Source organism: Methylobacterium sp. P3_A11 (genome assembly GCF_056403155.1).
The window spans coordinates 1-41489 of record NZ_JBFUGA010000051.1; the positions used below are offsets into that span (position 1 = coordinate 1).

The following is a 41489-nucleotide window of genomic DNA, read 5'->3' on the forward strand; positions in this document are numbered from 1 at the left end:
ACCGAGGCCAGGCCGACGCCGACGCCGACGAGGTTGACGATGACCTGGGTCACCAGGGCGGTGACGGCGCCGGCGAAGATGGCACCCCACGAGATCTGGTTGAGCAGCACGGCGCGTGTGTCGGCCTGCGCGGCTGTCGTTGCGAGGGGGGAAGCGGTCGTCTGGATGGTCACACTTTTACTCCGGATCTTGGGTCGTTCGAGGTCGCGGTTCGGCGGCTCAGTCGCGGGTGGCGTTGACGAGCAGGCCGAGGCCGAAGCCGACGGCGCCGGCGATCAGCAGGGAGGCGAGCGGGTACTCGGCGACTTGGCCGCTCACACTGCCGTTGCCATGGCGCAGGGCACGGGCACCGCGCGCGTAGGCATCCTCGGCGTAGTCGGAGGCGTCGTCCGCCGCCCGGCGCACGGACCGGCGGGCGCGGTCGAAGTGATCCTCGGCGGCGCCCTGGGCGCGGCGGGCGCGGTCCTCGACGTCGTCGGAGCCGACGAAGCCGCCCACGGTGTCGCGAATCCGGCCGCCGATATCGCGGGCGGTGTCGGCGACGTGCTCGGCGGCATCGCGCACGGTGTCCTTGGCCTGGCCGTAGAGGTTCTCGGCGTGGCCGGCGGCCTCGCGGGCGCGGCCCTCGACCGAGTCCTTCTTCGAGCCGGTGAGGTCGCCCACCGTGCCCTGGACCTTGCCGCCGATTTCCTTGGCGGCGCCCGTGATCCGATCCGTATCGACCATGTCGTTCTCCTCGCGTGATGGTTGTGTGGGACGGCGCCACCGCATCGGGGCGCCGGTCGAAATCGCGTCAGTCTCCGCGCGGCTTGGCGGGCGGGGTCGCGACGGACTTGGCGGCGCGGGCCTCGCGCTTCTGCCGTCGCCCCTCGGCCTCGACCCGGATGTCGCCGGTGAGCTTGCCGAGGGCTTCCTTGACCGAGCCCTTGAGGTGGTCGGTGGAAGTGGAACTCGTGTCTTCGGTCATGGGCACTCCGTCGTGTTCGAGAAAACCCTGCACCGAAGATGAGATGATCAATCCGTCCCTGACTTCAATGAGCAATCCATACCGGTATCTTGATCATTTTGTTCCCGAGACATGCAGGGGAAATCCGTTTTCCCGTCCCCAGACGACGGCTTCCGAGCGTTTGTGAGCGCCGATCTTGCGGTAGAGTGCGGCGCCATGATTGCGCACGGTGTTACGTGACAGGTCGAGCTTGCGAGCGATGGCCGCGTCGTCCAGGCCCGAGCAGATGAGGTTCAGGATCTGGCGCTCGCRCACCGTCAGGTTCACGGCCGAGGCGTCCGCCCGGCCGGCATCCGGTCTGCGCAGGTTGGCGAGTTTCTCGATGAGGCCGCGGCTGAACCAGGACGTGTCGGCCATCACCGTCTCGATGGCGTCGAACAGCTCCCGTTCGGTGTGCTTGCGCTCGGTGATGTCCTGCATCACGAGCAGCACGCAGGGATCCTGGTCGATCTCGATGCGCTCCGCCGAGACGAGGCAGTCGAGGTTCGCCCCGTCCTCGTGGCGCAGGCAGACCTCGGCGCCGAGGACGTACCCGTTCCGCTCCAGGGCGACCTCGAAATCGGTCCGTTGCCGGTCGCTCACCCAGAGGCCGGACTCGGTCAGACTGCGCCCGAGGACCTTGTCCTCGCCCAGGCCGAAGACCCGGGTGAAGGCTTCGTTGACCCCCGTGACGTGGAAGTCCTCGCCCCGGGCCAGCACGGTCGGGACCGGCGTCAGGCGGAAGGCCTTGGCGAAGCGCGCCTCGCTTTGCCGGAGCGCCGTCTCCGCCTTCCGACGCAGCTCGAGATCGGCGAAGGTGAAGAGCATGCATGGCTCGTCGCCCATCTCGATGGGCTGGCCCGCCACGATGACGAAGCGGGTGCCCCCATCCGGCAGGCGCAGGCACGCCTCCATCTGCGGGATCGTCCCGCCTGCCTTCAGCCGGGAGATGGCGAGGTCGCGGTTGCGCGCGTCGGCCAGCACGTCGACCTCGTAGACGCTGCGCCCGATCATGGCGTCGCGGGTGAACCCGGTCATCTCCAGGAATCCGGTGTTCACCTTGACGTGGCGCAGGTCCGACAGCCGCGTGATCACGGCGGGAGCCGGGTTGGCGTTGAAGGTCGCCTCGAAGCGGTCCTCGGCCTCGAACTGGTCGGTCACGTCCTTCAGGATCAGCGCGAGGCAACTCGGCTTCCCCGCGTGGTCGGTGGCGACCAGGCTGCGCAGCGAGTGCACGAAGTCGATGTCGGGCTTGTCGGCCCGCCGCACCTCGACGACGACGTCGTGGAAGCGCTCGCCGGCGACGACGCGCTCGATGGGGTACTGGTTGGGTGTGACGTTGTTGCGGTAGCGCAGGCAGAAGCGCTCTCGGTAGGCATCCACCGTCGGCCCGAGTTCGTCCATGCTGCTGGCCCCATGCATCGCGAGGGCGGCCTCGTTGGCATACGCGATGGTCTGGTCGGGCTCGACCAGGATCACGCCCTCGCTGAGGCCGGCGATGATCTGCCGGAGTTCATGCCTGTCGACGCCTGCGGTCACGGCTCGCTCTACCCACTCGTGCGTTCACTGCCCGATCGGCAGCGGGGCACAAACGGGTTGCGCACAAGGCGGTTCCAAAATTTATGTTAAGATCCCAGTACGCACGTATCATTGACGCGGGGATCTGCGACCAAAGATTGATGCTCACCGAGCCCACGGGACCGACGGATGGTCCCAGGGGCTGCCCTCAGGATGATGGTGAGCCTACCCCGTGCCGCATGTCGCCGAACAGTTTCGTTCGCCCGCCGCACACGGCGCCGTGATCTCATTCACGCGCGCTGAACTCGGGCGAGGTCTACGGAATTACTACCGGGGCGTCTCGCCGCCCGATGAGGAATCTCCGTTGGCCGGCTCCCTCTGGCGTCTGTCGGAGGCGCTGGACGCAGCCAAGATGCGATCGGGCCACGGCTTCGCGGCCGAACTGGTCGCGGTGGTGCCGCATCTGCGCCGGTTCGCGCTGTCGCTGACCCGCAACGCCATCGAGAGCGACGACCTCGTGCAGTACACGCTGCTCAAGGCCTGGGAGCACCGTACCAGCTACCGGCCCGGCACGGCCTTGAAGGCGTGGCTTTTCACGATCCTGCGCAACGGGCACCTCAACGACCGGAAGAAGCACCGGCGGGAGGTTCCCGACCCGGATGGTGCGCACGCGGCCGGGCTGTCGAGTCTCGCCGATCAGGAGCACCGGCTCGTCGTGCAGGACGTGCAGGAGGCTCTCGGCCGGCTCGAACCGGCTCAGCGGGAAACGCTGCTCCTCGTCGCGGTCGAGGACCTGTCCTACGAGGCCGCCGCGGCGCGGATCGGTTGCCCGCCCGGCACGGTGAAGAGCCGGGTCAGCAGAGCCCGAGACCGGCTCGCTGCCGAACTCGGGGAGGCCTGACGGGTGCTCCCGAACGCCACGACGGCGCTACCGGACCTCGGGAGGCTGCAGTCCCGTCACCCGTCGTCACCGCAATCCGTATCGGCGCGGGCTCCGACGACACCCCGCGAATGCTCCCGATGAAAAGCTGCCGATGATGCGAGCCCCAGAGATGGTCCCGAAGGAGGATGATCATGAACCATGACCTGAGACGCCGCGCGGCCGCCGAGTTCTTCGGCACCTTCTGGCTCACCTTCGGCGGCTGCGGCGCCGCCGTGCTGTCGGCAGCCTTCCCCGAACTCGGCATCGGGTTCGTCGGCGTCGCCCTGGCCTTCGGCCTGACGGTGCTCAGCATGGCCTACGCGGTCGGCCACATCTCCGGCGGCCACTTCAACCCGGCCGTCACCCTCGGGCTCTGGGCCTCCGGCCGGTGTGCCAACAGGCACGTCGTCCCCTACATCCTCGCCCAGCTCGTCGGCGCCATCGTGGCGGCTGGCGCCCTCTATCTGATCGCCTCGGGCAAGGCGGGTTGGGTCGCGAAGGGCTTCGCCTCCAACGGCTACGGAGATCTCAGCCCCGGTAAGTTCGGCCTTGGCGCCTGCCTCGCCACCGAGGTTCTGACGACCTTCTTCTTCCTGATGATCATCATCGGCTCGACCTCGAAGGGCGCGGCGAGCGGCTTCGCCGGCATCCCCATCGGGTTCGCTCTAGTGCTGATCCACCTCGTCTCGATCCCCGTGACCAACACCTCGGTGAACCCGGCCCGCTCGACCGGCGTCGCCCTGTTCGCCGGCGGAGAGTACGTGATGCAGCTCTGGCTGTTCTGGCTGGCCCCCATCGCCGGTGCGATGGTCGCGGGTGCCCTGGCCAAGTGGCTCTACGAGGACACCAAGATCGTCGACACGGTCGTGGTCGAGCGGCGGGCCGCCTGACCCCGGGCATGAAGGGGCCGGCTTGGCCGCATCGCACGCCGCCGGCCTCGACGGGACGATGCCGAATCGTCCCGGCGGCTCACCGCGTCCCGACGCCCAGGGATGCCGCGACGCGCCGGCTCTGGCCTCTGATCAAAGAAGAAGCCCCGGCCGCTGGCGAGCGACCGGGGCCTGAGATCAGGCGACCGCGCCGTGCTTACGGACAGGGATGCCGGAACCCGTCGTAGCCGAGGTACGTGCCCGAGGCCGGGTCGTAGGAGCCGTAGCGTGCGGCGCAGTAGGACGAGCCGCGCACGGCGACCGGACGCGCGTACACGACCGGGGCGGGGGTCTCATAGACCGCGACGGGCCGCGCCGCGTTGCTGGCGGCCGCCGAGCCGATCACCGTGCCGGCCGCAAAGCCGAGAAGGCCTGCGCCGACCGCGGCGCCGACGCCGGGACCCCGGCGATAGCCGTACCCGCCGTATCCGCCCCGCCAGCCGCCGAAGCCGCCACGGTGCCAGCCGCCACGGAACTGGCTGTAGGACACCGGAAGGGTGCCGGCCCGCAAAGCGTCCATGGCCTTGCCGGCATGGACCGTCTCGGCCGCCTGGGCAGCCGGGGCGGCAAGGCTGGCCAGCACGGCCAGGGTGGCGACGCCGATCTTCGTCCTCATCGAATGGCTCTCCATGGCTCGGATCGCAGATGCCGGTATCAGCATCCGCATTGACTTATCGAACAATACGATGTCACCATCGTTCCTTCTGAACGGTTTGTTTTTGTTTTCTGAAGTGTTTCCAAATGATAAGCTAGGCTTTGTGCCGCAGCAAGATCCCGCTTATGCGCATGGCGCGGCGCAGAATAGAAGAGAGTGACGGCTCTGACCGCCGCAGAGACGGCTCCGATGCGCCGGCCCGGCCTGGTTTATTTACCAGTATACATTGATCATTTGTTCTGGCAGCGTTCGCCCGCTCAGGCGCCATCGTGTCACGGACCGCTCGAAGAGGCGTTTCCGCCGGCCGACAGGCCGGTGCGCGACGGCGCCAGCTTGGTCACTCGACGGGTCACCGGGGGCGCGCCGGACTGCACTACGGGGCGGCGCACGTTCGGTTTCCCGCGCAAACGGACCGTCCGCCTTGGAGAAAGCGTCCCGAACCCTCGGCCGCCAAGGGAGCCGGTATCCTCAGGATGAAGGCGCCCGCGCCGAACTTGGCCCTCGCGCCCTCCCGACATGCCCTGATGCATCACGTGTCGCGACCACGAAGGTCGGAAGGTTGGCGGCTTCCTCGATGTCACTTGGATCCCGGGCGCCCTCGTCGGCCAGCGGTGACCGTGCCCTCTGGATCGATCCTAACCCTGTTTGTCGCCGCTCATCATTAGAGTCCGTTCTGGTTCTGCTTGGACCKGGATGCAGACGCGTCCGGGGCAAGGCCGGAGCGCCTTCGAAAATTTCAATCCGAACGGAGGCTTGCATGGCCCGAAGATGCGCAATTTCGCACATCACGCAATTTGTGATGATTGCGATATATAGTGTATGTCCATCATAAGAAGGGATCTGCTTTGCCAAATTCAATTGGAGCAAATGAGAAACGGGCTGCAATATGAATTCTGTCAAATATTCGAACCTGAGGAACTATGAAGACAGCAAAATCAAATTCTCGCAACTCATCAACCTCCATCGGTCGACTGCGCAAAATTCGGGAATTTTTAAAAGTCGACAGATTTAAAAAATCATCGAAGCTGAGACGAATTCTTCGATCGAGCCACCAACAGCGGTGGGGCAAGTTTCAATCGCGCGTGGAAGCGGAGAATTTTCTATCGAAATCAAAAAGGGCGCACTATGACAGCCCTGAGATCGTTGAATTCAATCTAGATTTGTTCAGAGATGTACATCTCTTCGACTGGCCGGTGCTGTATGCACTGCAGAGAATTGCAACCGAAGGCAAACTCAGGTCGGTTGTGGATTTCGGCGGCCATGTCGGCGCGAAATACTATGCTTATCGCAGCGTCATGGATTTTCCGCGGGACCTAAAATGGCAGGTTGTCGATGTGCCTGCAGTCTGCGCGGAGGGCTCTCGCAGGCTCAAGCCGGAAGATAGCAATCTCAGCTACTCAGAAGATATCAGCGCTATCGATGCCTGCGACGTTTTATTTTGCTCAGGATCCCTACAATACAGCGACGAACATCTTTTTCGATTGCTGGAAGAATGTCCACTCCGGCCGCAGGTCATAATCCTCAACAAGGTAGCCGTGTCCGACGATATGTTTTACACGCTCGAGTCGTTCGAGATCGGGCGGATGCCGTATAAAATTGTTACCCAGGATTATCTGGATGACGTGAGAAGGCAATTCGACTATCGTAAGTCGATCCAGTGGTCGATTCCGGAGATGAACTTTACGGTTCCGCACAAGGGTGGCAAGAGCGCCGTGCGGATGATGGGCGAAATATGGGTCGATCCAAGCAATCAAATCAATCTGCCGATCCACGGCCATCCAGCCAGCTGATGCAACACGACCACGATCGCCGCCTGCGCACCACGTCCCTACAAGATCATTCCGCTGCAGGGGCACACCGCGATCGGCATGGCATGATTTAGACCGAGGTCGATCGGGTGGGACGAGCGCCCCGCATTCGACCCGGCTCAGCTCGATGATGCGGGCTGGGTATCCGATGACCCTGATGGTCCCGCCACTGTCCACGCGCATTGTGCCGCGGTCCGGGTGACGCCGAACAGCTGCGGCGCGGCCCATCGGAGCCGCGCCGGCCGGTCTAGGCTCAGCGGCGCGACGACGGAGCTGGGGCGAGGCGCAGCACCAGAGCCCCCGCCGCCATGCAGGCGAGGGAGCCGAACAGCACGCCAACCTTGGTCTCGGCCTCCAGCTCCGGCTGCTGCGCGAAGGCGAGCAGTCCGATGAACAGGCTCATCGTGAAGCCGACCCCGCAGAGCAGGGCAACGCCGTAGATCTGCGGCCACGTCGCGCCGGTTGGACGCTGTGCCCACCCGAGGCGCACGGTCGCGAGCACGAAGCCGAACACGCCGAGTTGCTTGCCGAGGAACAGGCCGAGCGCCACGCCCAGCGTCACCGGGTCGAGGAGCATCGCCGGCCTGAACGCGGCGAAGGACACGCCGGCATTGGCAAACCCGAACACCGGCAGGATCAGGAACGCCGTCCACGGGCTGACGGCGTGTTCGAGGATGTGCAGCGGCGAGGTCGGATCGTCCGGTTTGCCGACACTCAGCCGGAGCGGGATCGTCAGGGCGAGCAGAACGCCCGCGATGGTCGCGTGCACGCCGGACAGGAGCACGAAGACCCACAGCACGGTGCCGAGGGCGAGGTACGGCCAAAGCCGGCTGACCCCCGCCTTGTTCAGCCCGTACAGCGCCGCCAGGGTCGCGGCCGCACCGCCGAGCATCGGCAGCGACAGGTCGGCGGTGTAGAACAGGGCAATGATGAGCACTGCACCGAGGTCGTCGATGATGGCGAGCGCGGTCAGGAACACCTTGAGCGACACCGGCACCCGCGGGCCGAGCAGAGCCAGGATGCCGAGCGCGAAGGCGATGTCGGTGGCGGCCGGGATGGCCCAGCCCCGCAGGGTTTCGGGGGAATGCCGGTTGACCGCGGCATAGACGAGGGCGGGCAGGATCATGCCGCCCAGCGCGGCGACGCCCGGCAGGATGCGGTCCGGCCAGGTGCGCAGGCGCCCGTCGAGCAGCTCGCGTTTGATCTCCAGGCCGACGAGCAGGAAGAACACGGCCATCAGGCCGTCGTTGACCCAATGCAGCACCGAAAGCGGACCGACATGGGCTTTCAGCGCGGCGAAATAGGTGTCGGCGAGCGGCGAGTTGGCGACGGCCAATGCCAGCGCGGCGCTCGCCATGAGGACGAGGCCGCCGCCAGCGGCGCTCGTCAGCAGGCCGCGCAGGGACGAGAGGGGTCGGCGAAGGAGTGAGGGCACGCGCACAGGCCTTCAGCCGCGGGCGGCCCGACCCGCGCAGAGACCTGCCGATCCGACCTCCGGATCGCGCACCCGGCGCGGCCTATCGCATCGATCGGCGGTTCCGGCAACCCGCGCCTGCCGCCGCTGCTGGGATGAGGGCGGCGCGCCGATCGACGTGCGCGGTCCGCTGCGAGGGGTGTTGCGTCAACACCGCGAGGCCGCCTGCGCAAGGTCGGCACGGAGCCCGATGGCTCTTTCGCGGAGACCCCGCAGCCCGGCGCCGAAGCGACGTGGCGGCGGGGATCGACGGGCTGCTCAGCGAACAGCGGTCCGCCGGACGCGGGGACGCGTCGACGGGCGCACCGGCGCGGGGGATCGACATCATCGCGGGTTGTGACGATGGCTCCTCGGGACACACTCCAGAGCGCATCTGTTGGCACACCCGTGCGTTGGGACAAGCGGTTCCCGCGGCGGACGCCCTCGACCCCGCCGCCCAAAGGTGGAGACGATCGATGCGTGATGGCTTCCCCTCCATGACGGCGCTCCTGGGCCTGCTCGCCCTGGCCGGCTACCAGAACAGGGACAAGCTCGCCGAATTGCTCGGCGGCGCAGGACAGGGCACTCCCGCGCCCGCCGGCCCCGCACCGGCATCCGGTGGCGGCCTCGGGGGTCTTCTCGGCGGCCTCATGGGCAACCAGCGCGGCGCGGACCCGGGCGGGTTTCTGAACAGCGGCCTGGCCGAGATGCTGGAGCGTTTCCAACAGGCCGGTCACGGGGCGGCGGCGCAGTCCTGGGTCAGCCAAGGCCCCAACCAGGAGATCACACCGCCGCACCTGGAGCAGGCCATCGGTCCAGACGTTCTGGCGGCCCTGACGCAGCGCACGGGGCTGTCGCGCGAGGAGCTGCTCGCGCGGCTCTCCCGAGAACTCCCACAGGCGGTCGACCGCTATACGCCCGACGGTCGGGTTCCGGCCTGAACGCGCTTCGCTGCGGCGGCCAACGCTGCAGCAGCGTCTTTCGGCCGCGGCGTGGCGACCCGCTGACATTATATTAGGGTCGCCTAAATAAGCGGTGTCCGACACTGTGGGATCAGGGGCCGATGGACGCCGCGACGCCGAATGAACTGATGCGCCTCCAGGACAAGGCCGGCGACGCTGCGCGCCTGCTCCGCCTCCTCGCCAACGAGAAGCGCCTGCTCGTCCTCTGCCTGCTCATCGCCCGCGGAGAGATGGACGTCACGCGCCTCGCAGAGGCGGTCGAACTCAGCCAGTCGGCGCTCTCGCAGCACCTCGCCAAGCTCCGGGAGGATGGGCTGGTCGCGTTCCGGCGGGAGAGCCAGACGCTCCACTACAGGCTCGAGGATCCCCGGACCGCCCGCATCCTGGCGACCCTCAAGGACATCTTTTGTCCGGACCTCGCCTGACGGCCGCGCCCGCGAAGGATCTCCGCCTCGAGCCCCGGGCAGTCCGGACGATCGCCGAGGCGCAGGCTCAGCCCGCCCCGGCGGGATGCCATCTCGGCGATCGCGGGGACGAGCCTTCTTCCCGTCGCGTTCGCCAGGAGGGGGTCTGCCGATCCAGGCGGACCTTGCCAAAACATTAGATTTCTCTAAATCAGTGATCTCTAATGTTTTTGCGCCCGGCCGCGGGAGCGAGCCGGTGCTGGATCGGTCCAGGCTCCGCCCGCGGACCGGGCCGGACCGTTCAGAGCGAAATTCGGGAGCGATCACCATGGACGGGTTCACACCCCTCAGTGCCGTTCTCGGCGGCGTCATGATCGGCACCGCGGCGGCGCTGTTCCTGCTCCTCAACGGACGCATCGCCGGCATCAGCGGCATCCTCGGCGGTCTGCTGGCCTTGCCCCCGGACGGGACCGGCTGGCGCGTCGCCTTCCTGGGAGGACTGGTGCTGGCGCCGCTCGCCTATGCCGGCTTGGGCGGAAGCCTGCCGCCGGTGACGGTCGACGCCGCGTTCCCGCTCTTGGCCGTTGCGGGCCTGCTGGTCGGGTTCGGCGCGCGCCTCGGGGCCGGATGTACGAGCGGCCACGGCGTCTGCGGCATCGGCCGCGGCTCGCCCCGCTCGCTGATCGCGACCGGCACCTTCATGGCCGTCGCCATGCTGACCGTCTTCGTCACGCGCCACCTCGTGGGAGCCTGAACCATGGCCAGAACGGTCTGCGCATTCGCCGTCGGCCTGCTGTTCGGCCTCGGCCTCCTAGTCTCCGGCATGGCCAATCCGGCCAAGGTCCTCGCCTTCCTCGACGTGACCGGACGCTGGGACCCGAGCCTCGCCCTCGTCATGGCAGGTGCCGTCACGGTGTCGGCCGTCGGCTACCACGTCGCCAAGCGCCGCGGGCGGCCGGTCTTCGCGCCGAGGCTCGACATCCCGACGCGCCGTGACCTCGACGCGCGTCTGATCGCCGGGGCCGCGATCTTCGGTCTCGGCTGGGGTCTGGCGGGACTGTGCCCCGGACCCGCCTTGACCATCCTCACGCTGGTGCCGACCCGGGCCGCGACGTTCGTGGCCGCCATGGTCGTCGGCATGCTGATGGTCGGCCTCGTACCCCGACCGGCCTCCGAGCCGACCGCGGCGAAGGGCGCCGATGCGTGATGCCCGCTCTTCCGGCCGCCGGTGTCGCGGCCGGGGAGGTGCTGGCCCGCCTCGAACGGCCGGACAGAGTGCCCGTCGACCTCCGCGGGGGCGAGGAATTTGCGAATTACGGGAAGGTCGTTGGCGCCGTCCACGTGCCGCACGGGCTCCTTTAATCCCCGGGTGATCCGGCGCAGTCGACCCATAAGCCCGAATTCGGGGGAGGCAGGAGTCGGGTTCTCCTCTGCGCGTCGGCCAACCGCTCGGCGCTCGCCGCCAGGCCGTCACGCAGGTGGCGGGCGCGTGTGCCGCGCGGGTTAAGGCGGCGGCGGCGTCGAACGTGCCTGAACCCCCGAAGTGGCGGGCGTTCGGCGGGATCAGGACCGCGTCGCGCCCGCCGCCTGCGTCGAGGCATGATCCGCCAGGGGCGTTCCGCACCGGCTTTTGCCCGGGGCCTCCCCCTCGGCTGCCGGAAGCCCGCAGCGTTCCGGTCGGTCCTGGCAGCATTCGCGCGTCGGAAAGACGGTCAGTCCCCTCACGGTCCCGGGAACTGCGACGTAGATGACCGACCGGGCCTGCCGGTGCGTGCGGACGAGGCCGGCGCCGGCGAGGTGCTGCATGTGGAAGGTCAGCGTCGAGGGCGCGCATTTGGCCGCCGCGGCGAGAGGACCCGCAGTCATGCCGTCGGGCAGCCGCCGCTGAAGCACGCGGAAGCCGCTAAGACGGGCGTCCTGCGCGAGGGTCGAGAGAACCGCCAAGGCCTCGTCAGCCTTCATCATGACGCCTTATTTCGATGAACATCGAAATTAAATGCATTCCAGATTAGCTTGGCCGTTGCGTGGAGAAGCCCAACAGTGACCGATCCCTCGCGCAGCGCCAAGCTGACGGCCGAATCCGTCGGCGACGGCAACCGCACGGCAGACCTCACGTCGCACCTCAAGGGTCCCTTACAGGACTACTTCGTCCTGGCCGAACAGATGCCCCTCCCGGAGAAGCTGTCGGATCTGGTCGGGCGGTTCGAGGCCGGGCTGGCACGCTCCGGCGAGCGGCTCGCCGCGACGTTTCGCGACGACCTCATTCGCGCCCTGCCAATGCTGCGGACCTTCGCCATGTCGCTCTGCGCGAACGAGGCGCGCGCCGACGACCTCGTGCAGGAGACGCTGGTCCGCGCGTGGTCGAATCAGGCGCGGTTCGCACCGGGTAGCAACTTCACCGCCTGGACCTTCACGATCCTGCGCAACCAGTTCTACAGCGAGATCCGCAAGGCCAAGCGGGAGGTCGAGGACGCCGACGGTGTCCATGCGAGCACCTTGACGGCGGCTCCGGATCAGGAGCATGCGGTCGCCCTCGGGTCGGTAATGAACCTGATCGGCACGCTGCCCTTGCCGCAGCGGCAAGCCCTCCTCTTGGTCGGCGCAGGGGGCTTCACCTACGAGGAGGCCGCGATCCGTCTCGGCTGCCAAGTCGGCACCGTGAAGAGTCGGGTCAGCCGGGCGCGCAACGTCCTCGTCGAAAGCCTTGCGCAGGACGCAGGGGCGCTGGGCTTCGCGGGCCTCTAGGATCCCCCCCGGACCATCCTCGACCACCGCCTTGGCCTTTGCTCTGCGGCGTAGGGTGCGGGCTCGGGATCACGGGGCGCGGCAGTCCATCGCGCCCGCGGCCTCGATTACGCTGAGGGCTCTGCGCCGGACCTCCAGACTCACATTCGGGCTGTCCGAGACGGCCGATGCGTCACGCTTCAGCGTCGCGTCGCACGCGCAGGAGTTGTACCCGGCCGTGTCGTAGCAGGCATCGTGGCGCATGCAGGCGGCGTCGAGGTCGTCGGTCGGGGGCAGGCCCTCGCCGCGCTGTCCCTTCCCGCAGTAATTGCCGTGGAACAGTTCCTTGCCGGCGATGACCCGGCCGAGGTCGCCCTTCGGTGGGATCGGTGCTTCCGGCCGGCCGCCCGGGTTGAGGTCGTTGGCCGGGCCGCCGGCCTTGGACCCGGACCCGCGCAACGTCTTCGGGATCTCGGACCGTTCGCCGGGCTCGTTCAGCGGCTCGCCGGTTCGTCCGTTCGGGTCGGACAGTTCCGGCAGCGGCGGGGGTGGCCCGGGGCGCGGTGCGCTCTCCTCTGTCGCCTGAGGCTCGATGACCGCCTGCGCCAGGGCGCCATGCGCCGCTAATGCGGCAACGGCGAAGACGAGTGCGCGGACGAGGGTCATGAGGGTTCCGAAGTGCTGCGGCGTGGCCGGGATCGACGGTCCAGGTGGCCCAGGTGGTTCGGAGCCTGGGCCGGCTGACGAGGCGCGGGTCTGTCGTCGGTGGCGCTAGTAGCCGTAGCGATACCCGCCGAAGCGACGGCCCTCGATCACCCGCACATCCCTGCGGCCGTACCCGCCGAAGTCCCGGTGACGACGATATCCGTGGGCGGGCGCCCAGGGCGGGGGACCGCCGTGCCGGAAGCCACGCTCGCCGCGAGCCCAGGGCGGATCGGCCAGGGCGGCTGAGGAAGAGCCGAGAACGCCCCCCGCGACCGTCAGGGTACCGAGCAGGATCAATATCGTTGTGCGGATCATGGATGCCTCCCGCGCAGCGGGATCGGCCCCGGCGCGGTCCAGATACGGTGCACGGCCCAAAACCGTTCCGCACCAAGTGACGCGTGACGTGCCACCGCTCCAACTAGGCCCCGCCGCTCCAACGCACTTGGCGCGGCCTCACACGAATACGGTAAGTCCAAAACACGACGTTCGTATTCGCCTCCGCAGCGGCCCTGCTTTGCAAAACTGGCAAACTCATCCCGGAGGCCGGCGCGCAGATTCAAGAACTTCAGCGCTGATTGCGCGGAACCGTGAAGCCAGAACCGTCTCATTTCTTGGGAACGGTCGCGGGAACAACGCCGTTAAATGGGCCTCAACGGAGGAGACACTTGATGCGACGCTTGCCGATCATCGTTCTCGCCACCCTCGCCCTTGGGGGCAGCGCCCTCGCCACCGAGCAGGGGGCGTCGTCCAAGACCCCGGGGCACGAGATGCAGGAGCGCGGAAGCCGGGCGGGGAGCCCCGGCGCGTCCGGCTACGCGCCGGGCCACGAGATGAAGTCCGGCGGGATGGAGTCGACCGGTTCGACCACGCGGACCGGTGGCACCGCGACCGGCACCTCGGGCGCCGGCTCGACCGGAACCCGCCGCTGACGCACCTGCTGCCGCCCCGGCTGGCCTTCCCGGCCGGTCGGGGCGCATGTCCGAAGGGCGAGGCCCGGCGACCGGCCGTCTCGACCCTGCAAAGACCGTGAGGCCGCACCGGCAATCCTATCGGGACGATGCGAACCCTTTCCGGCGCCTCGCATGAGCCGTATCGGCGACCGACGTGCCCCAGACCGCCCGATACAGCCTCACCCGACACAAGGCGACAAGTCTTCGTCAGACAATCACACTCCATGAACGATTGATGAATGAATAGCCCCGAATAATCGAAGACCCATTTCGGAACCGTCGTGTGCCGAAGTGTATTTATCCTCTGAAATCGCAATGGGAGACAGATGATGACCAAGCTTGCCCTCACACTGGCTGCCGGCGCTGCCTTGCTGGGCGCCGCGTCTGCGGCCCAGGCGCATGAATGGGGAAGCGGTTACGGCTACGGTGATGGACCGGGTTATGGCCATTCCCGCGTGATCGTCCGCGAGGGCTACCGCGACGGTTACCGCGGGGTCCGGTTCGGCCATCGCGAATGGGACCGTCCCGGTGTCCGCGTGATCGAGCGCCGCGGCTACGGCTACGGTCACCGTGACGACTGGGACGACTGATCCCATCTGACAAGCCGGATCGATCGATGGGGCGTCCTTCGCGGGGCGCCCCATTGTCGTGCGGGAGCAGCGTAGCGCAAAGAGGGGCCGACCTTCCTTCGCGAAGGCCGTCCGGTCCGCGCGTCCGCTGGGCGCGTGCCCGCGCGACGCGACCGGACGGGTCTTCGCGATCCGGAGACGGATGGTGTCATCGTGTGCACCGAGGGACAGGCGGCCCAAGCGAGGGCTGTCGGCCCGCTCCGATGACCCGATCCGAGGGGTTGCAGTGGACATGCTTTCGCCGCCTGGCCGTGTGACTGGCTTGGCGAATTGCATGCACGCCTCGCGGGCCGATCACGCCCGCGCCGGCCCCAGCTTCGAGTCGCAACGATGAACATGCAGGTCGAGAAGGCCTCGGGCAGGCCCCTGAAGGGCATCGACCGGAACACCGTGATCGCGCAGTCGCTCCGGCAATTCGCCCGCCTGCCGGGCCTTCCTGACACCAAGAAGGGTGTGCGTTCGTATCAGAGCCACGTCAAAAGCGATCCCTGGCTGCCGATCCTCTTCGTCGTCTGCTTCGTCCTGCCGACCCTGGGCGGGGCCATCTACTACGGCCTGATCGCCTCGGATCGCTACGTGACCGAGGCCCGGTTCGCGGTCCGGCCGACGGTCGGCACCACCGACAAGGCGACGCCCGATTCGGTCGGGACGAACGCAGGCGTGATCAAGGCGACGATCGCCCAGGAAACGCTGATCGCGCAGGAATACATCCACAGCCGACCGATGGTCGAAACGATCGCGGCCGAGCTCCCGATCCGCGAATGGTATGGCCGCGACAGCATCGACATGTTTTCCGGGTTCAACCCGGACAAGCCGGTCGAGAAATTCCTGCGCTATTGGAAGCGCCGGGTGGACGTCGACGTCGAATCCGCGTCCGGGATCATGTCGCTGTATGTCGAGGCTTTCGATCCGGACGAGTCCCTCGCCATCACCAAGGCGATCATGGCCGAAACCGAGCGGATGTTGAACGACCTCAGCATGCGGTCCCGCCAGGATGCCCTGGATGTGAGCGCGCGCGTCCTGAGAGCCGCCGACGAGCGCGAGGCGAAGGCCAGTGCGGCGCTGAACGACCTGCGCAACCGCGAAGGCGTGCTCGACGTCATCAAGTCGAACACCGCCACCATCAAGTCGGTGTCGGAATTGCGGGACTCGCGCACCAAGCTCGCCGTTCAGCTGTCGGTGCTCCAGCGGGATCTCGGCCCGCAGGCCCGCAGCATCATCGACCTCAAGCAGCAGATCAACGACCTCGATGCGAACATTGCCAAGGTCCAGCAACAGCTGGCCGGCACCGCACCGACGGAGAAGCGTCGACTTTCGGACGCGCTCACCCGATTCGAAGACCTCGAGCACGAGCGCGAGAATGCCGAGAAATACCATCGTGACGTGCAACTGGCCTATGACCGCGCCCGCATCGTGGCCCAGCAGCAGGTGGTGGCCCTGGCGCCGATCGTCGAACCCATCAAGGCCGGGTCTTCCACCGAGCCCAGACGGGTTCTGATGATGAGCATCGTCACCGCCGCCGCCGCCGTTCTGTTCGCGGCCGCGGTGTTCATCCGCCGGGTGCTCATGAATTGAGGCTGGCCGGGATCGGTACGGACGCCGATCCCAGGCGCAAGGAGGTCGAGCGGTGGCGCGGCCCGGCACGCACGAAAAGGCCCGCCGCGGCGGACCGGGCGGGCTGAGGGAGTGCTTGGGAGGAAGCGCGACCGTATTGCGCGGCCGCCTGGCATACCAGCCTCAGGCGTGCAGGGCAGGTCTGCGTCGCCATAGGGCATCGTCGGGGAACGTTTGCGCCTGGCGCCCCGAGCGCCGCCGGTCCGCGATGGTCCGATCCTGCGCGCCGGTCGGGGAGGGGGCGTGCACACCGTGGCCGCGACGGCCCATTCGCGGGACGCCGGCCTCCGGCAGCGATCCGAGGCACGATTCGCAGACGTTGCGCCGGCCGCCGCGGATGCGCCAGCGATCCGTCTGAGTACTAGGCGGACGCAGCCCCGCCCTGCCAGGGCGAGTCTGCCGATCCCGCACCGTCGTGGGTGCGCGTCCGCTGCTCGAGTCCGCGGATCGTCGCGCCGAGCAGGTTGTCCAGCGCGTCGCAGACGGTTTCCGGTTCGGTGCAGACCGCGTTCCGGGCGGCCTCCTCGATGGCGCGCAGCCGCGCCACGAGGGCACGGGCGCCGACGTTCGCGCTCATCGACTTGAGGCTGTGCGCGGCCCTGGCGATGGCCGGCTGATCCAAGGCGGCGAGGGCGGACCTGAGGGCRTCGAGCGCCACCGGACCCTGCTCCCGGTACAGGCCGAGGATGCGGCCGAGGAACGCGCCGTCCCCGAGGGCGAGGAGCCCGTCCAGAACCTCGGCGTCGAGCAGATCGTCTGCAGTCGATGCCGCCACCGGGGCGATGACCGGAGCCATGTCCGATCCCGCCGCGRCGGCCGGCGAGGCCGCCGCGTCCCGAAGGGCCGGCGCATGCGCCTGCAGCAGATCGGCGAGTTGCCGCAGCGTGAACGGCTTCAGGAGGGTCCCGTCCATCCCGGCCGCCGCTGCGGCCTCCGCGGCCTCGCCGAGGACGTGGGCCGTGAGGGCGACGATCGGAGTGCGCCGGCCCGTGGCCACCTCGCGCTCCCGGATCGTCCGGGCGGCCGTGAACCCGTCCAGGACCGGCATGCTGCCGTCCATCAGGATCAGGTCGAAGGTCTGCGCCTGGGCGGCCGCGACGGCTGCGGCGCCGTCCTCGACGGTGACGACCGCCGTCACGCCGCAGCGGGCCAGGGCCTCGAGGGCGACCTCGCGGTTCACCGCGCTGTCGTCCGCGACCAGCACCCGCGCCTTCGTGAACCGCGGGAGCGGCTCCGCCACGATCGTGGGGGCGTTCGAAGGGGCGAAGGCCCGCCCCTCGGCGAGCGCCGCCAGGACCGGCTGCCACTCCGCCTGGGTCACCGGCCAGCGCAGAACCTCATCGGCGAGGCCGGCCCGGAGTACCCGGTCGGCCGCACCGTCACCCGGCGCCGCGACGACCAAGACCCGCGCGGATGCATCCGGCCGGCGGCCAGCGGCGACCAGGTCGGACGCGTCGAGGATCCAGTGGGCCGGCCCGCCGCCGGCCTCCGCGACCGGCACGAAGCCGGCCGCGCTCAGGCTGGCGGCGAGGGCGGACCGGGTGGCGGGACCGGCCGCGCGCAGCACGAGTGCCGCCGGAACCGCGGCGTCGCGCTGGATCGGACAGGCCGGTTCGACGACCGTCACGGGGATGCGCGCCGAGAACGTCGATCCCGCGCCCACGCGGCTCTGAACCGCGACGGTGCCACCCATCGCGGCGATGATCTGCTGCGCGATCGAGAGCCCCAGGCCGGTCCCCCCGAAACGGCGGGTGGTGGATTGGTCGGCCTGCGAGAAGGCCGAGAAGATCGTGGCGAGCTTGTCCTGGGGGATGCCGATGCCGGTATCGGTGACGGCGACGATGAGGCATCCGTCCCCGGCATCGAGGGCCATCCGGACGGTGACGTGGCCGGCCTCCGTGAACTTCAGCGCGTTCGACACGAAGTTGCTCACCACCTGCCCCAGGCGGACCGGGTCGCCGAGGATGAGCCGCGGCACCGCAGGCGCGAGGTCGGCCGCGAGGTCGAGCCCGGCCGACCGAGCGCGTTCGGCGAAGAGTGTCACCACGGTATCGGCGATCTCGGCGGGATTCACGGGGACGCTCTCGAGATCGAGCTTGCCCGCCTCGATCTTCGCGAAGTCGAGGATGTCGTTGATGATCGCAAGCAGCGACTTGCCGGACCGGGCGATCACCTCGGCGTACCGGCGCTGGCGCACCGGCAGGTCGGAACTCGCCAGCAGTTCGGCCATCACCAGCACGCCGTTCATCGGGGTCCGGATCTCGTGGCTCATCGTGGCCAGGAAGGTCGATTTGGCGGCGTTGGCGGCGTCGGCGGCCTGCTTGGCCTGGCTCAGATCCGCCGTCCGGGCGCGGACCTCTCCTTCGAGGTGGGCGCTGTGCGCCGCGAGGCGGTGATCGCGCTCGTTCACGGCAGAGAGCAGGTCGTTGAAGGTGCGCGCCAGCGCACCGACCTCGTCGTCGCTCACCACGGGGGCGCGCTGCCCATAGTCGTGGCGCAGCCGGACCGCGTCCATGGTGCGGGCCAGCGCGGCCAGCGGGCGCGTGACGCTGCGCTGGAGGTAGAGCGACACCCCGAGACCGATCGCGACGGCCAGCAGCGCCGCCAGGGCGGCGTTCTGTGCGGCGGCCCCGACGTGATCGAGGATGTCGTCGGTCTCGCCGACCAGAACGACCCGGCCGATGGGGCGCCCGTTCTCCAGGATCGGCGCGGTCGCCTGGAGGCTCCGGGTCTTGAGCAGGCGCAGGAGCGAGAGATCCTCACCATCCTGGGCGGTATCCCGCGTCAGGCGCAGGCCGAGCCCCTGCTCGGCGAGCACGACCCCGTCGGGCCGCTCGATCGCCCCGTAGACGATGGATGGGACTTGGCCGATCGCCCGCAGGGAGGCGGCGGCCGCATCGGCGTCGTTCTCGGCCGTCGCCCGGGCGCCCCCGTGGGCGAAGACCTGCGCGACCGCCGCCAGTGCGGCGTGCTTGTCGGCGGCATAGCGGGAGACCTCGCGCCAGACCGACAGGGCCGCCGCCAAGACGAGGGCCGCCGTGACGGCGCCGGTCACCGCCAGCGCCAGTCTGCCGGCCAGGGAACGTTTCGGCCTGAGCCACGCGAGGGACACGCTTCGCTCCTTCAGGAGGCCCGGACGGGCCGGATCGCGGGGAGGGATCGCCGGTGGCGACCGGATCAGGCGGCGGCCCGGGTGCAGGTGCGCGCCACCGCGTCCCAGCCGGCCAGGAAGGCATCGACGCAACGCGGGTCGAAATGGCGCCCGGCCTGCTCCATGACGAAGGCCCGTGCGCGCTCGATCGGCCAGGCCGCCTTGTAGGGGCGCTCCGTCACCAGGGCGTCGAAGACGTCCGCCACGGCCACGATGCGCCCGGAAAGCGGGATCGCCTCACCGTGGAGGCCCTTCGGATAACCGGTCCCGTCCCAGCGCTCGTGGTGGCTCTCGGCGATCTCGGCGGCCAGCCGCACGACGTCGGAGGTGCTGCCCTCGAGAATCCGCCGGCCGCGCTCGGCGTGCTTCTCCATCTCGGCGCGCTCCTCGGCGGAGAGCGGTCCCGGCTTGAGCAGGATCGCGTCGGGAACGCCGATCTTGCCGACATCGTGCATCGTGGAGGCGAGCTTCAGGATCCGGATCTCCGCCGGCGCGAAACCGAGGTTTCCGGCGATGACGCCGACGTAGCCGGCCACCCGGGCGATGTGATCGCCGGTATCAGTGTCGCGGTGCTCGGCGGCGCGCATCAGCAGGGCGATGATCTCGCGCTCCCGCGCCTCGATCACCGCGACCGCAGCCGCGACCTCGCGGGCGAGCCACGCGGCCCGGTCCTGCTCCTGCCGGTGGGCCGCGCTGATCTTCATCAGGTTGGTGATGCGCGCCTGGATCTCGACGGGATCGCAGGGCTTACCGAGGAAGTCGGTGGCGCCGGCGCGCAGGGCCTGATGGCGCAGACTGCGCTGGTCGAGGCTCGTCACCATGACGATCGGCACGTGCTCGAAGCCCCGGACCGCCCGCGCCGCCGCGATGACGTCGAGGCCGGTCAGGCCGGGCATGTCGTAGTCGGTGACGACGACCCCGATCCGGTCGACGTTGGACCGCAGGAAGTCGAGCGCCGTCACGGGGCAGGTGAACGCCACCGGCTCGCAATCGGCCACGGGCTTGAGCGCCTGCATGACCAGCAGGTTGTTCATCTCGGAATCGTCGAGGATCAGGGCGAGCACCGTGTCACTCCCACACGACGGACCGGCAGCGAAGGGCCTGCACCCCGTCCCCCCTCATTGCGACAGCCGCGTCGAGCCCGGCAGTTGACCAATCTCCTTGAGCCCCCGCACCCTCGTCACGTCCGCGCGCGCGTTCCGACAGGGGCTCGAGGCTTGGTAGAGGTCGGTCTGCTGGACCACGATCGCGGCCCGCTTCGACGGGATACGCGCAGCACCTAAAGATTTTGTGGTTCCTGACGGACAAAGCCTATCGTGGACCGACGACCGTCGTTTTACAGTAAACGATATCAATCCGTTTGCGGGCCAGGGTCGCCAGCTGCCCAATCGAACGATCGGCGCGCGCAATGAAAGATGTTTCAGTCCAAAATTTTTCAACTTGAGCGTGCGGCAACGCCACGAGGACGCGATTCATGTGTCCAGAACGCCATAAAGCGGAAAATTAGCGTTGGCCTTGAACCGTTTCTAAAGAGGCCTGCCGCAAGATCGTCCGGTCGGCGCCCGGGTGGCACGACGGGGGCAGGCGCAGGACCTGCAGAGTTCGCTGTTCATGATGAGTATCCTGAGGCGCGGCGGTTCGCAGGTTCCACAGCGATCGGCTGCGATCGGATCTGACGACGGCGCTCACCCGGCGGCGCCGGCAAGTCTCTTGAGAGTTTTTTCCTTGGTCGCCACCGTGGCGCGCGCACGCTCCGGGCTGTCCGCCGCCGAACCCGTGCGACCGGCCGACCTGACCGACCGCATGCGCTTGGTCTTCCTCCGCTTGCGAAGGCCGCGCGGCCGCATTGCTGCCGCCGGATGCGGCCGGCGGTTTGCCGCCCATCGCGCCGGCGCCTCCGCGGTGGAGTTCGCGCTGCTTGCGGCCCCGTTCCTGGCGCTGCTGGGCGTCGTCGCGGAATCCGGCGTCGTGGCCATCGAGCAGCAGACCCTCGACATCGCGGTCGATCGCAGCATCCGACAGTTGCGCACCGGCACCTTTCAGGAGGGCTCGGACGGCAGCGATCCGAGCCAGCGCTTCCGCAAGATCGTCTGCAGCAGCCCGACGGCGCTGTTCCCCTGCGCCGATCTGCGCCTCGACGTGTCGCGGACGTCCTCGTTCGCGTCCTCGCAACCGGCGGAACCCTTCGACAAGACGACGAAAACCTGGACGGTCGGCTTCGGCCAGCGGTTCGAATGCCCCCAGGGCGGGGATACGGTGACCGTCCGGGTCGCCGTGCCCGTGATGCGCCTGTTCCAGATGCTGGATTTCACCGGCCGGATCATGTCCGACAAGTCGCAGCTGCTGATCGCGACCGAGATATTCCGGGTCGAGGATTACGAGCCGAAGCCGTGCTGAGTGGCCGCCTCCGCGCCGGTCTGTTGCGCTTCATCGGCTGCCGGGATGGCGTCAGCGCGATCGAGTTCAGCATGATCGCGCCGATCCTGCTGCTGGTCTTCATAGGGTCGATCGAGCTGCCCCGCGCGTACATGATCGGCAAGCGCCTCGACAACGCCGCGACCACGATGGCGGATCTGATCTCCCGCGGCAGCTACACCGATCTCAAGCCGGTCTTCGACGCGACGAGCGTGATCGCCAATCCCTACGACGTGACCCGGGCCAGCATCGTGCTGACGGCGGCCGGCACCTACAGCACCGGCGGCTCAGCGACGACCCAAGTCTGTTCGAGCGCCCAATCCAACGGACAAGCCTACGCGACCGGCGCGTCCCTCGGGCCGCCGCCGCCCGGAATGACCCGAAACGGAGATCGCTTCGTCGTCTCGGAAGTCACGATGACCTATCGGCCGCTGTTTCCGGTCATTACGAAGCTGACCCAATGGACGTTCCGCTACAGGAAAGTCTGGCCGGTCCGCGGCGGCGAAGTCTACAACGGGCAGAGCGAGGTCGTTCTGCCCGGCGGCAAGCCGTGCCCGGCCTGATCACCGGGCGCGGGTCAGTACCGTCAGGCAGAGTGTGCGGCTGTCGAAAGGGGAGGCCGCGCCGAGGCCGGGCGAAGCGAACGAGCGCCGCCGACCAGAGGGCGGCAAGCGCGCGCAGCGTGGTGTCTTCGAGAGCCGGCGGCCATCGCTCGGGACGATGCCCGCGGCCAGTCGGGTTGTTGATCGGGGAAGGTGGCCGGCACCCCCGGATCTGCCGGGGGCGCCGGATCGCGGCCCATGCCCGCCTCAGCGGTTCGAAACCGCCGTGGCAACGACCCGAGGCGTGGCCGGGCTCGCCGGGACGAGGCGCGGCGTCGTGGTCAGCTCGGAGGCCGGGCGGACGGTCGCCGTGGGACGGGCCTGCTCGCGGTAGAGCGGCGGGGTCAGGGTGACGGCCTCGTCGGCCAGGGCAGTGCCGATCATCGGAACGGCGGCGAGGGCGGCGAGAACGAGGGTGCGAACGGTCATGGTGGAAGGTCCTCTCGGTGTCCGGGTCGTGCCCGGCGTCGAGGGATCATTTACGCTGCACAGCAACATGATCCAAACAGATGAGATCGATTTCAGATATCGATGACATCAATGTCTGGATGACGCAGTTCAATCGCTATCCCCGAGACGAGGGCGACGGCCGCACGGCGGCCGCGGAACGATCGGGTTAATCGAATATCAATCCTCTCCGCCGAAGGTCTGGCGAAAAGCCAAAATTACTTCATTTTACAAAGATTTAGCGCGTAAAATTTTATCTTTTCGCGTGAAAGGAGTCGGCCCGTTGCTGATTGCTGCCCTGCTCTTCGCGGTGGGCATGTTGGAGGGCTGGCGGTACCGGGCCTCGGTTCTGATGGCGAGCTCGATGCTGATCAGCCTCGCCTGGTTGGCAGTCTGGGCGTTCGTGTGGACGCGCCTCGATGCCGAGAAGATCCTGTTGCTGTTCGGCTACCTCACCGCCCACCAGGCGGGCTATCTCATAGGCGCCTATCTCGGCGTGGACGCTGACAGCGACCGGTGAGCGTGGCCCCCGGATCGACGCGCTTCCGTCCTCGGCATGCGGTCGCGCCGATGACGCCGTGTTCGGGGGCAAATCGCGCCCCTGCGCTCAGCGGCCGAGTTGCACCGGGATGCTCAGATCGACGGTTCCGGCCTCGCTCAACAGCGGTGCCGGCGGGGCGGCGGTCGGGCCGATGTCACGTACGGCGCGGAGCGCGCGCCGATCGAGGCCCTCGGATCCGGAACTGCGCTCGATCTCCGCCCGCTGGACCGCCCCATCCGCCGCGATCTCCAGGCGGACCACCACGGTCCCGGCCCGACGAACGGGCTCCCTGCCCCTCTCGGCACGGCCGGCGGCGTCGATCCGCGTGACGAGATCCGAGAGCCAGCCTCGCACCTCCGGCCCGGTGTGCTCCCGGGCCGCGGCCAGGGAGGTGGGGGCCAGGGTCAGGCCGAGAACGACGGCTCCGGCAGTCAGGACGCGCAACGACATGGAGAAGGGCATGGGGAATGGCGGCTCCGTCGGCCCGGGATCGCGGATCAACCCTACGCCCAGGGGCCGGTGTCTTGCGAGCCTTACCTCGAGCGGCGCTTACGACACCCGGGTCGCCTTCCGGCCCGTCGGGCCTGCCGCGGCCAGCATGACGTCGTCGCTCCCGACCTCCCCGCCGGTGTAGCCCAGCATCTCGGCGAGCTGCGTCCGAGCCCGCCAGACGCGGCTCTTCACCGTGCCGATCCGGCACCGCATGAGGGCGGCGGTCTCCTCATAGGTAAGGTTCTCGATCGCGACGGCCACGAGCGCCTGCCGCATCGCGGGCGCCAGACGGTCGAGGGCGGCCTGCACGTCGCTCAGATCGAGGTGGCCGCCCTGCTCGGGCAGCGAGACCAGCCGCTCGGCCTGCGCGCCGTCCTCGTCCTGCACCTCGCGCCCGCGCTTCCGGTGTTCGTTGTAGAACTGGTTGCGCATGATCGTGAACAGCCACGCTTCCAGGTTCGTGCCCGGGGCGAAGCTGGCGCGCGAGCGCCAGGCCCGCAGGAGCGTGTTCTGCAAGAGGTCGTCCGCGCCGCCCTGGCTGCGCAGGAGCGAGCGCGCGAAGCGCTGCAGGTTCGGCACCAGAGCCAGGAGCGAGGCCTGAAACGCCGCCTCCCGGCTGTCCTCGACCCGGCCGAAGGCACCGTCCAGCAACCTCAGCAACGCGGCGAAGCGAACCGCGATCGTCGGCTCGACCGTGTGGCGGGCGTAAGTCGCCGCCAGCAGATGGCCGAGATGATCCTGCACGTTCCCGGGGAGCCGAGGCACCCGCGTGGTGATTGTGTCCGCTTCGGGCGAGCGTTCGAGCATGTCAGTCGATCACCTGAGGGGTGTGAAAACACCGATGCGACGATCAATCCACGGATACCCCTTGGATGCCGCAACATAGATCATGGATCAGACAGATCTCAGAATTGATCTATGCGGGAACGATCGCCTATCTTGGCCGGAGCCGGAGCGGAAGGAACGATTTCGATGAGGATCTACGCGCCGAATATCCACCTGTCGCGGCATCGCAGCTGCCTCGGCCGAGGGAAAGATCTTACCGCTGCGAAGATCAGCCCCGGTCGCTATGACCGCGCGACAGGCCAGAAGGCGGGATCGCAGCCATGACCCGGGTCTCGGACCTCGAGGACGACCCCGCCTTCCAAGAGGCCGTCCTCGCGGTGCGGGGCGCGGCCAGCACCCTGAGCGGACGCGCCGTGACGGCCGAGGAGGCCCGCTTTCTGGTCGGCATCGCGCTCACGACCTTCGCGCATGCCGGTGGTCTCGACGAGCCGAGTCGGAGCCGGCTCGCCCGCTTCTCGGAGCGCTTCGGGCCGGGCACGGTCGTCGAGACGTTGACGAAGCACTGAACCCGGGCCGGCGGACGGGAGACTCAGGGACGCGGCGGCCGACCGCACGCCCATCCGGCCTCCGCCGGAGGGCCTAACGGCCGCCGGGTCGCCGCGGGGTCAGCCGATCTGCTGGCTCTCCGCCCCGCTATCGGGACGTGCCGGACCGAGCACCGGCTCCTCGCCCATCGGCTGGTTCTGGACCACGCTGAAGGTGCCCTTGCCATCGAGCGAGGGTCCCCGGGTCCAGCGCCCGGCCGGCGGCGGTGCACCGTCCGACGACGTCGCGAAGAAGGCGTAATTGAACTCCTGGTTCTCCTGCTCCTGCGGGAACGAGTTCGGGATCGGCAGCGTGCCCTCGTCCCCGCCGAGTTCCTCGATGACGGCCAGCCATTGCTGCTGGTGCATCGTGTCGCGGGCGATGAGGAAGCTCCACATGTCCCGCATGCCCGCATCGTCGGTGGCGTTGAAGAGCCGCACCGCGAGGACGCGACCGGTGCTCTCGGCGGCGGCGTTGCAATACATGTCGGCCGCGATGTTGCCGCTGGCGTAGACGTGGCTCATGTCGAAGGGCACGCCGTCCGCATTGCCCGGGAAGGCGGCCATGCCGGTGGACAGCAGCGTCTTGTGCAGCATGCCCTCGGCGATGTGGCGCGGATTTTCGCCGCCCATCACAGCGCCGACGATGGCATCGGCGGCCCCGGCTTCCTGCACCTTGGTGGGCGCGGTCTCGAGGTTCATCGCCACCGCTGTCGCGAGCATCTCGATATGGCCGAGTTCCTCCGTGGCCGTGTGGAGCAGCATGTCGCGATACTTGGTGGTCGGAGCGCGGTTGCCCCAGGCCTGGAAGAAGTACTGCATGCAAACGCGGATCTCGCCCTCGATGCCGCCGATCGCCTGCTGGAGCATGCGGGCGTAGATCGGGTCGGGGCTGTCGACCCTGACCGGGTACTGAAGCCGCTTGTCGTGATAGTACATCGTGTTTGTCCCTCGCGAGAGGCACGGCGCGCTCACGGGCACCGCACCATCGGCCGCCGGCGCGGTGCGCTCTGGAGCAGCGCGCCTGGTACCCTGGCCAACCCTGCTTCGGGGCCGAAGTTCGATCTGCGAAGATATTTAAATCGCTCAGATTTCGAACAGATCCGTTTTATCGCACCATATCAGGCTATTGGCCGTGATCGACTGGACAAATTCCGGGATCACGCCGCCATTTCCACGTAACACATGTTAGGCGATACTGGCCTGGACCAAGACCAGGGAAGCCACGCCGTGGCCGTTCGGGGCATTTCGCGGCGTCCGCAACCGGATTCCGGAGCGATGCCGGCCCCGGGCCTGCCTCGATCCAGGTCATCCGGCCAGGGTTGGGGACGGCCGCGCGGAGGCGGCACCGGTGCCGCTCAGATGAGGCCGATTCGCCGGGCGAGCATCATCGCGAAGGCGAGACAGGCGGCGAGGCTGACGATCAACATGGCGACATTGGTCCAGAACCGGACCGGACGGCTGGAGCCGTCGAGCCCGCTGGCGCGCAGCCGCACCCAGGGCACGTAGAGATAGAGGGCGATCAGCGTCAGGATCAGGAACGCGAAGGTCGCGATCCGGCCCGTCACGAGGGCGGCGCCGGCCAGGACGGCCCAGCCGACGACAAGGCCCAGCATGGTGAACAGGGCCGTCGAATTCACGTCCGCAGTCCCCCCTCAGCGGATGTTGTCGGCAGGGCGGCCGCAGCGCGCCTCAGTCCGTGACAGACCCTGTCAGGAAGCCCGTAGCATCGTCCGGACGGAGTGCAAGATCGGAAAAGCTTCTGGTGCTGCGAGAGAGGATTGAACTCTAAGTTTATCATCGACAAACCATAGCTCAACCGTACAGTCACCCTCCTGCGACACCCCTTCGACAACCGTGGTGCCGTATGTGTGAGAGTTCCATGTGATCGTCAAGGGGCAACCTAGGGCTATCGTTGAACCTGTGTCTCAGCGCGTCCCAGACGGTGAAATGGTGAGAGGTAGCCGTATCACGATATCCCAGTGTCACACCAAGGCAATGCGTATAACAGTTGTCATACCCGCCGACTAATCGCCATTTGGCTGAGACAGAAATAACAGTTGTATCAAAACAAAAATCTACAGTTGATTTAAGCACAACTTCACCTATATGTTGACAAAACGTTAATATTAGTATATACCCGTGTCGTACCTGCCGGATTATCGGAGGTAGATCCGCGGCTCAAGGCGTTTGTCTGAGCCTATTTCCACATCGTCGCTCATTATCAACGCTCCGATGAAAGCGGGGCTGTCATGTTGCGCGTACATTTACTGAGAATGATATGAAATCTAAGTTTGTTTCAGGGCCAACATCAAGCAATAAAACTGGTGTAATACTTGAAGAAGCCGGAACGCGATATTTAGCGGGACTCAAGTCACTGATAGTAGGCCCATCCACCGACGCCTGTGATGATTATCAAAGCCGTTTCTCCCAACTGTTTCCGGGGGTACCTATGGAAGTCTACCACTCGAAACGTGGTAGACTTAATAGCAAGGGCTCTATCCGTATCGATGTTGAGCGGGCATTGCTGAACGTTTCACTAGGCTCCGGCCGAGTTGTCGTCATCTGCCACGCTACCCTCTGTAATCTGTCGGCGGACTTAGACTTAAGTGAGTGGCATTGTTACGTTGACGAAACGCTAGATGTTTATCATCCTACAGAACTCAATCTCCACGACAGTCATCAGCTATTCACCGACCATCTCAAGCTGATTGCGGATGAATCTCCCTACGCACGTCTTGTGTCGATCAACGATACAGCACTGACGGCGATCATAGAAAATCGAAACAAAGATGCTTATAGAGAAATCGTCAAGAGTGCGGCCGAGAAGATACTCAATCCCTATTTCGATTGTTTCACTCTCAAGTCAGACTATGAACAATTGATTGGGCGGAAGGGGAAGAACAGGAAGCTGTATTGCCTCTCTGTTCTGCACCCCCATCTTATGTCGGCCTTTGGTGGTGCTACTGTGTTCTCAGCCAGATTCCCTGAGAGTCTACATTATCATCTGTGGGAACAGCAGGGCGTAAAGTGGGAAGAAGATACCGATCTTACGAAACGACTTAAGTTCACGAAGCACACTGGATATGAGAAGACTAAGATCTATTGGGGGCTTGAGCGCAACTTTTCTAAGGCGTCACGCAATAAGAACATGGGCTGGTACGACGGGTTCATATCGTCTGCAACGAGCGCAATGGAGGGTCGACAGCACATCAGTTTGGAGAACAATGATATAAAAGACACAAGTGTGCTATCGAAGTCGGATAACAGTTGTATGATTTCGGGGCGATCACACGGATTAAACAAATACCGGCACATCGACCACGCGATCGTCGTTCCAGCTATGAACTACTCCCCTGTCGCTGGTAAGTTCCTGTCGAAGAAATACGACTTCCCTTACGAAAAACAAGTTATCTCTTTCGCTTGTCACAATATCTACCAAGCCATCAGCCGAACTTCGATGCGCGACGGTGATATGAGTCGTGAGCGGATATGGGTTGTGCCGTCTAGGACCCATGCAGAATGGTTGTCTGGTATCTTCGAGGGATCATTGTGCATTTCGCTGGCGCTCAATCAGCCTTCGGCCGGTAACAGTGGACGACCTGGATTGTTCAAGAGTGACAATGATCGGAAGAATCAATCACGCAATGTCAATAAGAATAAGGCGCGGCAGATCAACGAGTTTATAGACCGAATCGGCGTGGACATGATGGAGAACGTCGCTTTCTTTAGTGACTCAGATGGCGACGATAATACCTTATATAATATAGATCATTTCGTCGCCCATTATAGATCCACTTGGTTTGAGGCACTTAAGAGGAGCAGCGGTAAGGTCATAGCTAAAAAGGAGACCTCTTACATCAGTTGGCTCAAGAGACAGAGCAATAAGTCATATCCAAGAAAAGACGACATCCCACTGGTGTCCCCGGCGTTTTACAATCCGTTATGGGTAGGCAGTGGAAAGAGAGGTAAGCTCAACGTTGTGTTCGCGTCTGGCATCATGTTGGACTTTGACGACAGTGAGCTAGAACCCGCCAATCTATCAGATATATTCAGTGACTTACAGATGGTAACATACTCAACTTATAGCAACTCCGAGAATGAACTCCGTTATCGCGCATACATCCCGACGACCCGGCCTATGCTCATCCCTGAATACACAGCGATCATCCAGGCCCTCATCCAGACTATTGAGGATGCGGGATATCGAGGGGAGAATAAGGGACCGGCGAAGCCGAACGGGAGAGGAAGCGCCAGCGAGAACGACCGTTTGTCCATAGGAGGCAACCATAAGAGGCACGGCATCGATATGAGTAAGAGGGGTCCTTATTCTCTCTTTCATCTCCCATGCCGCGCACCATCCGGGCACAGCTTCTTCCACCATCACTCAGGACCTGGGAGAACACCACTCGACGTGAATCAGTGGCTTCTATCCCTTCCGCCTATCGAGGAACCGGAGCCCCAGAACGTCACATACAATAACAGTTATACGGAAGAGTTTTTGGCCCTCACGGAGCATCAGAAATGTAGTATTGAACAGGCAATGAATGAATGGTTCATGATTGGTACGTTACCGGGCAAAGGTCATGATGGGATATTCGCACTGTATGAGCGATTGAGAGACCTGAACCTTCCGCTAGATCTTATGTGGGAACACTTAAGGTCTGCGGCAAGGACGGCTAGATCCCCCATTGAAAGGCTTAAACAAGTTGACCGCTTAATGGCCAATCTCAAGATCTACAGAAGTAGGTATTACACGGACGACGCAGCTTAGTTTTCCGACACATCCTAACCACTTACTCGGAAGGCGCTGGAAAAATATCGGCGTTTTAATCGGTGCCTTCCATCCTTTCACAAAAATCACGATACTCAAGGACTTTACAACAATGATTAATCCCGACTACGGCCTTATCTCAGAGGATTTCCACAGCAACCAGTGGGGCAAGAATAGCGATTCTACGTATCTTTTGCGTATGATGCTGTTTAGGGGAGGAAACGAGGCGGATCGTCGCTACTACCTGTCTAATGGTGAGAAAGCAAAAGAGTACAGGCGCATCGCATACGAACTGGATGAGTTGGCTAGTGATATTGAGCACTATCTGGAAGAGACTGGCCGGATCAAGCGCCAGTACGCGGCCATGATCTCCGAGGCTCTTATCCTTGCCGGCCATCTGATCCTTCTAGATCAGAGTGAGACAGGCATCCAGTACGAAGCTCTTATGGAGAACCTATTTCATTCGCGGAAGGATGGCTGGTCGGACAATATGGCAGCATGATCTAACGACGCTTCAAAGGGCAATATGAACTCACAGTGCCCTCAGGAGCGTCCAAGATCGTTCCTGGCGCCCGTGAACTCATCGGCCGGTCCCTTTCCTTAGGGGGACTTTACCGACCCTGGTGCGTCCATTCTGAGGGCCATTGTCCGCTAGGATCAATAACAGTTGTTGCCATAGCCCCCGTTACCATTGCGTCCCTCTACACCATCCCTGAGTAGGCGTAGATCGATCCTCAAAGGGCACAGATCGATAGCGAGGGAGTCAGACGGGTGCAGGCAACGGTTCGGTCTACGCTGCCCTTAGGCGTTGGATTAGCCTTGGTCTGAGCCGTCCTCACCATCCTATGGATTGGGTATGGGCCAAGGGCTCATGCCGCTCAGGATCAGCGGACAACGCCAGCCCTACCGCTGTCTCAGCAATCACGATCTGGACTGGACTCTAACGGCCAATCCATTCGCGTCATATCACCGAGGCCTTCCGAAACGGGAATGGCAGGGACGGCGACTACCAGTCCGTAAGCGCTCATCCGTCGATCCGCCTCTGTTCGGGGTCGGTTCAGCGTGCCCATAGGATCGCTTAGGATCGTCCGTGGCGCCTTTAGAGCGTCCGGCTGGATCATCGGCCTTAGCGATAGTGAGCCGGTCCTGGTGCCCCCAGTCCGAGAACGGTTACGCCTCAGAGGTCACAACAGTTATTGGCCTCGGCTCTCACCGTTCTGCATCATCCCGCATGGCCCTTAGGGAGCGTGGATCGGTGCTAGGGGGCGCTGCCGGTCATGGGCAGAAACTACGTGGGCTAAATAGGTAGGGGCGATCCACAACGGGGGCCATATGAGAGGTCCTGGCAGATTGTCTTGGTCGTCCCCAACCCCACCCTCTTGATCGACTTTGATCCGCAGCCTCAAGGGCTGTCACTCTCTTACGCTACCTTATCGGCATTGAACGGGATCAGTCGGCCGAACAGCTGGACATGCTTGAAGAACGGCTTTGGGATTGCCCCTGTTGTGAATGCCGGGGCGAATTGAGCGTGGCTTAAGCGGTCAGGGAGCATCGCAGGGCGTCATCCCCTCTGTGATGCCTTTACCGGGGTGCATAATAGCGTCGCACGATCGTTACTGGCGCTCCGTCGGTCGCCAGGGGCACCATTCAAGCCTTCCGACCACACCCAACGCTTTGATGGTCCGTAGGCTCATAGGATCGCTAGGGAGCATGGATCTGTCCGCCAGTAGCACGATGACACACGATGCCCTCAGGATGGCTCGGGACCGTCCTTTGAGCCCTCAAGCCTGACCATCGGTTTCAGCGCGATGTCGGACGGCCCATTCGGTGCGCAGCCCTGAGCTTCGGCTGAGTGTCACTGTCAGAAGGGACATGCCGTCTGCATCGCGCACCGACACTACCGCATGATTGTCTCTCACGCCTTCCAGAGCGGTCGTTAGCATCTCGGTAGCGTGCTGAATGATCCCCTCAGGCTCGGCGCAATCTCGCCCATCATCATCCCAGGATGACAAGCTGTCGCTGTGTAGGTCGAAAAAGTAGATCGCCAAGGCAAAGTCGACCCCAAGCTTGTCCGCTCGCAACGAAACGGCCAAATGCTAACAGACGTGATCCTACTTCAACGCTCGAAACGGCGTTCGTTCCCGACGACCTGTAATTCAGTTTACGTGGAGGCGGAGTCGAAATGCTCAAGGAACCTGAGGCCGTCCCAGAGTTCGATAGCGTGACCATTCGCCATCGCGGACGCGAGAGCCAATGCCTCTTCGTCGGTGGCGGCAGTCAGACGTTCCATCCGGACTACATTGCCTTCGAGGTCAATGAACTGGACAAGGTAATGGGGGCCAAGATCTGATTCTTGCGAAGGGGGCATTGCAGCAGTGGTCATGCGATGGCCCTCCCTTGTCGGTCAGCATGTAAGGTTCTGATACGATTGAGACATCGGCCCACCTAAAGGTATGCCGGTCTGGACTCTTTGTGAAGATGGGAGGTGGGCCGTCAGGCAATCGTTCAGGATGCGAACTGCCTAGCTTCGGACAACTTGGCGAGGCGCTATCGGTTATGGCGTCACCGAAGATGCAATCACGGTCCCGAAGCCTTGCAGACGGCGTGGCGAAACGTCTTCCTGATAGACGATCAACCGGTCTCCTCGGGAGCACAGCGATGATCCGAGGGTCGTGAGCAGCAGCAGCGATGAACAGCCGTCCCTTGGAGGCGTTGACACATAGGTCGCGAAACAAAGTGATCGCGAAACGCTAACGGAGGTTATGATGCGAAGGACGTCATTGATTGGGGCAGCGGCCCTGCTGTCGATGGGAAGCGTGGCATGGTCGGCTGAAAACAGCGGGACCACTGGCACGTCCGGAAACACGCCTCGGATGCAGGGCTCGCCCAATGCTGCGGGCTTTGGCAAGGCTGAAACCACAGGCACTGCCGGCTCTCAGACGCCCGACACGACGGCCAATCAAGACGGCCGCATGAAGGGTCCGCCAAATGCGTCCGGCTTCAAGCCAGACAATGCCGGAGCGGGAACCAGCAAGAGCGGTGCTGCGTCAGGACGTTAAACCATTATGGCAGGGTGGCGGGCCGATTGCTGCCCTGCCGATCCCAAATCATACGCGCTGGTCGTGGAGGAGTGGGAAACACCATCTCAAACCATCTGCCTCGCGATTACAGCAGCCCAAGTTGAATAGTTGTGAGGACTGTGGCCTTATGCCCTGTGCGTGGTTGGGTTGCTGGTCCGGCTTACTATTCAGAGGTCCTAGATCCGGTTCTGAGGCGGTCTTGGTCAACAAGCCCATTGCAATAACGAAATCGGTCTCTCTTTGCTGATCGCAAAGTTGCACCGATCGTCTAGGATGCGGTTAGAGGCGAGCAAGATGGTTAGCAGCGGCCAGAGCAACGATCGACTCTTTGCCTTGTATCCTAACCGTTCTCGCCTCAGTCGCCTAGCTAGCGATCGCCACAGTTATTCCTGCCATAAGTAGGGCCGGGAACGTCACGTCTTGTAATGTAATCTTTGCAGCAGCGAGTCACTGATTTTTTCAGTGACTTCGCTCGGGGTTAGGCGCACTCTCAGCAAAAGAATGGGAGGTAGCCATGAGTCTGATAACCCCGGGACGCAATCCATTTTTCAATGAGACCAAAGGCACTCTTATCGCCAGTGCTGTAATCTTGGCAGTTCTCGGATGCTTGCTGCTCGGCTTGTTCTGACAGGGTCGGCATAGGGCCGCGGCCTGTTCTAGAAGCCTGAAGAGCGGTTCAAAAAATACCGAGAGGGTGTTTGTCATGGCCGAGATCGAGAACATCACTATTCGCAAAGTAATGTGGCGGCTGATGCCGTTTCTATTTGTGTGCTATTTTGTTGCTTATCTCGATCGCGTCAATGTTGGATTTGCAAAACTTCAGATGAATTCGGCACTGGGTATGTCGGAAGCCGCATATGGCTTTGGCGCAGGGCTGTTTTTCCTCTCTTACTTCCTGCTCGAAGTTCCTTCGAACCTCGCTTTGGATCGCTTTGGTGCGCGACTATGGATTGCCCGCATTATGCTCAGTTGGGGCGTAGTTTCGGGCTTGTTCGCCTTCATACGTCCGATCTCCTCCCTGACCGGGATTTCCAACGAATGGGTGTTCTTCAGCCTACGCTTCCTTCTCGGTATCGCCGAGGCAGGCTTTTTTCCCGGCATCATCTTCTACCTGACCCTGTGGTTTCCTTCGGTCTACCGCGCCCGGGTCGTCGCTCTGTTCATGCTGGCTATCCCCTTCTCCTCGATCCTCGGCGCGCCAGTCTCTGGGGCGCTCCTGAACCTGACTGGTGGTGGTCTCGACGGCTGGCAATGGCTCTTCATTCTGGAAGCGGTGCCGTCGATCCTCATGGCTATCGGCGTCATCTTCTATCTGACGGACCGTCCAGCTATGGCAACGTGGCTTGCGGACGACGAAAAGGCTTGGCTTGAGAGGCGCCTCGCAACAGAGCAAGAACAGAAGACAAAGGCCGGGCACGTCAGCATCACCAGGGCAATGTCTGACCCACGGGTGCTCGCCTGTTCGTTTGTCTACTTCTGCCTGAACGCGGCAAGTTACGGGGTGGCGTTCTTCCTACCCACCATTGTGAAAGGATTCGGCGCCAGCAACTTCCAAACTGGCCTGTTGTCTGCTCTACCGTTCGTGTTCGGCGCCGTAGGCATGGTCTTGCTGGGCCGCAACTCTGATCGCACCCTCAAGCGCCGAGAGCACGTCTGCTTCGCCATGGTGCTCGCCGCAGTCGGCGTCGCCGGTTCGGCGCTGGTCTCTGAGCCGATTCTGGTGCTTGGTCTGCTCTGCCTAAGCCAGATTGGCGTTTCGGCCACTCCACCGCTTCTATGGCCCATACCCAGCGCCTTTTTAACTGGGACCTCGGCTGCCGCTGGCATTGCTGCGATCAATGCAATCGGCAACCTCTCAGGTTTTGCGGGACCGTTCGTGATGGGCTACCTCAAGGACGTGACGGGCAACTTCTCGGCTGGCCTGCTCGTCTTAGCTGGATGCACCTTCGCCGGTGGTCTCGTTGCGATGACGTTGAAAGTCAGCAAGCACTTGGAGGCCGTTGAGCCGGGTCGCTTGGCTCCCGCAGAATGAGGTCTGGATGTGGATCGTTTCGACATTGGGTGATCCGCATCCATCCTTTCGGCTTCAACTTAATGAGGCTTTCAAGTTGATCCGCGACAGACTGAAAAATAAAAACGTCTACTATATTGAGACGGAGGAACTTATTCGACGCGCCAACAATGAGCGGCTAAGTTTCCGAAAGTTGGTACCGAACCATATCGCGACGTGATCCGACTTGGTGGCGCGCTACCTTATTGCCATTGAACGAGACCAGATAGTCGGACATCTAGGCATGCTGAATGAACGGCTCAGGGATCCTCGCCATTTTGAGGGCGGTGAGACGTTGAAGGCGGCGTAGAAGACGATAGGGGCATCCGAGAGCGAGACATTCCTCTCCGGTGCTCCAAGGTGCCTGTACCGTCACCTACCGCTTTCTGGGACCGTTTCTACGGCCTGATTTCGTCTGAGGGACACAATCACCCCACGATACCCGCAAGATCGCCCAGATTAGTCCGGAGGGGCCTTCAAGGCAGAGGGAGCCCAACCTACCATCGCGCGCTATGCTCCCGTCCTGAATGCGTCGTGCGAGGCAGTCTGTCGCCTTAGGTCCAAAACATTTTGCAGAATGTCCCTGTCCCGCTTTTACGCGAACGGTCTGGGATAGGCGGCACTGGCATACTCCCTCACCTATGCCGCCCAACTTATTGCGCCTATATCAATCCAAGCTCTGGCATTCTCTGTCGTTTCACTCCTGAGAAAGGCACGACGTTATTCGGGGATGTCAGTTCGCATTCGACCAGTTGGTGAAATCGCTTATGCTTCATCAGCACGCGAACCGTAGCTTCGGTGATCTTCCCTTTTGCCATGCGTCGCTGAATGCAGCGTTTGACCCAGATCGGCGTTTCTTTCCTACTCATGATGGACCTCATGAGAATGGACGACAGCTTGTTCTCTGCGCCGGCCAAGTTTGCCGCCTCTGAATACATAATACCGGCTCGGACCAATAGGCCGGATTCCTTCCATTCGTGAAAGCCGCATAATGACAGTTTGTGTCTGAGTGTTTCAGTGTCGCAAATGAGCCACTGGTCTGTCCCCAGCCCTTTGACCCACCCGCTATCTTCCGGTGTGAACAGCTATGGAGAAATTGGAAGGAACCATCGCTCCATGATCCTTCCGTGATCTTTCAGGGTCCTCCGTGATAGCTTCGAAGCTCACGGATGGCTCCTCCGGCCTTAGGGGTATGGTCCGGCCTTGGTGAGCTCGATCCGAGCGCCATTACCCGCCATGGCTCGTAACGGTTAAGGCACGCCAGGACGGACCTTGCATCGTTTCGCCTGATCCCTGAGGAAGCGCGGATTGTGTCTCGAAGGCAGCGTAGCCCAGAGTCACTCACACGACCGGCCGAATGGAATAGGGAATGATCCGATCTACGCTATCCATCAGCGCGGTTTTGGCGGTCATAGCGGTCCTACTCACATCCCTCTGGATCGGGTTATGGGCCGCGTCCTCAGACTGGTCAGGAGAAACGTGCATCAGCCGTCGCGCCCCTATCCCAACAGCAACCTTCGGGACTGGATCCGAAGGGACAACTCATCCGAACTATCACACCAGGATCGAAAGCCGGTTCAAGGCCGGTAGCATCTTGGTCCGGCTTTAGTGCCTTCGCAACTCACGGAGCGTAGACAAAGCGCCGAATGCCACAATTTTCGACAAGTCGACAAGCCGGTTGTGTCCTGGGGCTGTGGGATGAAGCCCTCGTTTTCGTAGGAATTCGTTGAATGAGTGCACAGTTAAGGCGCGATCCTTGACTGACTGGAAATTCATGCTAACCGCGACTGAGACTTCGTCTCCATTTTGAACCCAATGTGGATAGAAGAGAGGCACATGAATGCCTGTGCCAGACCGTAGATCATAGAGTGTCGCTTTGGCTTGCTTGGCATCAGTGAGGTGGACTGCATCAACCTCGCCGTTCCAGAAAGCATCCCGTTCTTCGGAAGTGACGATTTCTGGATCCGTGCCATCGAAGACGTAGAAATCCTTACGCCCGCATACTTGCAAAAGTAGATTATGCGCGTCGTCCATATGATATGGAGTAATGCGCCGAGGAGAGGCAATGATGATCGTGCAAATGGGCCTTCGGTATGCTTTCTTCATGTCGACGCCCAAGATGTCCCCGATCTCATCGAGAAACTCTTCCAAAAGCCTCTTATAGTCCGGATGACTATGCACACTTTTAAGAAGGATCAAGACATTGCCAGACTCCAGCTGGTCATAGCTTTCGACAAGAGTCGCGCTCTTCGTCGCATCTCCCCAAACACTCTTTTGTGAGGCTTTGTTCTGTAAGAAATAAGAATGTTTATTGTCTTGCATGTATCTACAAAGTTCGCGCAAATTATCACGTTTCATTAAAGGGTTGGCTTGCAAACGATGCTCAAACACGAATGGGCTCTGTTCAATTCCTGAGAATTGACGACGGCTGTCGAATTTTATGAATTCAGTCTCACTGGGACCTAACATGACAAGTCTCCAATATATATTTTCCTGTAGGTGCCGAGTATGTGCCGTATTTACTGAATTGCAAGCGTCAATACTTTAATTTTGGGGTAACGAAGCTGTGATTTGCGTTGTGGGCTACGGCGGTGAGCCGGCCTACAGCTTCGTCATGTGTGGCCTCAAACGTTCAACGGCCATCGTCGGCGTAGCGGCCTTGTGCTACAGTCCCGCTATGCACATCCACACCGTCATGGTCAGGCTGAAGAACGGTTCGCCTCTCCTTTCTGAGGATCCAGCACCCGCCCTCCCATCAGCCCTCCTCCAATGCGAACAGCTATGGAAGGACCGTGGAAGGCGAAGATCATGGCCCAAGGATCAGTGGGCGTTCGTTCGGAGGGCTGTCGAACCGTTGCTATATGCCAGGATCGAACCGGAGTCGGAGCATTACGCGGGCGGTCTTCTGAACCCGAGGGGAGCGATCCAGGCAGAAGCCATCGAACTGTCATCGGTCAGTTTCGAGAACGGCCCACTTCCCACCATCACAGGCTACGCACGGTTCCAGATGACATTCGACCGGGCGTTCACGGACACGGGTGAGTTCTATGATTGGCAGGAAGCAACAGATTGGCTCGACTGGGCTCTGTGCTTCGGCTTCCGCTTGCAGGATGGTGGGGAATGGGATGCCACCTATGAGCACAGTGGAATAGACTTCGAAGTCGCTACACCCTGATGTATGCACCGAAGACACTTGTGTTCAATCCACAATCTCATCAGCCCGCGCGAGTAAATTCGTTGGTAGATTTAGGCCCATTTCATTTGCCGTTCGGACATTAATAACCAATCTAAGCTTATACGGCTGATAAAAAGGGATTTCTTTTATTGGTATTCCTGAAAGAATTTCAGCCGCCTCCGAACCGAGTTTCCTATACAGATCTATTAGATTTACATCATGCGCTATAAGGCCGCCAATATCAACATAATCCCGAAATGGATAGATGGCTGGCATTTTGAAGTCGGCGGCCGATTTTACAATAATTTCTTTGTTTTTTGTATTTTCAACCGACGTGCTCACGATACATGCGCACTTAGCTTTTGCGGCGTCTGCAAATGCAGCACGATATTGGAGTTCTTGATGAGGACTTTCGACCGGAGGCCCAACCATGATGCAGCCGCCCTCTTCAACTGCATTTCTAATTTTAACGATCTCAGGGGTTTCCCAGAAGGTCCGCGCCGCCACTACAAAGATACGGTCAGTGTTCGGAGCAATCTCCTTCAAATATTGGACACGCTTGCGCCAGATTTCCCTGCTGGGACTTACGACAACGCCGGTCACGTTGTATTCTGGATGAGCAAGGGACTGAGTTACATTAAGCGCGACAGGATCTGTCATCAATGCCACAATTGGAATGGTGCTAGTGTGTTGCGCGAAACCTTTCGTCATTCGATCTGAAACGGTAACGATGAGATTTGGATTGGTATCGATGACATCTGTTATGATATGTTGATATTTATTGGCAACGCCATATGCGCTGAACCGATCGATTGTTAGATTTGTGCCCTCGACAAATCCGTGCCTCTCTAGTTCGATTATAAAAGATTTGAAAATCTGCTCGCCATCTATTGTCATTGTTGTGGTAGCGCGCGTGGGATGAACTAAGGCGATGCGATAATGAGCTACTTTCGCATTCGCCGGTCCGCGAATGAGTAGGGCTGTCAAACCTGYGGTTAGAGACAGAACTTGGCGGCGCTGCATCTGTCCCTCCCCAAGCGGGGTATCTGGCCACACACCACCGCAGCCACGATGATCGGCCCCAGAGCCTACGCAACCTATCAGTCGGGAGAAAGGGTGGCGCCGTTCAGAAGACGGTAGACGGACGCCCGCGCCACATTTAGTTCCCGGGCGATGGCTGTGGCTCCCATCCCCTGTGCAGACAACGCCCTGATCCGGTCCGCGTCGATGGATGGCTTCCTCCCCTTGTAGACGCCTTCGGCTTTGGCCTTCGCCACGCCTTCCATCTGCCGTTCGCGCCGGATGGCCGTTTCAAACTCGGCGAACACACCAAGCATCTGTAGGAAACACCGTCCGGCGGCCGTTGACGTATCGACTGGCTGTTCAAGGACCCTCAGGGAAACACCCTTCGCTTCTAGCCGAGACACGATAGAGGCAAGGTCCCCCACCGATCTGGCGAGGCGGTCGATCCGTGTAACAGTTATCGAATCCCCGGCTCTCGCGAACTGTATGATTGTTTCCAGTTCGGCCCGGCCTTCCAGCTTCGTGCCCGTGGCCTTTTCGGATCGGATCACATCGCAACCTGAGGCTTGCAATGCCTCTTGCTGAATGGCGAGACTCTGAGAAGATGCACTTACCCTTGCATAGCCATAGGTAGCCATCAGTGCGCCAACCGTCTCATATGGTTCTAGACCTACTCACCATACTGTCTCGCAATTGCGTCGGCATCCCTAATAAGACGCGGATCATGGGGCGAAACCGTCTCACGCCATCGTCTTGCTAGGGTTTACTGAATTAAGACGGAAGGGCATTTCTAGTTCGCAATAGCCTACACCTGTGTTGGGATAGTCACGCGGCTTCGTAAGAGCACTATGGCGAGGTTTGGTAGTGAGCGTTAAAGTCAATCTAGATGCTTTGGTTATTCGAGAAGACTTCCTTGTTAGCGGCGTGGGTGATGAAGCGCCAACTAAGCCATCAATTGAGATTAGAGAATTAGAGACGGATCAACTATTCTTTCTTGGTTTGCGGAAGCCTGATTTTCAACGAGAGACATCAGAGTGGGATCCCAAGCGAGTTGTAGGACTAATCAAGAGCTTCCTTGAAGGTCAATTGATACCGGCCGTAATTCTATGGAAGAATAAGGATTTATTATTTATCATCGATGGGTCTCACCGCTTAAGTGCCTTGATATCATGGGTCCAGGACGATTATGGGGATGGTGAGATATCCCAAAAGTTCTTCGGCCATTCGATACCCGAGGATCAACTCCGGGTTGCCGAGCGCACCAGAGAGCAGGTGTTGAAAGAGATTGGTAGCTATAAAGATCATCTCGACGCGCCTAGGAACCCGTCTGCATATGGAGCCGAGTTCGTCGCCAAAGCGCGTCGGCTTGCAACCACATCTCTACAACTACAATGGGTTCGAGGAGATGCTACGGTCGCCGAAGACTCATTTAAGAGGATCAATCAGCACGCCGCTCAAATCAAGCCTCAAGAATTAGAGTTAATTGAGAGCAGGAGGAAGCCAAGTGCCATCGCAGCACGTTCTATTATTAGACGCGGCACAGGTCATAGCTATTGGTCAACATTTCCGAGTGATATACAGAATGATATAAAGAAACAAGCCTCGACAATACATAGGCTTATATTCGAACCAAGTCTTAAATACCCGATCAAGTCTTTGGATCTTCCCCTAGGGGGCGCCGTTTATAGCTCAACATCGCTAAGAATGGTCTACGACCTTGTTAGAATGTGTAACGACACTCGCAAAGAGTTAGATGATGTAGATGGTAAGCTTACTCTATCGTACCTGTCTCGTACAAGACGTGTTGTCCAACTTCTTCTGAGCAATGAGCCTTCTTCATTGGGCCTTCACCCGGCGGTCTATTTCTATAGTTGGACAGGAAAACAGCAGCCGGTATTGTTGCTGACCATTGCCTCGCTCATCATCGGGCTTGATCGAAATAAGATGCTTCCCGAATTCATTCGTAGACGCGGAGAGCTTGAGCGTTTTCTTATTGGTAATCGCACTTTAATAAACCAACTTGTGCGAAAATTCGGAACCAAAGACTCCGGATCAAAGCACATTTTGGAGTTCTATGCCGATGTATTGAAAATGATTGGCAAGAACTTGTC

At 62.7% G+C, this 41489-nt stretch carries 41 protein-coding genes and 1 pseudogene; 22 read left to right on the top strand and 20 right to left on the bottom strand.

Going from position 1 to position 41489, the window contains the following annotated elements:
• The 4 genes and pseudogenes from AC1DXK_RS16830 to AC1DXK_RS16845 all read right to left on the bottom strand — a co-directional run.
• Positions 1 to 173, bottom strand: a pseudogene (locus AC1DXK_RS16830) (PhnA-like protein); the annotation flags it as partial.
• 46 nt (positions 174 to 219) lie between these two features.
• On the bottom strand, positions 220 to 726 hold the full coding sequence (locus AC1DXK_RS16835; RefSeq protein ID WP_457108283.1) for a CsbD family protein: 507 nt from the start codon (positions 724 to 726) through the stop codon (positions 220 to 222).
• A 67-nt stretch (positions 727 to 793) separates the two neighbouring features.
• Positions 794 to 967: a CsbD family protein gene (locus tag AC1DXK_RS16840; protein ID WP_457108282.1), complete on the bottom strand. Its 174-nt coding sequence runs from the start codon at positions 965 to 967 to the stop codon at positions 794 to 796.
• A gap of 93 nt (positions 968 to 1060) precedes the next feature.
• A complete protein-coding gene (locus tag AC1DXK_RS16845) occupies positions 1061 to 2524 on the bottom strand; it encodes a helix-turn-helix transcriptional regulator (RefSeq protein ID WP_477298401.1) in 1464 nt (487 codons plus the stop codon).
• Between the two features lie 343 nt (positions 2525 to 2867).
• Here AC1DXK_RS16845 and AC1DXK_RS16850 point away from each other — a divergent pair, with 343 nt between their 5' ends.
• Both AC1DXK_RS16850 and aqpZ read left to right on the top strand, forming a co-directional pair.
• Positions 2868 to 3404: a sigma-70 family RNA polymerase sigma factor gene (locus AC1DXK_RS16850; protein ID WP_477298403.1), complete on the top strand. Its 537-nt coding sequence runs from the start codon at positions 2868 to 2870 to the stop codon at positions 3402 to 3404.
• A gap of 173 nt (positions 3405 to 3577) precedes the next feature.
• Positions 3578 to 4315, top strand: a complete 738-nt coding sequence (aqpZ, locus tag AC1DXK_RS16855; protein WP_457108279.1) for an aquaporin Z — start codon at positions 3578 to 3580, stop codon at positions 4313 to 4315.
• A gap of 196 nt (positions 4316 to 4511) precedes the next feature.
• Here the strand turns inward: aqpZ and AC1DXK_RS16860 are convergent, their stop codons facing one another.
• Positions 4512 to 4970, bottom strand: coding sequence for a BA14K family protein (locus AC1DXK_RS16860; RefSeq protein ID WP_457108278.1), 459 nt, complete (start codon positions 4968 to 4970; stop codon positions 4512 to 4514).
• 13 nt (positions 4971 to 4983) lie between these two features.
• Here AC1DXK_RS16860 and AC1DXK_RS16865 point away from each other — a divergent pair, with 13 nt between their 5' ends.
• Together AC1DXK_RS16865 and AC1DXK_RS16870 are read left to right on the top strand one after the other, a co-directional pair.
• Positions 4984 to 5169, top strand: a complete 186-nt coding sequence (locus AC1DXK_RS16865) for a hypothetical protein (protein ID WP_457108277.1) — start codon at positions 4984 to 4986, stop codon at positions 5167 to 5169.
• A 760-nt stretch (positions 5170 to 5929) separates the two neighbouring features.
• Entirely contained in the window at positions 5930 to 6799 is an 870-nt protein-coding gene (locus tag AC1DXK_RS16870) for a methyltransferase, TIGR04325 family (RefSeq protein WP_457108276.1), read from the top strand.
• A 271-nt stretch (positions 6800 to 7070) separates the two neighbouring features.
• Here AC1DXK_RS16870 and nhaA read toward each other — a convergent pair whose 3' ends face one another.
• On the bottom strand, positions 7071 to 8252 hold the full coding sequence (gene nhaA / locus AC1DXK_RS16875) for a Na+/H+ antiporter NhaA (RefSeq protein WP_457108275.1): 1182 nt from the start codon (positions 8250 to 8252) through the stop codon (positions 7071 to 7073).
• A gap of 494 nt (positions 8253 to 8746) precedes the next feature.
• Here nhaA and AC1DXK_RS16880 point away from each other — a divergent pair, with 494 nt between their 5' ends.
• The 4 genes from AC1DXK_RS16880 to AC1DXK_RS16895 all read left to right on the top strand — a co-directional run bounded on the left by AC1DXK_RS16880 (position 8747) and on the right by AC1DXK_RS16895 (position 10843).
• A complete protein-coding gene (locus AC1DXK_RS16880) occupies positions 8747 to 9211 on the top strand; it encodes a YidB family protein (RefSeq protein ID WP_457108274.1) in 465 nt (154 codons plus the stop codon).
• A 122-nt stretch (positions 9212 to 9333) separates the two neighbouring features.
• Positions 9334 to 9657 (top strand): ArsR/SmtB family transcription factor, encoded by a 324-nt coding sequence (locus AC1DXK_RS16885; protein WP_457108273.1) that lies wholly within the window; start codon positions 9334 to 9336, stop codon positions 9655 to 9657.
• Between the two features lie 307 nt (positions 9658 to 9964).
• A complete protein-coding gene (locus AC1DXK_RS16890; protein WP_457108272.1) occupies positions 9965 to 10390 on the top strand; it encodes a YeeE/YedE family protein in 426 nt (141 codons plus the stop codon).
• 3 nt (positions 10391 to 10393) lie between these two features.
• Positions 10394 to 10843, top strand: a complete 450-nt coding sequence (locus AC1DXK_RS16895) for a DUF6691 family protein (RefSeq protein WP_457108271.1) — start codon at positions 10394 to 10396, stop codon at positions 10841 to 10843.
• A gap of 356 nt (positions 10844 to 11199) precedes the next feature.
• On the opposite strand, the gene AC1DXK_RS16900 is transcribed toward AC1DXK_RS16895, so the two are convergent.
• Positions 11200 to 11601, bottom strand: a complete 402-nt coding sequence (locus tag AC1DXK_RS16900) for an ArsR/SmtB family transcription factor (RefSeq protein WP_457108270.1) — start codon at positions 11599 to 11601, stop codon at positions 11200 to 11202.
• Positions 11602 to 11676: 75 nt separating this feature from the next.
• On the opposite strand from AC1DXK_RS16900, the gene AC1DXK_RS16905 reads away from it, so the two are divergent.
• A complete protein-coding gene (locus AC1DXK_RS16905; protein ID WP_457108269.1) occupies positions 11677 to 12381 on the top strand; it encodes a sigma-70 family RNA polymerase sigma factor in 705 nt (234 codons plus the stop codon).
• A gap of 69 nt (positions 12382 to 12450) precedes the next feature.
• On the opposite strand, the gene AC1DXK_RS16910 is transcribed toward AC1DXK_RS16905, so the two are convergent.
• Entirely contained in the window at positions 12451 to 13026 is a 576-nt protein-coding gene (locus tag AC1DXK_RS16910) for a hypothetical protein (protein ID WP_457108268.1), read from the bottom strand.
• A 105-nt stretch (positions 13027 to 13131) separates the two neighbouring features.
• Positions 13132 to 13380: a hypothetical protein gene (locus AC1DXK_RS16915; RefSeq protein WP_457108267.1), complete on the bottom strand. Its 249-nt coding sequence runs from the start codon at positions 13378 to 13380 to the stop codon at positions 13132 to 13134.
• Between the two features lie 353 nt (positions 13381 to 13733).
• Between AC1DXK_RS16915 and AC1DXK_RS16920 the strand changes: the two genes are divergently transcribed.
• The 3 genes from AC1DXK_RS16920 (at position 13734) to AC1DXK_RS16930 (ending at position 16219) form a co-directional block, all read left to right on the top strand.
• On the top strand, positions 13734 to 13994 hold the full coding sequence (locus AC1DXK_RS16920; protein WP_457108266.1) for a hypothetical protein: 261 nt from the start codon (positions 13734 to 13736) through the stop codon (positions 13992 to 13994).
• A 347-nt stretch (positions 13995 to 14341) separates the two neighbouring features.
• Positions 14342 to 14605 carry a hypothetical protein gene (locus AC1DXK_RS16925; RefSeq protein ID WP_457108265.1) on the top strand — a complete coding sequence of 88 codons (264 nt, stop codon included), beginning with the start codon at positions 14342 to 14344 and terminating at the stop codon, positions 14603 to 14605.
• A 369-nt stretch (positions 14606 to 14974) separates the two neighbouring features.
• Positions 14975 to 16219, top strand: coding sequence for a KpsE/RkpR family capsule polysaccharide export protein (locus AC1DXK_RS16930; protein ID WP_457108264.1), 1245 nt, complete (start codon positions 14975 to 14977; stop codon positions 16217 to 16219).
• 400 nt (positions 16220 to 16619) lie between these two features.
• On the opposite strand, the gene AC1DXK_RS16935 is transcribed toward AC1DXK_RS16930, so the two are convergent.
• Together AC1DXK_RS16935 and AC1DXK_RS16940 are read right to left on the bottom strand one after the other, a co-directional pair.
• Positions 16620 to 19370 (bottom strand): ATP-binding protein, encoded by a 2751-nt coding sequence (locus AC1DXK_RS16935; RefSeq protein WP_477298410.1) that lies wholly within the window; start codon positions 19368 to 19370, stop codon positions 16620 to 16622.
• 65 nt (positions 19371 to 19435) lie between these two features.
• Positions 19436 to 20473 (bottom strand): HD-GYP domain-containing protein, encoded by a 1038-nt coding sequence (locus AC1DXK_RS16940; RefSeq protein WP_457108262.1) that lies wholly within the window; start codon positions 20471 to 20473, stop codon positions 19436 to 19438.
• Positions 20474 to 21311: 838 nt separating this feature from the next.
• On the opposite strand from AC1DXK_RS16940, the gene AC1DXK_RS16945 reads away from it, so the two are divergent.
• The gene (locus AC1DXK_RS16945) at positions 21312 to 21806 is read left to right on the top strand and encodes a TadE/TadG family type IV pilus assembly protein (RefSeq protein WP_457108261.1); all 495 of its coding nucleotides are present in this window, start codon (positions 21312 to 21314) and stop codon (positions 21804 to 21806) included.
• Positions 21800 to 22387 carry a TadE/TadG family type IV pilus assembly protein gene (locus AC1DXK_RS16950; RefSeq protein ID WP_457108260.1) on the top strand — a complete coding sequence of 196 codons (588 nt, stop codon included), beginning with the start codon at positions 21800 to 21802 and terminating at the stop codon, positions 22385 to 22387. Before AC1DXK_RS16945 ends, AC1DXK_RS16950 begins: the two co-directional genes overlap by 7 nt.
• A 246-nt stretch (positions 22388 to 22633) precedes the next feature.
• Here AC1DXK_RS16950 and AC1DXK_RS16955 read toward each other — a convergent pair whose 3' ends face one another.
• A complete protein-coding gene (locus tag AC1DXK_RS16955; protein WP_457108259.1) occupies positions 22634 to 22855 on the bottom strand; it encodes a hypothetical protein in 222 nt (73 codons plus the stop codon).
• 301 nt (positions 22856 to 23156) lie between these two features.
• On the opposite strand from AC1DXK_RS16955, the gene AC1DXK_RS16960 reads away from it, so the two are divergent.
• The gene (locus AC1DXK_RS16960; RefSeq protein ID WP_457108258.1) at positions 23157 to 23393 is read left to right on the top strand and encodes a hypothetical protein; all 237 of its coding nucleotides are present in this window, start codon (positions 23157 to 23159) and stop codon (positions 23391 to 23393) included.
• An 87-nt stretch (positions 23394 to 23480) separates the two neighbouring features.
• On the opposite strand, the gene AC1DXK_RS16965 is transcribed toward AC1DXK_RS16960, so the two are convergent.
• Together AC1DXK_RS16965 and AC1DXK_RS16970 are read right to left on the bottom strand one after the other, a co-directional pair.
• A complete protein-coding gene (locus tag AC1DXK_RS16965) occupies positions 23481 to 23876 on the bottom strand; it encodes an energy transducer TonB family protein (protein ID WP_457108257.1) in 396 nt (131 codons plus the stop codon).
• An 87-nt stretch (positions 23877 to 23963) separates the two neighbouring features.
• On the bottom strand, positions 23964 to 24713 hold the full coding sequence (locus AC1DXK_RS16970) for a sigma-70 family RNA polymerase sigma factor (protein ID WP_457108256.1): 750 nt from the start codon (positions 24711 to 24713) through the stop codon (positions 23964 to 23966).
• A 299-nt stretch (positions 24714 to 25012) separates the two neighbouring features.
• Between AC1DXK_RS16970 and AC1DXK_RS16975 the strand changes: the two genes are divergently transcribed.
• Positions 25013 to 25258 carry a hypothetical protein gene (locus AC1DXK_RS16975; protein WP_457108255.1) on the top strand — a complete coding sequence of 82 codons (246 nt, stop codon included), beginning with the start codon at positions 25013 to 25015 and terminating at the stop codon, positions 25256 to 25258.
• A gap of 99 nt (positions 25259 to 25357) precedes the next feature.
• Here AC1DXK_RS16975 and AC1DXK_RS16980 read toward each other — a convergent pair whose 3' ends face one another.
• The gene (locus AC1DXK_RS16980; protein ID WP_457108254.1) at positions 25358 to 26215 is read right to left on the bottom strand and encodes a manganese catalase family protein; all 858 of its coding nucleotides are present in this window, start codon (positions 26213 to 26215) and stop codon (positions 25358 to 25360) included.
• A gap of 419 nt (positions 26216 to 26634) precedes the next feature.
• Positions 26635 to 26916, bottom strand: a complete 282-nt coding sequence (locus AC1DXK_RS16985) for a hypothetical protein (protein WP_457108253.1) — start codon at positions 26914 to 26916, stop codon at positions 26635 to 26637.
• Between the two features lie 641 nt (positions 26917 to 27557).
• Between AC1DXK_RS16985 and AC1DXK_RS16990 the strand changes: the two genes are divergently transcribed.
• Both AC1DXK_RS16990 and AC1DXK_RS16995 read left to right on the top strand, forming a co-directional pair.
• On the top strand, positions 27558 to 30050 hold the full coding sequence (locus AC1DXK_RS16990; protein ID WP_477298415.1) for a hypothetical protein: 2493 nt from the start codon (positions 27558 to 27560) through the stop codon (positions 30048 to 30050).
• Between the two features lie 112 nt (positions 30051 to 30162).
• On the top strand, positions 30163 to 30552 hold the full coding sequence (locus tag AC1DXK_RS16995; protein ID WP_477298417.1) for a hypothetical protein: 390 nt from the start codon (positions 30163 to 30165) through the stop codon (positions 30550 to 30552).
• A 1279-nt stretch (positions 30553 to 31831) separates the two neighbouring features.
• Here the strand turns inward: AC1DXK_RS16995 and AC1DXK_RS17000 are convergent.
• Positions 31832 to 32143: a DUF6894 family protein gene (locus AC1DXK_RS17000; RefSeq protein WP_477298419.1), complete on the bottom strand. Its 312-nt coding sequence runs from the start codon at positions 32141 to 32143 to the stop codon at positions 31832 to 31834.
• 89 nt (positions 32144 to 32232) lie between these two features.
• On the opposite strand from AC1DXK_RS17000, the gene AC1DXK_RS17005 reads away from it, so the two are divergent.
• Entirely contained in the window at positions 32233 to 32400 is a 168-nt protein-coding gene (locus AC1DXK_RS17005) for a hypothetical protein (RefSeq protein WP_477298421.1), read from the top strand.
• A 1433-nt stretch (positions 32401 to 33833) separates the two neighbouring features.
• Positions 33834 to 35162, top strand: coding sequence for an MFS transporter (locus AC1DXK_RS17010; protein ID WP_477298423.1), 1329 nt, complete (start codon positions 33834 to 33836; stop codon positions 35160 to 35162).
• A 1623-nt stretch (positions 35163 to 36785) separates the two neighbouring features.
• On the opposite strand, the gene AC1DXK_RS17015 is transcribed toward AC1DXK_RS17010, so the two are convergent.
• Positions 36786 to 37649, bottom strand: coding sequence for a cupin-like domain-containing protein (locus tag AC1DXK_RS17015; RefSeq protein ID WP_477298425.1), 864 nt, complete (start codon positions 37647 to 37649; stop codon positions 36786 to 36788).
• A 385-nt stretch (positions 37650 to 38034) separates the two neighbouring features.
• On the opposite strand from AC1DXK_RS17015, the gene AC1DXK_RS17020 reads away from it, so the two are divergent.
• Positions 38035 to 38355 carry a hypothetical protein gene (locus AC1DXK_RS17020; protein WP_477298427.1) on the top strand — a complete coding sequence of 107 codons (321 nt, stop codon included), beginning with the start codon at positions 38035 to 38037 and terminating at the stop codon, positions 38353 to 38355.
• 24 nt (positions 38356 to 38379) lie between these two features.
• On the opposite strand, the gene AC1DXK_RS17025 is transcribed toward AC1DXK_RS17020, so the two are convergent.
• Together AC1DXK_RS17025 and AC1DXK_RS17030 are read right to left on the bottom strand one after the other, a co-directional pair.
• Positions 38380 to 39378, bottom strand: coding sequence for an ABC transporter substrate-binding protein (locus AC1DXK_RS17025; RefSeq protein WP_477298429.1), 999 nt, complete (start codon positions 39376 to 39378; stop codon positions 38380 to 38382).
• 77 nt (positions 39379 to 39455) lie between these two features.
• Entirely contained in the window at positions 39456 to 40016 is a 561-nt protein-coding gene (locus tag AC1DXK_RS17030; RefSeq protein ID WP_477298431.1) for a recombinase family protein, read from the bottom strand.
• Positions 40017 to 40242: 226 nt separating this feature from the next.
• Here AC1DXK_RS17030 and AC1DXK_RS17035 point away from each other — a divergent pair.
• Positions 40243 to 41489, top strand: a 1247-nt coding sequence (locus tag AC1DXK_RS17035) for a DUF262 domain-containing protein (protein WP_477298433.1), incomplete at its 3' end; no start/stop codon positions are given.

Bases quoted from the DNA above. Each gene is read 5' to 3' on its own strand.
- AC1DXK_RS16835 (WP_457108283.1), bottom strand. From the start codon at position 726: ATGGTCGATACGGATCGGATCACGGGCGCCGCCAAGGAAATCGGCGGC.
- AC1DXK_RS16840 (WP_457108282.1), bottom strand. From the start codon at position 967: ATGACCGAAGACACGAGTTCCACTTCCACCGACCACCTCAAGGGCTCG.
- aqpZ (WP_457108279.1), top strand. From the start codon at position 3,578: ATGAACCATGACCTGAGACGCCGCGCGGCCGCCGAGTTCTTCGGCACC.
- AC1DXK_RS16860 (WP_457108278.1), bottom strand. From the start codon at position 4,970: ATGAGGACGAAGATCGGCGTCGCCACCCTGGCCGTGCTGGCCAGCCTT.
- AC1DXK_RS16865 (WP_457108277.1), top strand. From the start codon at position 4,984: ATGGCTCGGATCGCAGATGCCGGTATCAGCATCCGCATTGACTTATCG.
- AC1DXK_RS16870 (WP_457108276.1), top strand. From the start codon at position 5,930: ATGAAGACAGCAAAATCAAATTCTCGCAACTCATCAACCTCCATCGGT.
- AC1DXK_RS16880 (WP_457108274.1), top strand. From the start codon at position 8,747: ATGCGTGATGGCTTCCCCTCCATGACGGCGCTCCTGGGCCTGCTCGCC.
- AC1DXK_RS16885 (WP_457108273.1), top strand. From the start codon at position 9,334: ATGGACGCCGCGACGCCGAATGAACTGATGCGCCTCCAGGACAAGGCC.
- AC1DXK_RS16890 (WP_457108272.1), top strand. From the start codon at position 9,965: ATGGACGGGTTCACACCCCTCAGTGCCGTTCTCGGCGGCGTCATGATC.
- AC1DXK_RS16895 (WP_457108271.1), top strand. From the start codon at position 10,394: ATGGCCAGAACGGTCTGCGCATTCGCCGTCGGCCTGCTGTTCGGCCTC.
- AC1DXK_RS16900 (WP_457108270.1), bottom strand. From the start codon at position 11,601: ATGATGAAGGCTGACGAGGCCTTGGCGGTTCTCTCGACCCTCGCGCAG.
- AC1DXK_RS16910 (WP_457108268.1), bottom strand. From the start codon at position 13,026: ATGACCCTCGTCCGCGCACTCGTCTTCGCCGTTGCCGCATTAGCGGCG.
- AC1DXK_RS16915 (WP_457108267.1), bottom strand. From the start codon at position 13,380: ATGATCCGCACAACGATATTGATCCTGCTCGGTACCCTGACGGTCGCG.
- AC1DXK_RS16920 (WP_457108266.1), top strand. From the start codon at position 13,734: ATGCGACGCTTGCCGATCATCGTTCTCGCCACCCTCGCCCTTGGGGGC.
- AC1DXK_RS16925 (WP_457108265.1), top strand. From the start codon at position 14,342: ATGATGACCAAGCTTGCCCTCACACTGGCTGCCGGCGCTGCCTTGCTG.
- AC1DXK_RS16930 (WP_457108264.1), top strand. From the start codon at position 14,975: ATGAACATGCAGGTCGAGAAGGCCTCGGGCAGGCCCCTGAAGGGCATC.
- AC1DXK_RS16955 (WP_457108259.1), bottom strand. From the start codon at position 22,855: ATGACCGTTCGCACCCTCGTTCTCGCCGCCCTCGCCGCCGTTCCGATG.
- AC1DXK_RS16965 (WP_457108257.1), bottom strand. From the start codon at position 23,876: ATGCCCTTCTCCATGTCGTTGCGCGTCCTGACTGCCGGAGCCGTCGTT.
- AC1DXK_RS16970 (WP_457108256.1), bottom strand. From the start codon at position 24,713: ATGCTCGAACGCTCGCCCGAAGCGGACACAATCACCACGCGGGTGCCT.
- AC1DXK_RS16975 (WP_457108255.1), top strand. From the start codon at position 25,013: ATGACCCGGGTCTCGGACCTCGAGGACGACCCCGCCTTCCAAGAGGCC.
- AC1DXK_RS16980 (WP_457108254.1), bottom strand. From the start codon at position 26,215: ATGTACTATCACGACAAGCGGCTTCAGTACCCGGTCAGGGTCGACAGC.
- AC1DXK_RS16990 (WP_477298415.1), top strand. From the start codon at position 27,558: ATGAAATCTAAGTTTGTTTCAGGGCCAACATCAAGCAATAAAACTGGT.
- AC1DXK_RS16995 (WP_477298417.1), top strand. From the start codon at position 30,163: ATGATTAATCCCGACTACGGCCTTATCTCAGAGGATTTCCACAGCAAC.
- AC1DXK_RS17005 (WP_477298421.1), top strand. From the start codon at position 32,233: ATGCTCAAGGAACCTGAGGCCGTCCCAGAGTTCGATAGCGTGACCATT.
- AC1DXK_RS17010 (WP_477298423.1), top strand. From the start codon at position 33,834: ATGGCCGAGATCGAGAACATCACTATTCGCAAAGTAATGTGGCGGCTG.
- AC1DXK_RS17015 (WP_477298425.1), bottom strand. From the start codon at position 37,649: ATGTTAGGTCCCAGTGAGACTGAATTCATAAAATTCGACAGCCGTCGT.
- AC1DXK_RS17030 (WP_477298431.1), bottom strand. From the start codon at position 40,016: ATGGCTACCTATGGCTATGCAAGGGTAAGTGCATCTTCTCAGAGTCTC.